At 63.6% G+C, this 54,729-nt stretch carries 58 protein-coding genes, 1 tRNA gene, 7 pseudogenes and 1 riboswitch (1 of these 67 only partly in view); of the genes and pseudogenes, 36 read left to right on the forward strand and 30 right to left on the reverse strand.

Annotated features, from left to right (window positions below; translation table 11 throughout):
- Positions 1-520: 520 nt before the first annotated feature.
- The 3 genes and pseudogenes from LJ655_RS26400 to LJ655_RS26410 all read right to left on the reverse strand — a co-directional run.
- A complete protein-coding gene (locus LJ655_RS26400) occupies positions 521-940 on the reverse strand; it encodes a lysozyme inhibitor LprI family protein (protein ID WP_230564113.1) in 420 nt (139 codons plus the stop codon).
- The gene (locus LJ655_RS26405; RefSeq protein WP_230564114.1) at positions 937-1,293 is read right to left on the reverse strand and encodes a hypothetical protein; all 357 of its coding nucleotides are present in this window, start codon (positions 1,291-1,293) and stop codon (positions 937-939) included. Before LJ655_RS26405 ends, LJ655_RS26400 begins: the two co-directional genes overlap by 4 nt.
- Positions 1,294-1,470: 177 nt before the next feature.
- Positions 1,471-1,596 (reverse strand): annotated as a pseudogene (locus LJ655_RS26410) (pimeloyl-CoA dehydrogenase small subunit); the annotation flags it as partial.
- Here LJ655_RS26410 and LJ655_RS26415 point away from each other — a divergent pair.
- Positions 1,596-1,943: pseudogene (locus LJ655_RS26415) on the forward strand (LysR substrate-binding domain-containing protein); the annotation flags it as partial. The pseudogenes LJ655_RS26410 and LJ655_RS26415 overlap by 1 nt on opposite strands.
- A gap of 10 nt (positions 1,944-1,953) precedes the next feature.
- Here LJ655_RS26415 and LJ655_RS26420 read toward each other — a convergent pair.
- Entirely contained in the window at positions 1,954-2,820 is an 867-nt protein-coding gene (locus LJ655_RS26420; RefSeq protein WP_230564115.1) for a hypothetical protein, read from the reverse strand.
- A gap of 322 nt (positions 2,821-3,142) precedes the next feature.
- Between LJ655_RS26420 and LJ655_RS26425 the strand changes: the two are divergent.
- Both LJ655_RS26425 and LJ655_RS26430 read left to right on the forward strand, forming a co-directional pair.
- A pseudogene (locus tag LJ655_RS26425) lies at positions 3,143-4,182 on the forward strand (AMP-binding protein).
- Positions 4,183-4,231: 49 nt separating this feature from the next.
- The gene (locus LJ655_RS26430; protein ID WP_230564116.1) at positions 4,232-4,612 is read left to right on the forward strand and encodes a DUF5594 family protein; all 381 of its coding nucleotides are present in this window, start codon (positions 4,232-4,234) and stop codon (positions 4,610-4,612) included.
- A gap of 116 nt (positions 4,613-4,728) precedes the next feature.
- Here LJ655_RS26430 and LJ655_RS26435 read toward each other — a convergent pair whose 3' ends face one another.
- Positions 4,729-6,846 carry a phosphocholine-specific phospholipase C gene (locus LJ655_RS26435; RefSeq protein ID WP_230564117.1) on the reverse strand — a complete coding sequence of 706 codons (2,118 nt, stop codon included), beginning with the start codon at positions 6,844-6,846 and terminating at the stop codon, positions 4,729-4,731.
- A 132-nt stretch (positions 6,847-6,978) separates the two neighbouring features.
- Between LJ655_RS26435 and LJ655_RS26440 the strand changes: the two genes are divergently transcribed.
- Entirely contained in the window at positions 6,979-7,344 is a 366-nt protein-coding gene (locus LJ655_RS26440) for a hypothetical protein (RefSeq protein WP_230564118.1), read from the forward strand.
- A 51-nt stretch (positions 7,345-7,395) separates the two neighbouring features.
- On the opposite strand, the gene LJ655_RS26445 is transcribed toward LJ655_RS26440, so the two are convergent.
- Complete coding sequence (locus LJ655_RS26445; RefSeq protein WP_230564119.1) at positions 7,396-8,256, reverse strand: alpha/beta fold hydrolase; 861 nt, start codon at positions 8,254-8,256, stop codon at positions 7,396-7,398.
- A gap of 11 nt (positions 8,257-8,267) precedes the next feature.
- Positions 8,268-8,432: pseudogene (locus LJ655_RS26450) on the reverse strand (benzoate-CoA ligase family protein); the annotation flags it as partial.
- Positions 8,433-8,589: 157 nt separating this feature from the next.
- Here LJ655_RS26450 and LJ655_RS26455 point away from each other — a divergent pair.
- Complete coding sequence (locus tag LJ655_RS26455) at positions 8,590-9,378, forward strand: amino acid ABC transporter substrate-binding protein (protein WP_230564120.1); 789 nt, start codon at positions 8,590-8,592, stop codon at positions 9,376-9,378.
- Between the two features lie 128 nt (positions 9,379-9,506).
- Here LJ655_RS26455 and leuA read toward each other — a convergent pair whose 3' ends face one another.
- A complete protein-coding gene (leuA, locus tag LJ655_RS26460; protein WP_230564121.1) occupies positions 9,507-11,213 on the reverse strand; it encodes a 2-isopropylmalate synthase in 1,707 nt (568 codons plus the stop codon).
- A gap of 302 nt (positions 11,214-11,515) precedes the next feature.
- On the opposite strand from leuA, the gene LJ655_RS26465 reads away from it, so the two are divergent.
- Entirely contained in the window at positions 11,516-11,848 is a 333-nt protein-coding gene (locus tag LJ655_RS26465; protein ID WP_230564122.1) for a hypothetical protein, read from the forward strand.
- A 31-nt stretch (positions 11,849-11,879) separates the two neighbouring features.
- Here LJ655_RS26465 and LJ655_RS26470 read toward each other — a convergent pair whose 3' ends face one another.
- Positions 11,880-12,497: a cadmium resistance transporter gene (locus LJ655_RS26470; RefSeq protein WP_230564123.1), complete on the reverse strand. Its 618-nt coding sequence runs from the start codon at positions 12,495-12,497 to the stop codon at positions 11,880-11,882.
- A gap of 204 nt (positions 12,498-12,701) precedes the next feature.
- Between LJ655_RS26470 and LJ655_RS26475 the strand changes: the two genes are divergently transcribed.
- Together LJ655_RS26475 and bamC are read left to right on the forward strand one after the other, a co-directional pair.
- Positions 12,702-13,082: a hypothetical protein gene (locus tag LJ655_RS26475; RefSeq protein ID WP_230564124.1), complete on the forward strand. Its 381-nt coding sequence runs from the start codon at positions 12,702-12,704 to the stop codon at positions 13,080-13,082.
- Between the two features lie 200 nt (positions 13,083-13,282).
- The gene (bamC, locus tag LJ655_RS26480) at positions 13,283-14,518 is read left to right on the forward strand and encodes an NlpB/DapX family lipoprotein (protein WP_230564125.1); all 1,236 of its coding nucleotides are present in this window, start codon (positions 13,283-13,285) and stop codon (positions 14,516-14,518) included.
- A 127-nt stretch (positions 14,519-14,645) separates the two neighbouring features.
- On the opposite strand, the gene LJ655_RS26485 is transcribed toward bamC, so the two are convergent.
- The 5 genes from LJ655_RS26485 to thiC all read right to left on the reverse strand — a co-directional run bounded on the left by LJ655_RS26485 (position 14,646) and on the right by thiC (position 20,737).
- A complete protein-coding gene (locus LJ655_RS26485) occupies positions 14,646-15,572 on the reverse strand; it encodes a DMT family transporter (protein WP_230564126.1) in 927 nt (308 codons plus the stop codon).
- A gap of 292 nt (positions 15,573-15,864) precedes the next feature.
- Positions 15,865-17,463: an L-lactate permease gene (locus LJ655_RS26490; protein WP_230564127.1), complete on the reverse strand. Its 1,599-nt coding sequence runs from the start codon at positions 17,461-17,463 to the stop codon at positions 15,865-15,867.
- A gap of 255 nt (positions 17,464-17,718) precedes the next feature.
- Positions 17,719-18,207, reverse strand: coding sequence for a hypothetical protein (locus LJ655_RS26495; RefSeq protein WP_230564128.1), 489 nt, complete (start codon positions 18,205-18,207; stop codon positions 17,719-17,721).
- A gap of 209 nt (positions 18,208-18,416) precedes the next feature.
- A complete protein-coding gene (locus LJ655_RS26500) occupies positions 18,417-18,641 on the reverse strand; it encodes a glycine zipper 2TM domain-containing protein (protein ID WP_230564129.1) in 225 nt (74 codons plus the stop codon).
- Positions 18,642-18,805: 164 nt separating this feature from the next.
- The gene (thiC, locus tag LJ655_RS26505) at positions 18,806-20,737 is read right to left on the reverse strand and encodes a phosphomethylpyrimidine synthase ThiC (protein WP_230564130.1); all 1,932 of its coding nucleotides are present in this window, start codon (positions 20,735-20,737) and stop codon (positions 18,806-18,808) included.
- A 90-nt stretch (positions 20,738-20,827) separates the two neighbouring features.
- Positions 20,828-20,945, reverse strand: a riboswitch (TPP riboswitch).
- A gap of 336 nt (positions 20,946-21,281) precedes the next feature.
- Between thiC and LJ655_RS26510 the strand changes: the two genes are divergently transcribed.
- From LJ655_RS26510 to LJ655_RS26535, 6 genes are all read left to right on the forward strand, one after another.
- Positions 21,282-21,740, forward strand: coding sequence for a hypothetical protein (locus LJ655_RS26510; protein ID WP_230564131.1), 459 nt, complete (start codon positions 21,282-21,284; stop codon positions 21,738-21,740).
- Positions 21,741-21,851: 111 nt separating this feature from the next.
- Positions 21,852-22,718, forward strand: coding sequence for a DUF1223 domain-containing protein (locus tag LJ655_RS26515; RefSeq protein WP_230564132.1), 867 nt, complete (start codon positions 21,852-21,854; stop codon positions 22,716-22,718).
- Between the two features lie 48 nt (positions 22,719-22,766).
- Positions 22,767-23,411, forward strand: coding sequence for a cytochrome b/b6 domain-containing protein (locus LJ655_RS26520; RefSeq protein ID WP_230564133.1), 645 nt, complete (start codon positions 22,767-22,769; stop codon positions 23,409-23,411).
- 57 nt (positions 23,412-23,468) lie between these two features.
- Positions 23,469-24,272 (forward strand): molybdopterin-dependent oxidoreductase, encoded by an 804-nt coding sequence (locus LJ655_RS26525; RefSeq protein ID WP_230564134.1) that lies wholly within the window; start codon positions 23,469-23,471, stop codon positions 24,270-24,272.
- A 93-nt stretch (positions 24,273-24,365) separates the two neighbouring features.
- Positions 24,366-24,608 (forward strand): pentapeptide MXKDX repeat protein, encoded by a 243-nt coding sequence (locus LJ655_RS26530; RefSeq protein WP_230564135.1) that lies wholly within the window; start codon positions 24,366-24,368, stop codon positions 24,606-24,608.
- A gap of 405 nt (positions 24,609-25,013) precedes the next feature.
- The gene (locus LJ655_RS26535) at positions 25,014-25,943 is read left to right on the forward strand and encodes an EamA family transporter (protein WP_230564136.1); all 930 of its coding nucleotides are present in this window, start codon (positions 25,014-25,016) and stop codon (positions 25,941-25,943) included.
- 125 nt (positions 25,944-26,068) lie between these two features.
- Here the strand turns inward: LJ655_RS26535 and LJ655_RS26540 are convergent, their stop codons facing one another.
- Entirely contained in the window at positions 26,069-26,206 is a 138-nt protein-coding gene (locus LJ655_RS26540) for an entericidin A/B family lipoprotein (protein WP_230564137.1), read from the reverse strand.
- A 242-nt stretch (positions 26,207-26,448) separates the two neighbouring features.
- Between LJ655_RS26540 and LJ655_RS26545 the strand changes: the two genes are divergently transcribed.
- Positions 26,449-26,625 (forward strand): DUF1328 family protein, encoded by a 177-nt coding sequence (locus LJ655_RS26545; RefSeq protein ID WP_230564138.1) that lies wholly within the window; start codon positions 26,449-26,451, stop codon positions 26,623-26,625.
- Positions 26,626-26,715: 90 nt separating this feature from the next.
- A complete protein-coding gene (locus LJ655_RS26550; protein ID WP_230564139.1) occupies positions 26,716-26,877 on the forward strand; it encodes a DUF1328 domain-containing protein in 162 nt (53 codons plus the stop codon).
- 29 nt (positions 26,878-26,906) lie between these two features.
- On the opposite strand, the gene LJ655_RS26555 is transcribed toward LJ655_RS26550, so the two are convergent.
- The 7 genes from LJ655_RS26555 to LJ655_RS26585 all read right to left on the reverse strand — a co-directional run bounded on the left by LJ655_RS26555 (position 26,907) and on the right by LJ655_RS26585 (position 34,369).
- Positions 26,907-28,112: an MFS transporter gene (locus tag LJ655_RS26555; protein ID WP_230564140.1), complete on the reverse strand. Its 1,206-nt coding sequence runs from the start codon at positions 28,110-28,112 to the stop codon at positions 26,907-26,909.
- A 232-nt stretch (positions 28,113-28,344) separates the two neighbouring features.
- Positions 28,345-29,169: a phosphodiesterase gene (locus tag LJ655_RS26560; protein ID WP_230564141.1), complete on the reverse strand. Its 825-nt coding sequence runs from the start codon at positions 29,167-29,169 to the stop codon at positions 28,345-28,347.
- A 57-nt stretch (positions 29,170-29,226) separates the two neighbouring features.
- Positions 29,227-30,273: an ABC transporter ATP-binding protein gene (locus LJ655_RS26565; protein ID WP_230564142.1), complete on the reverse strand. Its 1,047-nt coding sequence runs from the start codon at positions 30,271-30,273 to the stop codon at positions 29,227-29,229.
- Positions 30,270-31,184 (reverse strand): ABC transporter permease, encoded by a 915-nt coding sequence (locus LJ655_RS26570; RefSeq protein WP_230564143.1) that lies wholly within the window; start codon positions 31,182-31,184, stop codon positions 30,270-30,272. The genes LJ655_RS26565 and LJ655_RS26570 overlap by 4 nt, the downstream gene beginning before the upstream one ends.
- A gap of 50 nt (positions 31,185-31,234) precedes the next feature.
- On the reverse strand, positions 31,235-32,059 hold the full coding sequence (locus LJ655_RS26575) for an ABC transporter permease (RefSeq protein ID WP_230564144.1): 825 nt from the start codon (positions 32,057-32,059) through the stop codon (positions 31,235-31,237).
- Positions 32,056-33,138 (reverse strand): ABC transporter substrate-binding protein, encoded by a 1,083-nt coding sequence (locus LJ655_RS26580; protein ID WP_230564145.1) that lies wholly within the window; start codon positions 33,136-33,138, stop codon positions 32,056-32,058. Before LJ655_RS26580 ends, LJ655_RS26575 begins: the two co-directional genes overlap by 4 nt.
- A 136-nt stretch (positions 33,139-33,274) precedes the next feature.
- Entirely contained in the window at positions 33,275-34,369 is a 1,095-nt protein-coding gene (locus LJ655_RS26585; RefSeq protein ID WP_230564146.1) for a substrate-binding domain-containing protein, read from the reverse strand.
- A 208-nt stretch (positions 34,370-34,577) separates the two neighbouring features.
- Here LJ655_RS26585 and LJ655_RS26590 point away from each other — a divergent pair.
- Together LJ655_RS26590 and LJ655_RS26595 are read left to right on the forward strand one after the other, a co-directional pair.
- Positions 34,578-34,662 (forward strand) — tRNA-Leu (locus tag LJ655_RS26590).
- A 201-nt stretch (positions 34,663-34,863) separates the two neighbouring features.
- A pseudogene (locus LJ655_RS26595) lies at positions 34,864-35,483 on the forward strand (tyrosine-type recombinase/integrase).
- A gap of 272 nt (positions 35,484-35,755) precedes the next feature.
- Here LJ655_RS26595 and LJ655_RS26600 read toward each other — a convergent pair.
- The 8 genes and pseudogenes from LJ655_RS26600 to LJ655_RS26635 all read right to left on the reverse strand — a co-directional run bounded on the left by LJ655_RS26600 (position 35,756) and on the right by LJ655_RS26635 (position 42,025).
- Positions 35,756-36,574, reverse strand: coding sequence for an ankyrin repeat domain-containing protein (locus LJ655_RS26600; RefSeq protein ID WP_230564147.1), 819 nt, complete (start codon positions 36,572-36,574; stop codon positions 35,756-35,758).
- Between the two features lie 14 nt (positions 36,575-36,588).
- On the reverse strand, positions 36,589-36,933 hold the full coding sequence (locus LJ655_RS26605; RefSeq protein ID WP_230564148.1) for a Tle-like phospholipase domain-containing protein: 345 nt from the start codon (positions 36,931-36,933) through the stop codon (positions 36,589-36,591).
- Positions 36,934-37,010: 77 nt separating this feature from the next.
- Positions 37,011-37,430 (reverse strand): DUF4279 domain-containing protein, encoded by a 420-nt coding sequence (locus tag LJ655_RS26610; protein WP_230564149.1) that lies wholly within the window; start codon positions 37,428-37,430, stop codon positions 37,011-37,013.
- A gap of 11 nt (positions 37,431-37,441) precedes the next feature.
- Positions 37,442-38,380 carry a hypothetical protein gene (locus LJ655_RS26615; RefSeq protein WP_329959738.1) on the reverse strand — a complete coding sequence of 313 codons (939 nt, stop codon included), beginning with the start codon at positions 38,378-38,380 and terminating at the stop codon, positions 37,442-37,444.
- 92 nt (positions 38,381-38,472) lie between these two features.
- Positions 38,473-38,760: pseudogene (locus tag LJ655_RS26620) on the reverse strand (DDE-type integrase/transposase/recombinase); the annotation flags it as partial.
- A gap of 305 nt (positions 38,761-39,065) precedes the next feature.
- The gene (locus tag LJ655_RS26625) at positions 39,066-39,680 is read right to left on the reverse strand and encodes an ankyrin repeat domain-containing protein (RefSeq protein ID WP_230564150.1); all 615 of its coding nucleotides are present in this window, start codon (positions 39,678-39,680) and stop codon (positions 39,066-39,068) included.
- An 18-nt stretch (positions 39,681-39,698) separates the two neighbouring features.
- Positions 39,699-40,520, reverse strand: coding sequence for an ankyrin repeat domain-containing protein (locus tag LJ655_RS26630; RefSeq protein WP_230564151.1), 822 nt, complete (start codon positions 40,518-40,520; stop codon positions 39,699-39,701).
- Between the two features lie 14 nt (positions 40,521-40,534).
- The gene (locus tag LJ655_RS26635) at positions 40,535-42,025 is read right to left on the reverse strand and encodes a Tle-like phospholipase domain-containing protein (protein ID WP_230564152.1); all 1,491 of its coding nucleotides are present in this window, start codon (positions 42,023-42,025) and stop codon (positions 40,535-40,537) included.
- A gap of 274 nt (positions 42,026-42,299) precedes the next feature.
- Here LJ655_RS26635 and LJ655_RS26640 point away from each other — a divergent pair, with 274 nt between their 5' ends.
- The 18 genes and pseudogenes from LJ655_RS26640 to ccmI form a co-directional block, all read left to right on the forward strand.
- Positions 42,300-42,590 carry a hypothetical protein gene (locus tag LJ655_RS26640; protein ID WP_230564153.1) on the forward strand — a complete coding sequence of 97 codons (291 nt, stop codon included), beginning with the start codon at positions 42,300-42,302 and terminating at the stop codon, positions 42,588-42,590.
- A 37-nt stretch (positions 42,591-42,627) separates the two neighbouring features.
- Complete coding sequence (locus LJ655_RS26645) at positions 42,628-42,930, forward strand: hypothetical protein (RefSeq protein WP_230564154.1); 303 nt, start codon at positions 42,628-42,630, stop codon at positions 42,928-42,930.
- Positions 42,931-42,968: 38 nt separating this feature from the next.
- Positions 42,969-43,259: pseudogene (locus LJ655_RS30420) on the forward strand (RNase A-like domain-containing protein).
- Positions 43,260-43,266: 7 nt separating this feature from the next.
- Positions 43,267-43,857, forward strand: coding sequence for a contact-dependent growth inhibition system immunity protein (locus LJ655_RS26650; protein ID WP_230564155.1), 591 nt, complete (start codon positions 43,267-43,269; stop codon positions 43,855-43,857).
- 327 nt (positions 43,858-44,184) lie between these two features.
- Positions 44,185-44,340 carry a periplasmic nitrate reductase, NapE protein gene (gene napE / locus LJ655_RS26655; protein ID WP_230564156.1) on the forward strand — a complete coding sequence of 52 codons (156 nt, stop codon included), beginning with the start codon at positions 44,185-44,187 and terminating at the stop codon, positions 44,338-44,340.
- A 37-nt stretch (positions 44,341-44,377) separates the two neighbouring features.
- Positions 44,378-44,713, forward strand: a complete 336-nt coding sequence (locus LJ655_RS26660; RefSeq protein ID WP_230564157.1) for a chaperone NapD — start codon at positions 44,378-44,380, stop codon at positions 44,711-44,713.
- Entirely contained in the window at positions 44,685-47,168 is a 2,484-nt protein-coding gene (gene napA, locus LJ655_RS26665) for a periplasmic nitrate reductase subunit alpha (protein ID WP_230564158.1), read from the forward strand. Before LJ655_RS26660 ends, napA begins: the two co-directional genes overlap by 29 nt.
- A 12-nt stretch (positions 47,169-47,180) precedes the next feature.
- Complete coding sequence (locus LJ655_RS26670; protein ID WP_230564159.1) at positions 47,181-47,660, forward strand: nitrate reductase cytochrome c-type subunit; 480 nt, start codon at positions 47,181-47,183, stop codon at positions 47,658-47,660.
- Between the two features lie 9 nt (positions 47,661-47,669).
- Positions 47,670-48,284, forward strand: coding sequence for a NapC/NirT family cytochrome c (locus LJ655_RS26675; RefSeq protein WP_230564160.1), 615 nt, complete (start codon positions 47,670-47,672; stop codon positions 48,282-48,284).
- 43 nt (positions 48,285-48,327) lie between these two features.
- Positions 48,328-48,975 carry a cytochrome c biogenesis heme-transporting ATPase CcmA gene (ccmA, locus tag LJ655_RS26680; RefSeq protein WP_268991729.1) on the forward strand — a complete coding sequence of 216 codons (648 nt, stop codon included), beginning with the start codon at positions 48,328-48,330 and terminating at the stop codon, positions 48,973-48,975.
- Positions 48,972-49,640, forward strand: a complete 669-nt coding sequence (gene ccmB, locus LJ655_RS26685; protein WP_230564162.1) for a heme exporter protein CcmB — start codon at positions 48,972-48,974, stop codon at positions 49,638-49,640. The genes ccmA and ccmB overlap by 4 nt, the downstream gene beginning before the upstream one ends.
- A gap of 5 nt (positions 49,641-49,645) precedes the next feature.
- A complete protein-coding gene (ccmC, locus tag LJ655_RS26690; protein ID WP_230564163.1) occupies positions 49,646-50,389 on the forward strand; it encodes a heme ABC transporter permease CcmC in 744 nt (247 codons plus the stop codon).
- Positions 50,386-50,535 (forward strand): hypothetical protein, encoded by a 150-nt coding sequence (locus tag LJ655_RS26695; RefSeq protein ID WP_230564164.1) that lies wholly within the window; start codon positions 50,386-50,388, stop codon positions 50,533-50,535. The genes ccmC and LJ655_RS26695 overlap by 4 nt, the downstream gene beginning before the upstream one ends.
- Positions 50,535-51,020, forward strand: a complete 486-nt coding sequence (ccmE, locus tag LJ655_RS26700; protein ID WP_230564204.1) for a cytochrome c maturation protein CcmE — start codon at positions 50,535-50,537, stop codon at positions 51,018-51,020. The genes LJ655_RS26695 and ccmE overlap by 1 nt, the downstream gene beginning before the upstream one ends.
- A complete protein-coding gene (locus LJ655_RS26705; protein ID WP_230564165.1) occupies positions 51,017-53,059 on the forward strand; it encodes a heme lyase CcmF/NrfE family subunit in 2,043 nt (680 codons plus the stop codon). Before ccmE ends, LJ655_RS26705 begins: the two co-directional genes overlap by 4 nt.
- Positions 53,056-53,592, forward strand: coding sequence for a DsbE family thiol:disulfide interchange protein (locus LJ655_RS26710; RefSeq protein ID WP_230564166.1), 537 nt, complete (start codon positions 53,056-53,058; stop codon positions 53,590-53,592). Before LJ655_RS26705 ends, LJ655_RS26710 begins: the two co-directional genes overlap by 4 nt.
- On the forward strand, positions 53,589-54,065 hold the full coding sequence (locus tag LJ655_RS26715; RefSeq protein WP_425605841.1) for a cytochrome c-type biogenesis protein: 477 nt from the start codon (positions 53,589-53,591) through the stop codon (positions 54,063-54,065). Before LJ655_RS26710 ends, LJ655_RS26715 begins: the two co-directional genes overlap by 4 nt.
- Positions 54,062-54,729, forward strand: partial view of a c-type cytochrome biogenesis protein CcmI gene (gene ccmI, locus LJ655_RS26720; protein WP_230564167.1) — the 5' portion only. The gene runs 202 nt beyond the window's last position; only the first 668 of its 870 coding nucleotides appear in the window; it begins with the start codon at positions 54,062-54,064; its stop codon lies off the right edge, out of view. Before LJ655_RS26715 ends, ccmI begins: the two co-directional genes overlap by 4 nt.

Genomic DNA, 54,729 nt, shown 5'->3' on the forward strand with positions numbered 1-54,729 from the left:
TTGCACTCGACGTTGAATTACGTCAGTCCGATGCAATTTGAACAAGACTGGCACGCCGCACAGCGAAAGGAAGCGGCATAATAAGTGCTCGGTTAGCGGATACGAAAATCGAGGGCAACGTCATGCAAACTCAATGATGGAATCGGCTGAATACGCATACCACGCCAGCGCGATCCCGGAGAAAACCCGCGCCTTCCGTGGTACAGTGACCATCAGTTACCTTGTCAATTCGGCGCGCGTTTGGCGTTGACGGATTGCACGGAAAGCCTTATTCCACGGTCGATACAGAGGGGTTCAAATCCTCTCGCCCCGACCAAAGATCAAAAAGGACTTACGGTGAAAGCCGTGAGTCCTTTTTTCGTTTGTGTGCGCCGTTTTTGCGCGAGGTTGACGGTGTGTGCCTAACCGCCCCCTCAACCCGCTGACATCCTCAACGCTGCAAAACCGCTCACAATGAGACAGTCATCACCCAACTAATCGGGAGCGACTGGCAACGACATCCGAGCCTCGCGCACAACGATCATTTACATTTTTCGCTCCCGATCGCTTTGCGCATGCGCTCGGTTTCGGCGGTTTTACACATCGAGACTGCGGTGGGCAGCATGGACCCGTTGCCCCATTCGTCCGACGCCGACCTCGTACAGTTGGTGTCGCGGCGTTTTTTCCAGGCGGCGATCTTTCTTTCGAGCGCCGTTCTGCAGGCCGTCGACGTGCCGGCCATCACGTCCACGACTTGCTGCTCCAGTCTCTGTTCCGCGATGATCTGGTCGCGCCATGCACAGAGATTCATGCCGGTTTGATCGGCTTCGCAATTCGATTGGGCTGCGGTGATCTCGCTTGTGGGCAGTCCACTTCGATTCGCGATTTCGTCGACCGAAGCGGCGCGGGTGGCCAGCGCGGAAGTGCTGCCAAGCGTTAGTGTCACGACAAGGCATTTCATCGCTGTACCCGCGTGAGGAACGGCGCAGCTTCTTCGCGTCGGCGATTTATCAGGCCGGCTACGCGTACCGCGGGCAGGCGTCTGCCATTGGCGTCGCGCGGATGGACATAAATGTTCTGCTTCCCGACCGCGCTTTCGGCAGCCTGGACCGCTGCTGCTAGCTGGATTTCTATGTCCGCCAGTGTCACCGGGCGCTGGAATTGAGCCGCTGTACATGGGCCAAAGTGCACAAGCGTGCCTATACCGTAGGTGCAATTATTTGCACTGTCGTTGTAATAGCGCAAGACAGCTCCCTCGCGCAGCCGAAAAGCGGTCAGTCCTGTACTGCTCAGTCTCTTTGATTCGTTTGGCATGATCAGCTCTCCGAAGTTCTATGAGAGCAATCTAGCAGCAGTTTCAAAGAAATTGGCGCTTCGCAATCAATTCGGGCCTTCGCCCATATGGCGGCTTTTGTCTCTTTCGAGATTGGAATGCAGAGGATCACAAACTTCTGTTCGTCTCTTCCAGGTCTGTAGTCGTCCACACAACTATCAAGCAACCCCCTCGCCAAAAAACCGCTCCAGACAATAGTCCTCATCCCCACGCTGATGATCGATCATCACCAACCGCTTTGCGTCGTGCCCGAGCGGCAACTCCCCCATCATGCCGATCCCGCCTGATTACCGCCACCGTGATTGGCAAGCAGCTACGGCTCGCCGCGTGCCGGCGCGACGCGCGTCACGAACTACTGCTTGAACCGACGATCATTTCGGAGAATTTCCTGGTTTTGCGCCAGGCGGTGCTGGCCGGTCTCGGTATCGGACTCGTGTCCGGCTACGTGGCGCAGGACGATGTGAAGCGCGGCGCCGTGCTGAGCGCGCTCGATGCCCCGCCGCTCAGCGTCTTCGCCACACACATGTACTTGCTGTACATGCCGAACCGGCATCAGACACGCGCGGCGGCGACGTTCATCGACTTCATGCTGGAGCAGGCGCGGGTCTCAGGCAGCGGCGGCGTGAACTGACGCTGCGAACTCACACGCCGAGTTTGCGCACGATGGCCGTCGTGACCATCGGCACGCCGACGCGCAGCAGCTTGCGCACGCCTTCGTCGCTGCCGACTTTCTGCACCACGTTATCGATCATCGTCTGCATCACACTCGCGGGGTAAAACTCGCGAAACATCCCGTTCGCGCCGATTTGCTCGAACACGTGATGCAGGAAGGAGCCATCCGGTGGCCCGATGCGCTTGAAGAGTCCCATCTTGACGATGCGGTTGTTCCACAGATGCAGCGTGTAGGCATCGGAACAGAGCGCTTCGCATTCGTCGAAATAGCGCGGCAGGAACACCTTGTAGTAATCGTCGAAATGCACCGGATAAAACAGGCTCTCGGGAAGACCGGCCTTCACGCCATAGACGGCGGTCAACAGACGCGGGCCTGTGTCGCCCCACTTCAGTGCCGTGCCTTTCATCGCCTCGACCCGTTCGATCAACTCGTGCAGGCGCGGCTGATCCGGATCGAGCCGCAGCATCGCGGTGCAGATGCTCGACGGCGATTCCCGGCCGATCAGGTCGCCCTTGGCGTTGAGATCGAAATCGCGCAGCAGCAGCATGTCGGTATCGACCCAGATCTCGTCGGTCTTCGTGAACATCGCGAAGCGGAAATAGTCGGTGAAATGCTGCATCGACGGCACCCCGTGGATCGGGAAGTCGTTCAGCGAGTCGCGTGGCAGTATCGTGCTCGCGTCCTTCGCGATCACGCGGGGCGGCAGATTGGCGACCGGCTCGTAGCTATAAAGCGAGACTTCGCTGCCGTACAGCATGAACGAATCCAGACACGCGATTTCATAGGGAGAAAGTTCGGGACCGTGCCAGAACGATGCGAATCTTGCCTTGCGCATAGGTCATCCGGGGAAGCGATCATGCGGCGCAACATGCGCGCCGAGCCTGTCTACGATGCTAGACGCGCGCGGTACAGGTCTGATGTAAAGGGCTCGAATCGCACAGGAGTTGTCGCGAATCGTCGAGGACTTCGCACCGCGCGGGCGAATTTGGGCGGAGAAATGTCGTACATGCTGAATCCAGCAGCGCCCGCCGATGCGTCAACGAAGCGGCGCAAAGACGTGGGCTAAACTGCGGAACGCCGGGCCTGCGCGCCAGTGCAGCAAGCATCGGGCCATGCACCGCGCCGTGCCATGACAAAGACGATATCGAGGAGAGACGATGAACCTCGACGGCGAGACTGATGAATCGCTGACGGCCAATTTCGCGTGGCGTATTCCGTCGCGCTACAACATTGGCGTCGATACGTGCGACAAATGGGCCGACGGATCGGGGCGTCTCGCGCTGATCTACGAAGATGCCGACGGCCGTGCGACCCGCTCTACGTTCGACGAACTGAAAGCGCTGTCCGAGCGCTTCGCCAATGCGCTGCTTGCGGCGGGCGCGCGGCGCGGCGAGCGCATCGGCATCTTCCTGTCGCAATCGATCGAAACGGCCATCGCGCATCTCGCCGCGTATAAGGCCGGCATGGTCGCAGTGCCGCTGTTCGCACTGTTCGGCGTCGACGCGATCGAGGATCGGCTCGGCGACAGCGGCGCGGTCGCGCTGATCACCGATCAAACCGGCGTGCACAAGGTCGCTGAAATTCGCGGTGCACTACCCGAATTGCGGCAAGTGTTCAGTGTCGATATCGAGCAGGATGCCGAAGCATCGGGAGCGGCGGTGCGCTCGTTCTGGCATGCGTTAGATAGCGCTGCCGCCGATTTCGCGCCGATCGATACCGCCGCGGACGATCCCGCGATCATCATCTATACATCGGGCACGACCGGCAAACCGAAGGGCGCGTTGCACGGGCATCGCGTGATCTCGGCACGCGTGATGCGGACGGCTTCATTCGCTTCGTCGGCCGCGGTGACGACGTCATTACGAGCGCCGGCTACCGCATCGGCCCGGCGTCGACTGAAGATTCGCTGCTGCGTCATCCGGCGGTCTCGATGGCGGCCGTGGTCGGCGCGCCCGATCGCGAGCGCACCGAAATCGTGATGGCGTTCGTCGTGCTGAAAGCCGATTTCGTCGGCGACGATGCGCTCGTGCGTGAGATCCAGCAGCACGTGAAGACGCGTCTGGCCGCGCACGAATATCCGCGCGAGATTCGCTTCGTCGAAAGCCTGCCGATGGCGGCGACCAGCAAGGTGATCCGCAAGGCCTTGCGCGAGGCGGTGACGCATGAAGCGCATACGCTCCCTCCGGCAAGAAACTGAGTCTGCTACGATGGCCGAACCACGATGAAAGCCACAGCGGAGATACTCGATGCGTCCGGAAACTGCAATTCGTTTCGAGCAGGAATTCGCGCCGCGCATCGCCGAGGCGATTGCCGCATGCTTCGCCAAGACCGTGCACACCGAGGTAGTGCCGCGTGACGCGCAAAGACAGCCCACCCGCGTGCGGATTCATGCGGCGCCGCTCGAAGAACTCGGCCATTACCCGCATCCGTTGAATCTGTATCTGACCTGGGACAGCGACGAAATAGAAAGGCTGATGGGTGAGCAGGGTTCGGCGCGTTTCGCCCGATATCTCGCTGCGCTGCCTCGCAAGCTCAATGCCTGGACCCAGGCGCGCGAACTCGATTTCCTCACGCATACGCAGGGTGAGCCGGTCGCGTTGATCGGCGGGCTCGATTTCGAATCGTAGGTGCGCGCCTTCGCCCGCGTTCGCCGGCGTGCGCTATCGACTGCTGTATGAAAAACGGCCGCTGCGCTCGAAGAGCCAGCGGCCGTTGCTTTGACAGAGCGGGGCGAGCGCGACGCTCAGCCACCCAACGCCGGATCGCTCATGCTGCTATTGCCCGTCTCCACGTGACCGGCGAAGCGACGCGCGAACGTCGAGTCCGTATCGACTGTGATCGTCAGATCGTACCAGCCATGAGCGTTGCGCAGATCGAGGTACAGGTTATCGGTGTCGCCGCCGCGCACCGAGTGCCTGATCACATGGCTCGCGTCGTACGCATTGTCGATCGTGAACTGGCAACGCGCGCGGCCGAGGTTCTCGAGTCGCAGTTGCAGATTGCCGTTCGCGACGTCGTAGCCTTCGGCAACGGCCGGTCGCGCCGTATCCGGACCATCCCACGCGCTTCGCGCGACCATCTGGCCCGCGAAGCGGCGCAGGAAACCATTCGGGCCGTGCACGCTGAAGTCGTAGCTGCCATCGGCATTGAGCGGCAGCGTGTCCTGCAGATGCTTGCCCGCTTCGACGGTATAGCTGCGCGGCGCGTCGGCGCTATTCGCCGCGTAGACGAGGAACACCGCGCCCGCGCGGCCCGTGTTGACGAAGCGCAACGTCAGCTTGCCGTTCGAGCCTTCGTCGGCGCGCACGAACAGTTCGTACGGCAACGCGCGCGCCGGACGCACGCCGGGCTCCTGCCGCGGCAGCGTCTGCAGCGCCGGCGGCTGCGGCACGTAATCCTGATGACGGTTCTGGTCGGGCGGCACATAGCCGCTCGTACCCGGCAGCGACGGCACCGACGCGTTCGGATTGGCGAAGTTGAATGCCGAGGTCAGATCGCCGCATACCGCGCGGCGCCACGGCGTGATGTTCGCTTCGCCGAGATTGTGCTGCTCGCCGAAGCGCTTTTCGATGAAGCGGATCACCGAAGTATGGTCGAACACTTGCGAGCACACGTAGCCGCCTTTGGACCACGGCGAGACCACCAGCATCGGCACGCGCGGTCCAAGCCCGTACGGCGCGGCGACGTTCTTCTGATCGCCGGGATAGATTTCGTGCGTGATGTCGACGGTCGACAGACCATCCGAGCTCGATGCGGCCGCGAACGGCGCCGCGATGTGATCGAAGAAGCCGTCGTTTTCGTCGTAGTTGATCAGCAGTACGGTCTTGCTCCACACGTCGGGATTCGACGTGAGGATCTGCAACACCTGATCGATGTACCACGCGCCGTAATTGGCTGGCCAGTTCGGATGCTCGCAGTAAGCTTCGGGGGCGACGATCCATGACACCTGCGGCAGCGTGCCGTTCTGCACGTCGCGCTTGAGGATGTCGAAGTAGCCTTCGCCGTTCGCGGCGTTGGTGCCGGTGCGCGCATTGTCGTAGAGCGGGTTGCCCGGTTGCGCGTTGCGGTACTGGTTGAAATAGAGCAGCGAGTTGTCGCCGTAGTTGCCGATATACGCATTCTGGGTCCAGCCCCATGAACCGTTCGCGTTGAGCCCGGTGCCGACGTCCTGATAGATCTTCCACGAGATGCCCGCGTTCTGCAGCACTTCGGGGTAGGTCGACCAGCCGTAGCCGAGTTCCGAATTGTCAATCACCGGGCCTCCGCCGCTGCCGTCGTTGCCGACCCAGCCGCTCCACATGTAGTAGCGGTTCGGATCGGTCGGGCCCATCAGCGAGCAGTGGTACGCGTCGCAGATGGTGAATGCGTCGGCGAGCTGATAGTGGAAGGGGATGTCGTCGCGCGTCAGATAGGCCATCGTGGTCTTGCCCTTCGACGGCACCCACCGATCGTTGCGCCCGCGGTTCCACGCCGCGTGCGTGCTGCCCCAGTCGTGCGGCAGATCCTGCAGGAATTGCAGGCCGAGGTTCGGCGCGGTGGGGTGGAACGGCAGCACGTACCCGGCACCGGCGGCGTCGGCGGTGAGCGGCTGATACCACACCGGCTGACCGTTCGAGAGATTGATCGCGCGCGTGTCGCCGAAGCCGCGCACGCCCTTGAGCGTGCCGAAGTAGTGGTCGAACGAGCGGTTCTCCTGCATCAACACGATGATGTGCTCGACGTCGCGGATCGTACCGGTGCGGTTGTTGGCCGGAATCGCGAGCGCATTGCGGATGCCGGGCGGCAGCATGCTCAGCGCGGTGAAGGAACCGGCAGCTTGCGCAGCCGAGCGGAGAAAATCACGGCGATTTTTTGAGGTCATGGTTGTGGCGTTGATCTTCGGTGGAGGAAAAAGGCACGGGGACAACGGACTGCGGTGCTGAAACGGCGCTGCTGCGCCGGACGCGCGAAGGCTAGCCGCCGCGCGCGGCGCGATTCTCAATCGACGGTATGGATGACGGGCCTCGCGAGCGGCGGCGACGTGGCGGACAGCGCGGTGCCGGCGTCGGATGCGGGTGCTGCGGGTGTCTGGATCGTCAGCGTCGGCGGCGCGGAGTCGGCCGGGGGCGTGGCGATCGATGGGTCGCCGGGGTTGGCGGCGGAATGTGCCGTAGAACTGAGTGTACTTGTGCTGGCGGCTGGGTCGTCGTGGCTGCATGCAACCGTGAGCGTGCACAGCACGATGACCGCCGCTGCGCCATTCAATCGTTTGCGCCGCGGGGCGCGCATTGGGCTCGACAAGAAAGGCATGGCACTGTCTCCGGGCGGGGAAGGGATGCCTCGCCATCGAGGTGCCGAGGTCAGCGATGCAGCAGCATAATCGCCGATCCGTGTAATTTTTATGAAGTATCCGACAGCGGTGAAGCGCCGTTTATGGCTGTGCTCGGACGAACGCGGCGATGGCGTCGTTCAGCGCGGCGGGCGCGTCGCGATGCGGTGAGTGTCCGCATGCGTCGAGCTTCACGAGTTGCGCGTGCGGCACGCGTGCGGCGATCGTGTCGATCTGCGCCATCGTGCCGTAGTTGTCTTCATGGCCCTGGATCGCGAGCAGCGGGCGACGGATCGGCGCGAGCGCGTCGACGATCGACCACCGCCTGAAGGCCGGATCGAGCCAGATATCGTTCCAACCGTAGAACGCGGAATCGACGTCCGCGTGATAGCGGGCGAGCTTGGCGCGCAGATCGGTGGATTCGTAAAGCGCTTTGGTCTGCGCGATGCCTTGCACCGAGAGGTCTTCGACGAACACATGCGGTGCGATCACGACCGCGCCCGCGAGCGCCTCGGGATACAGCGCCGCGTAGAGCAGCGCGATCGAGCCGCCGTCGCTATGGCCGATCACCCACATGCGCTGGCGTTGCCGAAGTTCGATAGCGAGCGCGTCGAGCAGAGCGGGGAGGATATCGCGCGCCTGCACGCTCATGAAGTCGACCGGCCATTTTTCGTGTGCGGCACGCGGTGTCGAGAGTCCGTAGCCAGGCCGCGAATAGACGAGTCCGCGCATGCCGAGCCGCTCGCATAACGTCTGCGGCCAGTCGCGCCACATCGCGATCGAGCCGAGACCTTCGTGCAGGAAGACCACGAGCGGCGCATCGTCTTCCGGGGCGTCCGGTTGTTCGTTGACCCAGCGGTATTCGATGCGCAGCGGCCCATGCGACGCGGTCGCCGGCAGTTCGGCGAAGCGGCTCGCGCCGCTCGCGGCGGAAGTGGCAGGGGCGGTAGCATGGTTCTGCATCAATGAATGACCTATGAGAGTTCGCTCGGCTTGAAGCGTTGAATCTGACCGGTGGCGGTCAGCTCAACGCCGCGTGGGTACTTGTCCGGCGCAAGCCGTTCCTCGACGAAGGCCTTCAGTTTATCCGCGAGCATCCCGGACGGCACGAACTCGCGCCTGAGCACGACCAACGCGCGTTTTCTTGCGATGGCTCCAGTACATGACCGCCGCGCGCACCGCTATGAAAATCGCGGTCGGTTTGCTACAGTCGGCCCACGCAGCTGGCCGCCCGCCGGCTCCGTCCTTCCACACAGCAGTCCGCCACCGACGCAGCCACTCAGCCGGAGCCGTCCGATGAAGCCGATTCGTTCACTCGCGCTGATCGCGCTGATCGCGCTGTTGCACGCCGCACTGGCGCATCCGGCGAGCGCTGACGATCTCGCGCGGATCAAGGGATCGGGCGTGTTCCGGATCGGCACCGAAGGCACTTACGCACCGTTCACCTACCACGACGACGCCGGCAAGCTGACCGGCTTCGACGTCGAACTCGCGCGTTCGATCGCGGAGCGACTCGGCGTCAAGGCGCAATTTATCGAAGGCAGATGGGAAGGGTTGATCGGCGGTCTCGACGTCAATCGCTACGACGCGGTGGTCAACGAGGTCGCCATCACCGACGAGCGCAAGCTCAAATACGATTACTCGGACCCGTACATCACATCGCACGCGGTGCTGATCGTCGCCTCGGACAACACGACGATCCGGTCTTTCGATGATCTGAAGGGCCGCAAGTCCGCCAACACGCTGACTAGCAATGTGGGCAGGATCGCGGCGGCGCACGGCGCGCAGGTGATCCCGGCGCGGGGCTTCGACGAATCGATCGACCTGCTCGTCTCGGGCCGCGTCGATGCGACCGTCAACGATTCGTTGTCGTTTCTCGACTACAAGAAGCGCGCGCCGGACGCGAAAATCAAGGTCGTCGCGGTCGATACATCGCCCGATGGCAGCGACAAGTCCGCCGTGCTGATCCGCAAGGGCAATCCGAAGCTGCGGGTGGCGATCAACGACGCGCTCGCCGGCATGAGAAAAGACGGTACGTATCAGCGGATTTCGCTGAAGTACTTCGGCAGGGACGTGTTTCAGTGAACATCGGCCGACGCCGGCCCGGATGAATCGGCATCAAAAAAGAAGGGGCGTCGAAACGCCCCTTCCGTATTGCTGTCATCGTTGCGAACCGGCGGCGCACCGCCTGTTCAACACTGCCGACCCGGGCCTTAAACCGTCGCGTCGCTGAGCGCGGCGTCGAAGAAACGCGACTGTGCGTCCGCGTTCATGCGTGCATAAGCGCGGTTGACGCCACTGATCACCGCGCGAATCGACGCGGTGATCAGGTTCGCATCGACGCCGACGCCGAACGCGCTGCCGGCCACGTCGGCACCGGCCATTTCGGCGATCGCGATCGCGCGCGCATCGGCGCCTTGCGTGAGCGCGCGTTCCTCGTAGTGCTGGACGCGCACGGGCACGTCGAAGGCGTGCATCAGCGCGTCGAGCGGGCCGTTGCCGGCGCCGGCCAGCACGCGCGGCGTACCGTTGATTTCGACGTTGAGCTTGATGTGCTCACGGCCGTCGTGTTCGGACAGGCTGTGGCTGATATAGCGGACCGGCTCGGCCGTGCGCACGTATTCCTGCTGGAACAGTTCCCAGATCTGCGCGGGCGTGACTTCCTGGCCGCTGTCGTCGGTGTAGCGCTGCACAGCCGAGCTGAAGTCGACCTGCAAGCGGCGCGGCAACACGACGCCGTAGCTCTGCTCGAGCAGATACGCGATGCCGCCCTTGCCCGACTGGCTGTTCACGCGAATCACGGAATCGTAGGTGCGGCCGAGGTCGCTCGGATCGATCGGCATGTACGGCACTTCCCAGATCGCGTCTGGCTTCTGCGCGGCGAAGCCCTTCTTGATCGCGTCCTGGTGCGAGCCCGAAAACGCGGTGAAGACCAGATCGCCGACATACGGATGACGCGGATGCACCGGCAACTGCGTGCATTCCTCGGCCGTGCGCGCGACTTCGTTGATGTTCGAGAAATCGAGCCCGGGGTCGACGCCCTGGGTGTACAGGTTCAACGCAAGCGTGACGAGGTCGACGTTGCCGGTGCGCTCGCCGTTGCCGAACAGACAACCTTCGACGCGATCCGCTCCCGCCATCACCGCGAGTTCCGCTGCGGCGACCGCCGTGCCGCGATCGTTATGCGGGTGGACGGAGACGATCAGCGAGTCGCGGCGTGCAAGATTGCGGTGCATCCATTCGATCTGATCCGCGTAGACGTTCGGCGTCGCCATTTCGACGGTGGCCGGCAGATTGACGATCGCCTTGTGCTCGGGCGTTGGTTGCCAGATGTCGAACACCGCGTCGCAGACTTCCTTGGCGAATTCGAGTTCGGTGCCGCTGAACACCTCGGGGCTGTATTGCAGCGTGAAGTGCGTTTCCGGCTGCGCGTCGGCGAGGCGTTTCATCGTGCGCGCGGCCTTCTGCGCGAGTTCGATCACGCCGCTCTTCTCGAGACCGAACACGATCTTGCGGAATTCCGGCGCGGTTGCGTTGTAGAGGTGGACGATCGCGCGTGGGGCGCCGCGCAAGGATTCGAACGTACGCTCGATCAGATCGTCGCGTGCCTGCGTGAGCACTTCGATCGTCACGTCGTCGGGAATATGGCCACCCTCGATCAGTTCGCGCACGAAGTTGAAATCGGTCTGCGACGCCGATGGAAACGCGACTTCGATTTCCTTGAAGCCGATCTGCACCAGCGTCTTGAACATGCGCATCTTGCGCTCGGCGTTCATCGGCTCGAACAGCGCCTGGTTGCCGTCGCGCAGGTCGGTGCTCATCCAGATCGGCGCGCGCGTGATGGTGCGCGACGGCCACTGGCGATCCGTCAAATTGATCGGCTTGAACGAGCGGTACTTGGTAGAAGGGTTTTTCAACATTTTCATCATCCGGGGGAGAGACCGTGGAACGGGTGTCGACCGGACGACGAAAACGCGATACTGGGCCGCCGGTCGGAAACCGGGGCTGGGTCAGTTACTGGGGATTCAAGCGATGCTTCGGTGTATCAGAGGGAAGCGGACGCGCGCAGCAGCAGACCTAGCCCGGTAGAGCGGGCTAGTAGTAGCGATAGGATGGTCTGGGCGCGGTACATAGGGCGCAATGGGAACATATTATTGAGAAAGCGTCAAGGGCCGCGCCGGGGCCATGTGGCGTTTTTCGATTCACTGTGAAGGAGATGGAAATGAAAAGGGTAGCGAAGATATCGGGCGTCGCGCGGCTCTGCGCGTGCGCGGCATTGGCATGCGGGTTCGCCGGGCAGGTTGGCGCGCAGGGGCTCAGCGCGCAGAACGACATGAACGCGCCGCAGAACAGCACGCGTCTGATGCCGCAGGCGGCGTGCGGCAGCGAGTATCCGACGCATGGCAACCAGCAGGCGGGCGAACTGAATCTGAATCCGGCCGATCCGCGCGCGCAACTGGTCAACTGCTTGCCGAACAACGCGAACGGGGGCGGCTACGGCGCACCGCTGGCGGGCGTGCGGACTTATGTGCAGCCGCAGCAGCCGGCGAATTGAGATCGGAGAACCGACGCCGCCGCTCGGCCGCTCACCCGCCGGACAAAACCCGCAGCGTATCGTTGCTTACGATCACCGACACGCCGATCCCGACCAGGATCGGCGGCAGCACTGCGGATCCGTACCGCCGGATCGGCGCGCCGAGCAGCGGATGGTCGACGAGCCACGTCGCGCCCGCGCACCACAGCCCGATCATTACGATGAACACGAGCGAAACGAGCGCGTTTTCGGCGGGCGTACGGTTCGCGTACAGCGGCACGTAGACGGCGATGTTGTCCGAGCCGTTGGCGATCGCGACGCTCGCCACCGTCCAGCTCGATGAGCCGCCGGTTGATGGCGGCGCGGATGCACGGATCTGCTCGCTATCGTTGCGCGGCGCATGGCCGGGACCGAAGCGCTGCCATGCCTTGTGCAAGCCCACCGCGATCGGCAGGAAGCCGAGCACGCCCGCGTAGCCGGCCGGCAGGCGCGCGAGCAAGGCCGCGAGCACGAGCGCCGCGGCGACGAGGATCAATGATCCCGCGTACTGTCCCGCGATGACGCGGCCGCGCCGCGCGCCCGTTTCGCTCAGAAACGCGAGCAGCACGAACAGGTTGTCGATATTGGTCGCGGCGTACGCGGCGATCGCGAGTAGGACTAGGCTGAGCATCAAGAAGCGGGGGTCGTCAAGATGGAGAGCCGCCCGGAATTCGCCGCTCGGTGCGGCCGACTCCACGGCCGGCTGTGCCGCCAGGGGCGCGCCGGTCAACACGATGCCGATGTGCCGCGCCAAGGTCAAGCGGCAGGCCGCAGCAAGGCTGGGCGACGGGAGTCGTAAGCTACAATGACCGGCGCCTGGAACAACGGAACATCGATGAAGATCCGGATTCTCTCTTTAGCCTGTGTCGCGAGCGCCGCTGCGCTGCTGGCGGCCTGCACCATCGTGACCCGTAACTCTGGCGCATGCGAGCAACTGATGCGCAGCAAGCTGGCGGAGACGTCGTCGGGGATGTCGCCGGATACGCTGCGAGTCACGCATCGCGCGGCTGCGATTCGCGGCTCGCGGGTCGTAGTGGAGGGCACGATCGCGCATGTGGTCAGCGCGTCCGGGACGGCGGCATCCACGCCGAAGAAGGTCAGCACGCCGGCCGCCGCCGAGTGCACGTTCCACGGCGAGCAGCTCGACGTGTTCCGCTGGCTCGCGCCCCCACAGTTGGCCACGCCGGTCGCGCAACCGGCTGGCGCGGCGGGCTGAATTCGAGCGCACCCACTTCGGCCTCGGTCGCACACCGCGCCGAAGGGTATTGCAGCCGCGCCAAGGGCTGCTGGCGCGGCAGCTTCCACTGAGCGATTCGCGGGCAAACCCCAGTTTTTGCACACACCTCGCCGGGACCGGTAAAATGTTGGGTTGATCCACGGAAACTTGCCGTGGCGTAGCGGAAGGATTCCCCGAACATGACTGATCTTCGTCTTACCAAGCGGTTTGCAGTAATGCTCGTGGCAGGCGGTCTGGTCGCCGGCTGCGGCACCTCGTCGCCGACCAAACTCGACTACCGGAGCGACTCCCGTTCGAAGCAGGTATCGCTTGCCGTACCGCCGAACATGATCGACGAGACGGCCGATCAGCGTTCGCTGCCGCCGCAAGGCGGTGAAACCTCGCTGTCCACGCTCAAACAGGTGCAGGCGCAGGCGCCGGCCGGAGACGCGGTCTCGGTCGTGCCGCCCGTGCAGGGCATCCACATCCAGCGCGACGGCACCGAAAGCTGGCTCGTGCTGGACAACAAGACGCCCAGTCAGGCCTGGCCGCAGATTCGCCGCTTCTGGCAGGAGCAGGGCTTCCTGCTCGTCGTCGACCAGCGCGACAAGGGCGTGATGGAAACCGACTGGAACGAAACTCACGCGCAGATCAACGACGGCTTTATCCGCAACACGCTGTCGAAGGCGATGGGCAACAGCTACGTGAGCTCGGAGCGCAACAAATTCCGCACCCGTCTCGAACCGGCGCCGAACGGCGGCACATATGTGTTCGTCAGCCAGAAAGGTATGCGCGAGGCGATTACCGGCACGAACAATGAGTCGACCCAGTGGCAACCCAAGCCGAACGACCCGGCGCTCGAGCAGGAATATCTGAAGCGTCTGATGGCCTCGCTCGCGCGGGCCGAGTCGGGTACCAACGCGGGCGGCGCGCAGAACGCCGAGCTGTCGCCGGCGGGTGCGCAGATCGCGCCGAACGCGGCGACGGCGGGTGCAAAGTCGGCGGCGGCGGCAGTCGCGGCGCAGAACGTCGTGCTCTCGGCTCAGCAGCCGCTGCCTGAAGCCGATTCGGCGACCACGCCGGCGCAGGAGGTCTCGTCGACCGAGCTCACGCTCGGCGAGCCGTATGACCGCGCGTGGCTGCGCGTGGGTCTCGCGCTCGATCGCGGCAACTTCACCGTCGACGACCGCGACGTGAGCCGTGGCCTGTACTTCGTGCGCTACGTCGATCCGAAGGATATGTCGTCGGCCGAACAGGGCTTCTGGAGCCAGGTCTTCCACGGCAGGAAGGAGAAGGTCGCGAAGCAGTATCGCGTGAACGTGCGCGCGGTGACGCCGAACGAGACTCGCGTGGCCGTGGTCGACGACAAGGGGCAGATCGACGAAAGCTCGCAGGCCAAGCAGATCATGAGCCTGATGGCCGGTCAGTTGCACTGACCCGAGAGCCTCGCGGCCGGTGCCGCCGGTTCGACAAAACCGCCCGGAGAGATCCGGGCGGTTTTTTTGTGCCTGCGGTTTGCCTGGACGCCACGGACCGGCGCAGCCGGGAGCCGTTCCCGTGCGCTCAGGTATCCGCGCGCCGCGTGCCCATCCACGGCAAGTGCTTGATCACGCCGGTCGCCAACGCGGTGCCGACCAGAATGACCGCGCACCCTTCGAGCATGCCGGGCGACACCGTCTCGCCGAGAAAGAGCGCGCCCCACAGAATGCCGAAGATCGGAATCACGAAGGTCACGGTGATCGCGCGCGTCGGCCCGGCGACCGCAATCAGGTGGAAGAACAGCATGTAGGCGACGCCGGTGCAGGCAACGCCCAGCGCGATCACTGCGCCCCACGCGCGCAGCGAGATCGGCGCGGCGGGCCAGTAAATGACCGCGAGCGGCAGCAGCACGACCGTCGCGCCGATCATCGTGCCGGTGGCGACGGTGAGCGCGTCGACGCCAGTCAGGTGACGCTTCGTGTAGTTGGCGGCGATGCCGTAGAGCAGCGTCGCGCCGAGCGCGGCGGCCGCCGCGAGCGCGACGCCCAGCGGCGAGGCGGACGAGCCCGCCGGCGCCGCAATCTGATCCCATACCAGCATCAGCACACCGAGAAAGCCGACCAGCAGACCGAGCGTGCGCAGCGCGCTCAGCCGGTCGCGCAGCCACAGGAAGCCGACCAGCGCGCCCCACAGCGGCGCGCATGCGTTGATCACCGACGTGACGCCCGCCGACAGCGTCAACTCGGCATACGCGAACAGGCAGAACGGCGCCGCCGAATTGAGGATGCCGACCACGAAGAGCGGCAGCGCACGCGTGCGCAATACCGTGGCGGACTGATGCAGCGGCCGTCGCGCGATCAGCACGATCGCCAGAAAGAGTGCGCCGATGCCGACGCGCAACGCCATCAGCGGTGCGACGCCGAAGTCGGTCACGCCGACGCGGATGAACAGGAACGACGCGCCCCACAGGGCGGCGAGAATCAGCAGTTGCAGGAGGTTTCTGGTTTTCATTGGAATGGCGCCGCGCGCAGTGGAGTCGGGACGTCGGCACATCGTAACAGCGCGAACGCGTAAAACGTTTCAGCGTGGAATGAAACGGCAAGATCCGGGAGACGGCCGCGTGTGGTCATGCCGATCGTACGCGCCGCGAAGGCATGCGCCAAACGAGCAATTCTCACCGATATGTGAGAAAAATTGCGATCCGGCGAAGCGGCAATGGAGACGAGACTTTAAGCGCCGCCCGCGATGCGCGGGCGGCCATGCCAAACGATGCGAACCGCACTGCGCCGTCATCGGCGCGCACTCAATGCGGAATCATCCACTGCAGGAGGTTCTGCTGCGCCCAGACGAGCACGCCGAGCAGTACCGTCAGCAGAATCGAATGCTTGAAGGTCCTCGCGAACACGACACCTTCCTTGCCCTTCAGGTCAGTGGTCGCCACACCGGTCGAAATGTTCTGCGGCGAGATCATCTTGCCCATCACGCCGCCCGACGAATTGGTCGCCGCCATCAGCACCGGACTCAGATTGAGCTGTCTGGCCGCGACCACCTGCAGATTGCCGAACAGCGCATTGCCCGAGGTATCGCTGCCCGACAGGAACACCGCGACCCAGCCGAGAAACGCCGAGACGAGCGGAAACACCGGCCCGACCGACGCGACGCCGAGGCCGAGCGTGTAGTTGAGTCCGGAGTAGTTCATCAGGTACGCGAGGCCCACGATCGTCGCCACGGTCAGGATCGCGATGCGCGTCTGGACCCACGTATCGGAGATCGCCCGGCCGAACTCAGCGGGAGAAAGCCGCACGACGAATGCCGTGATGAGTGCCGCGACGAGGATCGCCGTACCGGTCGCGAGCGGCTGGAAGTCCCAGACCGCGCCGTACGGCGCGTTGTACAGCGTAATGAACACGGCCTTGTCGAGACCCGGCCACGGCACCTTGATGTCGCCGATCGTGAAGATCCTTGCGAGCGTCCAGACGATCACGACGACCGAGACGATGATCCACGGATACCAGCCCTGCGCGCCGCCGATCTTGCCGCGCACTTCGTTGACGCGCTCGACGTTGATCGCAAAATTCGGATCGACGGCGGGCTTCCAGACGCGCAGGAAGGCGACGGTAAGAATCAGCGAAACCAGCGAAGACAACACGTCGGTCAGGCTGTAGTTGACATAGTTCGAGACGACGAACTGCGTCAACGCGAAGCTCAGTCCCGACACGAGCAGCACCGGCCAGATCCGCAGCATGTTGCGAAAACCTGCGTACACGCCGATCACATAGAAGGGCAGCAGAACCGCAAAGAAAGGCAATTGCCGCCCGACCATTTGGGCGAGCACGTTGGACGGCAGATGCGTGACCGCGCCGAGCACCGTGATCGGCACGCCGAGCGCGCCGAACGCGACCGGTGCGGTATTGAAGATCAGCGAAAAGGTCAGCGCTTCGAGTGTCGGGAAGCCGAGCATGATCAGCAGCGAACTCGTGATCGCGACCGGCGTGCCGAATCCTGAAATGCCCTCGAGCAGCGCGCCGAACGAAAAGCCGACCACGACGAGCACGATGCGCCGGTCGTTAGGCAGGTTGTCGATCATCCACAGGCGAAAGGCCGCGAAGCGGCCTGAGCGTTGCGCGATGTTGTACAGCAGGATCGCGGTGAACACGATCCACATGACAGGCCAGAGCGCGAACACGACGCCAGCGGCGACCGAGTTGAACGCGAGCCCGACCGGAAACTGCCAGACGAAGATCGCCACGACCAGAGCGATGATCAGCCCCGCCAGCGACGCCTGCCAGGCAGGCCTGCGCGCCCAGCCGAGCAGCGCGAGCACGGCGATGATCGGCAGCGCGGCGACGATAAACGACAGCAAAAGCGAATTGCCAACCGGAGTGAGCAGTTGATGGAACATCACGTCTCCTTCGTTGTTGTGTAATTCGACGCGGGGGACTCGCATGACGGCGCGTCGCCGTGGCACGGCGCACGCACGCAGGTGGCCCGGGGCAAAGCGACGCCGCCTGAGTTTGAGTTAAGCGAGTGCTGCATGAGCTTTCCAAGGATAGAGCGCCATATTGGCGCGTCAAGCCGGGAAAGTACGCGGGGTAGGCGCGAGCGCAGGCGGTATGCGCTGAAAAATCGCGCACGCTTCGCGGCGGGAGAGGCCGCGTCAATGCCCGTGGCCACCCCCATGGCCACCGCCGTGGCCACCCCAATGGCCGCCCCAATAACCGCCGAAGCCGATCGCGATCGACGGTCCGTAAAAGGCGGGGTAGCCGTAATAGGCGGGGTAAGGATAAACAGGCGGCGGATAGTAGGCAGGATAGACCGGCGGCGCATACGCGGGCGCGGGGAGCGCGTAAGCGGGCGGCAGATCCTGCGGCGCGGCTTGCACCTGCCCCTGTGCGTCATGCGGCTGCTGTGTATTGGCCGCCGGTGCGTTCGGGTCGGCGGACGTCGCGGGTGCGGTCGAATAGTACGACGTGTAATAGCCGGCGGGATAGTAGCCGACCGGGTAATAGCAGCCCGCCAGCAAGAGGCTCGAGGCGAGCGCGGGGAGCGTGGCGGCGGGTCGTGCGAACCTCGCGAAAAAACGGGACGAACTGTGTGGCGTCGAGCGGCACACCACGCAAAGATGGGCGACGACGCGGGACTTCATGGCGCGCTCCTCGATGAACCGATGCCGCTTCTCGTGACATCGTTATCAAAAGCTTACGCTTCTGCCGCGGCGGCGCTGTGGCAAAACGGCAACCGCGTATTTCAGTCTGTTTCAACGCGGTTTGTGGCGGCGAGGGCGCACGCCACACTCCGCCCTTGGCGGCTCGAATCGTGGTCCATCCAGATCGTTCGTTATCCTGTATGAATCGCTCACTTGCCGACCTGGTTGCCGATGACGCCGCCAACCGCCGCGCCACCGAGCGTGGACCAGCCGTTGCCGCCGATCGCCGCGCCGGCCGCGCCGCCGACACCCGCGCCGATCGCGGTATCGCGTGTGCGTGGGGACATGTCGCCGCATGCCGCGAGACTCGCGACGAGTGAAAGGGCAACTGCGAGTGTGCCAAGGCGGCGGCCGAGTTGACGGATCGATTTCATGATGCCGACTCCGATCGTTGTTGGAGACCAGTGTTTCCCTTCTCCCAGCACGCAACGTGCCTGCAACGCAGCGAAAAACAAAAAGCCCGCCATGCCGGCGGGCTCGATATTGCCGTGCCGGCTTGCGCGAATCGCGCAAGCCGAACTTTGCCGCTGGTTGCCGCTTATTGGCGCTGATAGATTTCCGCGCCCTGCTTCATGAACTCGATCGACTTCACTTCCATGCCTTTCTTCAGCGCTTCGTCGTCGGTCACGCCTTGTTGTGCGGCGAACTCGCGCACGTCCTGGGTGATCTTCATCGAGCAGAAGTGCGGGCCGCACATCGAGCAGAAGTGCGCGACCTTGGCCGAGTCCTTCGGCAGCGTCTCGTCGTGGAATTCGCGTGCCTTGTCCGGGTCGAGACCGAGGTTGAACTGGTCCTCCCAGCGGAATTCGAAGCGCGCCTTGCTCAACGCGTTGTCGCGCACCTGCGCCCCCGGATGGCCCTTCGCGAGATCGGCGGCATGCGCGGCGAGCTTGTATGTGATGATGCCGGTCTTCACGTCGTCCTTGTTCGGCAGGCCGAGGTGTTCCTTCGGCGTCACGTAGCACAGCATCGCGGTGCCGAACCAGCCGATCATCGCAGCGCCAATGCCCGAAGTGATGTGGTCGTAGCCCGGCGCGATGTCGGTCGTGAGCGGCCCGAGCGTATAGAACGGCGCTTCGTCGCACCAGTCGAGCTGCAGGTCCATGTTCTCCTTGATCAACTGCATCGGCACGTGGCCCGGGCCTTCGATCATGACCTGCACGTCGTGCTTCCACGCGATCTGCGTCAACTCGCCGAGCGTCTTCAGCTCGCCCAGTTGCGCTTCGTCGTTGGCGTCGTAGATCGAGCCGGGACGCAGACCGTCGCCGAGCGAGAAGGCCACGTCGTACGCCTTCATGATTTCGCAGATCTCTTCGAAATGCTCGTACAGGAAGCTTTCCTTGTGATGCGCGAGACACCACTTGGCCATGATCGAACCGCCGCGCGAGACGATGCCGGTCATCCGGTTCGCCGTCAGCGGCACGTATTGCAAACGCACGCCCGCGTGAATCGTGAAGTAGTCGACACCCTGCTCAGCCTGTTCGATCAGCGTGTCGCGGAAGATTTCCCACGTCAGATCCTCGGCCTTGCCGTTGACCTTTTCGAGCGCCTGATAGATCGGCACCGTGCCGATCGGCACCGGGCTGTTGCGAATGATCCACTCGCGCGTTTCATGAATATGCTTGCCGGTCGAGAGATCCATGACCGTGTCGCCGCCCCAGCGGATCGCCCACGTCATCTTGTCCACTTCCTCGCCGATCGACGACGTCACCGCGGAATTGCCGATGTTCGCGTTGACCTTCACGAGGAAGTTGCGGCCGATGATCATCGGCTCGCTTTCCGGGTGATTGATGTTGTTCGGGATGATCGCGCGGCCGCGTGCGACTTCCTCGCGCACGAACTCCGCCGTGATTTCGGTGAGGCCGTTCGGACCGAACGCGCTCGCGCCGAACGCCTGCCCGGGGTGCTGGCGGCCCATCATCGCGGCGAGCTTGGCACCGTTCGGGCCGCTCGTCTTCAGGCTTTCCAGATACTCGGCGCGGCGCTGGTTCTCGCGAATCGCGATGTATTCCATTTCCGGCGTGATGATGCCTTGCTTGGCGTAGTGCATCTGCGTCACGTTCTTGCCGCCGATCGCCCGGCGCGGCGTGCGATGCAGGCCCGGAAAGCGCAGCTGCGCGGTGGCCGGATCGGCGGCGCGCTCGCGGCTGAAGCTGCTCGACAGACCGGTCAGCGGCTCGGTGTCGCCGCGCTCCTCGATCCACGCCTGACGCAGCGCGGGCAGACCCGCGCGGATGTCGATCTTCGCGTCCGGGTCGGAATAGGGGCCCGACGTGTCATACACGTAGATCGGTGGATTCTTTTCGCCGCCGAAGCTGTCGGGCGTGTCGGCCTGCGAGATTTCGCGCATCGGCACGCGGATGTCGGGGCGCGAACCCGTCACGTAGACCTTGCGCGAATTCGGCAACGGCGCGACGGCCGCCTCGTCCACGTGGGCTTCGGCGGAAATAAACTTCGGATTGGCGTTCATGTGAGTCTCCGTACAAAGTGGGGCGGCTAAGCAGGAGACTGAGATGGAAGTGGTCGGAAATCGCGCAGAGGTGAGGCTGTAGAGGCTGGGGGGCGAAATCCGTACGCTTCCCTGCGCTGGCATTATCCAGATCAGGTTCAAAGGGTATTTCTCACCCACGCAACACGGACCTCCAGCTCCGCGCTACGCAGGACCCCCGCGTTAGCAGCGCACACGATACACTGCGCGCCCGCTGTTTGGCAACCTGGCCTGCCTAAATGGCCCAAAAGATCATTTCGGTTGCAATCAGATATGTCCTATTCTTGTTTTGAGATTGCGTTGGACGGAACAACTTACATCGAAGGAACAGTCGGCTTACAGCGAAAAATTGTCTGCGGCTTCGCCGCGGCGCGCGCGACGGCCTATGCGGGGGCAATGCGTTCAAGCCACCCAAAAGATTGCCGTTAAAACCTCTGCAATGAAGGCCGCACTCCGGCGAAGCGATTCGCGGGATGGCGCGTGAATGGCGCGAGGCGACTCGAGCCGATTGACAGGAGAGGGGCGCATGAAAGCAAAAATAAGGCGGTGGCAAACGTTAGGCCGCACAGTCGCGGTGGCGGCATTGCTCGCCACACCGCTGGCGGTGCCGGCGGCATCGGCGGCGACGGGCGGGGTGATCCGTTTCGTGGGGATGGTCGTCGCACCGCCGATGCAGATCAACGTGGATACGGCGCCCGTTGGCGTCGCTGTCGATAGCGCGAGCGTCGGGGGGCAGCGCTTCTCGCGCACGGTGACGTTCAGCGCGTCGCCGGGCGTCGTCAGCGGGGCGGATGTCGCGCTGGAAGTGAACGGCAACACGCCGTCGCGCGATCTGGTGGCGGCGCGTTTCGTCGACGGCGCCGGGCGCGTCGAGTCGGCGCGCGACGGCCACTATGCGGTGGATCGCGCGGGCGGCGTGCTGTCGCTGAACGCAAAGCGCACGGATATCGACACGCGCGTGACGGTAGTGGTCAGTTACAACTGAGTCGCGGGCGAGCTTTGGCAGGCTCGTCCTACGCCGGAAAAAAATTAAAAAAGGCTTGTCATAACTGGCCGCGCGGTTCGACAAACGTGCAGATCACGAACGGAGCATGTTATGTCGACCGCGCACAGTCGCTCGAACCGTCAAGGTTTCAGACCGTTTTTTGCGCCCGCCGTCGCGCTGGCGCTTCTGGTTTCGAGCGGTTTTTGCATCGGTGCGGCCTCGGCAGCCGGTCCCCTCTGCGCCGCGCAGAGCCCCGCGCATCGGGTGGCGCTCGTCGAGCTGTACAGCAGCGAGGGCTGCGACAGCTGCCCGCCCGCCGACCGCTGGCTCGGTCAATGGAAAAGCGATGGCGCCGCGCATGGCATCGTGCCGCTCGCGCTGCACGTCGACTACTGGAACAACCTCGGCTGGACCGACCGCTTTTCACAGCATCGCTTCACCGAACGTCAGCAGACGCTGACCCGTCTCGCGGGCGCACACACGGTCTACACGCCGGAAGTGTTCGTCGCGGGCCGCGAGTTGCGCGACTGGTCGCAACGCGAGCGCTTCGAGCGCCGCATCGACGAACTCGTCGCCGAACCCGCGCAGGCGAGCGTCGCGCTCGCGTTGAGCCCGCATGCGCCCGGCGCATTCGCGGTCGACGCGCAGTTCACGAGCACGGCCGCATCCGCCGCCGGGCCGTTGAGCGCCTATCTCGCGGTCTATGAGAACGCGCTGACCTCGCAGGTCGGCGCGGGCGAAAACCGCGGTGCGACGTTGCATCACGAACGCGTCGTACGCGCATGGTTCGGCCCGGTACCGCTCATGGCCGGGCATGCGCGAATTCAACAGGATCTCGACCTACACGATCTGACCGGCGATGCGAAGCCCACTGCGCTCGCCAACGCCGCCGCCGACCGCTTCGGCGTGGTCGCGTTCGTCGAAAGCGACGCGAGCGGCGACGTGCTGCAAGCGACCGACCTTCCCGTTTGCCGCTGATCGACATCGCACAAGTCGCATTCTCTACCGCTTCCCGAGGAGAACCCCATGGCCACGCCCCACGCCTTGCGACCCGGCTCACCCGCCGCGCCAGCCACACCGAAGCGCGGCGCCATTCATCCGCTGTGGGTGCGCATCACGCATTGGCTGAACGCGCTCGCGGCGATCGTGATGATGCTGTCGGGCTGGCGCATCTACGACGCGTCGCCGATATTCCCGGCGTTCAGTTTTCCGACCGCGATCACGCTGGGCGGCTGGCTCGGCGGCGCGCTGCAATGGCACTTCGCGGCGATGTGGCTGCTCGCGGTCAACGGCCTCGTGTATCTATCGCTGAATCTCGCGAGCGGGCGCTTCGTGCGCAAGTTCCTGCCGCTGACACCGCGCGCGGTGCTGCGCGATTTCGTCGCCGCCTTGCGCGGCAAGCTGGCTCACGAAGATCTGCGCGTCTACAACGCGGTGCAGAAGTTCGCCTACCTGTTCGTGATCGTCGATCTGATCGTGCTCGTGCTGTCGGGGCTCGCGATCTGGAAGTCGGTGCAGTTTCCGCTGCTGCGTGAACTGATGGGCGGCTACGACAACGCGCGCGTCGTGCACTTCAGCGCGATGTCGCTGCTGGCGGCGTTTCTTGCCGTGCACCTGGCGATGGTCGCGCTCGTGCCGCGCTCGCTGCTTGCGATGCTGCGCGGACGCTGAAACGCCCGTGAACATGCTGACGAAAACGAAACGCGAATTCATTACGGATGCCGAATCATGAACAAGCCGATTGACAAAGCAGCGGACCATGCCGCGCAGCGCGGTGGTCACACGCTGGACCGCGCGTCGATCCTGATCGATGCGAAGCGCGAACTCGCGATGCCGTCGCGACGACTGTTCGGCAAGCAGCTATTGACGCTCGGCGGCCTGTCGATGCTGACCGGTTGCTCGCTGACCGACAACGCTTCCGTCAACCGCTTCCTCACCGCGGTGTCGCGTCTGAACGATCGCGCGCAGGCCGCGCTGTTCGATCCGAAGCAGCTCGCGCCGACCTACACCGAAGCGCAGATCACGCGGCCGTTTCCGTTCAACGCGTTCTACGGCATCGACGAGGTGCCGCACGTCGACGGCTCCGACTACCGGCTGAAGCTGAGCGGCCTCGTGACCGGCCAGCGGGTGTGGACGCTGCCCGAACTGTACGCGCTGCCGCACGCCGAGCAGATCACGAGGCATATCTGCGTCGAAGGCTGGAGCGCGATCGGCCGCTGGGGCGGCACGCCGTTCGGCGATTTTTTGCGGCGTGTCGGCGCGGATACGACGGCGAAGTACGTCGGTTTCAAATGCGCGGACGACTACTACGAAAGCATCGACATGCCGACCGCTTTGCATCCCCAGACGTTGCTGACGTTTTCCTACGACGGCGAGCGGCTCCCCGCGAAATACGGCTACCCGATGAAGCTGCGTATGCCGACCAAGCTCGGCTACAAGAATCCGAAGCACATCGTCGAGATATTCGTCACGAACACCTTTCCCGGCGGCTATTGGGTCGACCAGGGCTACAACTGGTTCGGAGGCTCCTGACGCATGCGGGCGCACGCGCGCTTGCGGCAGCGGCTTCGGAAGCACGCCGGCTCGAGCCGGTTTCGATTCATCCACCACCAACGGAGTCATCTCATGAAGAAGATTGCAGTCACCACGATCGCGCTGCTGATGCTGGCGGGCACCGGCACCGCCTTCGCGCAGGCGAGCGGCTCGATGTCCAACGACGCGATGTCGAAGGATGCGATGTCGAAAGATGCGATGTCCAAAGACAGCATGTCGAAGGACAGCATGAAAAAGGACTCGACGAAACACGATTCGATGAAAAAGGGCGGGGACGCGATGAAACACGAGGCGTCGGGCGCGATGGGCAACTGAGTCGCGAGCTAGGCCGTTTAGCGATCCTGCCGAGGCGCAGCCGCGCAATCGAAGGGAGTCCAACCTCCATGCGAGCCGGGGATGCGTCCCCGGCTTTTCTGTTGCAGGAAGACCAAAAAGTTACGATTCTGTCGCGCGACGCACCCGGCGCTTACTGCATAATGCGGTGCGCGCCGCAGCCTTGCGCCGTGTCATTTTGACCGAGGCTGCCGCCTCAGCCGTTTCGGCGCTTCCGGCGCCGCCCGTCGTCTTACCGTTGCACCAACATGTCCGCCAGCCTCGCCCGTCAGAGCGCATCGCCGATGCGCCGCCCGCCACCCCGCCCGAGGGCCATCGACGCAGGCGCGGCGCCTCGCGGGCATCGAGCGCGTCGCGCGGGTCGAGTCGCGACGGCGGGCTGAACGCATGTCGCTGCAACGTTCCGTTTTTTCTCTGCGTGGCTGGCCGCTGCGTCTGCCGCAGTCGCACAACGGCCAGATCGCCCTCGCGCTTGCCGTTGTATATCTCGTGTGGGGCTCGACGTATCTCGGCGTGTACGTCGCGCTCGACTCGTTTCCGCCGCTCCTGTTGTCGGGCTTGCGCAACCTGTTCGCCGGCATGGGTCTGTTCGTGTTCGCCGCACGTCGCAAGCCGCTCTGGCCGAGCTTCGCCGAAATCCGCAACGCGGGCCTCGTCGGCACGATGCTTGTAGGCCTGTCGAGCGGCATGCTCGCCTACGGCATGCGCTCGGTCGGCACCGGCACCGCGGCCGTGATGGTCGCGACCGTGCCGCTGTTCGCGGCCGTGATCGCCGCCGTCGCCGGACGCAAGATCGGCCGGGGCGAATGGTTCGCGGTCGGGCTCGGGCTGATTGGCATCGTGATTCTGAGTCACGGCGACAGGACGCCGGGCTCGGGCGCCGGTACGCTCCTGATTCTGTGCGGCGCGCTGTTCTGGGCTGGCGGCGCGCATCTGGCCGGGCAACTGAAGCTGCCGTCGGACCTGTTTGTATCGACCGCGTTGCAGATCGGCCTCGGCGGCGCGATATCGACGCTGGTCGCGTTGGCGGCAGGCGAGAGGATGCTCGAGCTGCATTTCCTGCCGCTCGTCGCGTTTCTCTATCTGATGCTGATCGGCACGATGGCCGCGTGGGTCGCGTACGGTTTTCTGATTCGCCACACGAGCCCGATCATCGCGAGCAGCTGCATGTACGTGAATCCGGTCGTCGCGGTCGCGCTCGGGGCGCTGGTGCTCGACGAGCCGATCACCCGCTCGATGGTGATTGCCACGATCGTGATCCTGATCAGCGTCGGCTTGTCTTTCTGGTTCGACTACCGGGGCAAGGACACGGTATAGGCACACGGTTCTGCCGATACCGGAGAGTCAGTGTAGGCAGGACATGCAGTTGACCGTGAAAGTACGGAGAAACCCGCCCCGGTATCCCGCGACGGGTTCTTCAAACGCTGCTGGCGGATCGCGGCTTATTTCGCCTTTTCCGCCTCGTTCGTCAAGGCATGGCCGCCCTTCGAAATATCTTCGCCGGCCCCCGCCATCGTATTGCACCCGGTCACAAGCATCGCGGTTCCCGCGAGCACAAGCAAAGCGATCAGTCGCGTCATGAAAGTTCTCCTTGTCGAGAATGCATCGGTTGAGGTGGTCCGACCGGGGCGCCAGTCGATCAGGTGTCCGTCCGGTATCGAACCCGCCTGATTGCATGGTAAAAAAGCGGGCGCGGCGCGTGTAAACTCGTTGTAACAAAATGTGAGCGGACTCTCACATGAAAACGGCGAGCGTTGGAATGCGCGCCGCGCAGCGATAGCATGGACCCGATGTTCATTCAATGTTTCGGGAGGAAGCCATCATGTTGAAGTGGGCACTGGTTTTCGCGGTCATCGCGGTGATCGCGGGTCTTCTCGGCTTTACCGGCATCGCGGCCGGCGCGGCGGCGATCGCGAAGTTCCTGTTCTTCGTTTTCGTCGTGCTGTGCGTGGTGTTTCTCGTGTTGGGCTTCGTGGTGACGAAGAAAATGATCGACTAGCACGGTGCATGGCGGCGGCAAGCCGTGCATTCATAGCAGGCGCGCGGCTTGCTCGTCATGGCTTCCTGGGGAACAAACGGGAGAATCGCGATGCTTCACTATGCCGTCGTCTTCTTCGTGATTGCGATCATCGCGGCTGTGTTCGGCTTCACCGGCATCGCGTCCGGCGCGGCCGAAATCGCGAAGATCCTGTTCTACATCTTCATCGTCGTGTTCCTGGTCACGTTGCTGCTCGGCGTGTTTCGGACGTAGCCGCTCTCGCATGCCTGGCGATACTGCGCTCAGTTCCCCGCTCGCGCCGGCAACCGCAGATGATTCCACGCGCCGAGTCCGGCAAACCCGATCCCTGCGATACTGACGCCTATCCATCCGAAAGCCGGCCACACGATCGCGCCGACACCCGAACCCAGCGCCCCGCCAATGAAATACGCGACCATGTACACGGTATTCACGCGGCTGCGCGCATCGGGCTTCAACGCGTAGATACGCGACTGATTCGAAATCTGCGCGGCCTGCACCCCGATGTCGAGGATGATCACGCCGACCACGAGCCCCGCGATACTCTTCGCCGACGCGCCAAAAATCACGAAGGCGATGACGACCAGCACCAGCGCCACGGTGATGATCGCACGCGGCCCGCGGCGGTCTGCGAACTTGCCGGCGAGCGGCGCGGCCATCGCGCCCGCCGCACCGACGATGCCGAACAGCCCCGCCGCCTGCGGCCCGAGATGAAACGGCGGGCCAGCGAGCAGCAACGCGAGCACCGACCAGAAAATGCTGAACGCCGCGAACAATGACGCACCGGTTAGCGACGCCTCACGCAGCGCGCGATGCTCGGTCACGAGATGCCACATCGACACGAGCAGCTTGCCGTACGGCAGCGCCGAGGTCGGCTGGCTCTTCGGCAAACGCAGAATGATGACGAGCGCGAGCGCGAGCAGCGCGACGACCGATGCGCCGAATACCGCCCGCCAGCCGAAGTATTCGCCGACGATGCCTGCCGCCGTCCGCGCGAGCAGGATGCCGAGCAGCAGGCCGCTCATCACGGTGCCGACCGCATGGCCGCGCTCGGACGGCGGCGCGAGCTCTGCCGCGAACGGCACGGCCTGTTGCGCGATCGTCGCGAGCACGCCGATCGCGAGACTTGCGACGATCAGCACCGTGAGCGTCGGCGCCGACGCCGCGACGACGAGCGCGACGCACATCCCGGCGATCTGCAGCAGGATCAACAGCCGCCGGTCGAAGCGATCGCCGAGCGGCGCGAGCAGCAGCATGCCGGCCGCGTAGCCGAGCTGCGTAACGGCCGGCACCGCGCCGACCCATGACGCGCTACCCGGAAACGACTGCCGGAAGTTGTCGAGTAACGGCTGGTTGAAGTAGATGTTCGCGACCGAGATACCGGCGATCGTCGCGAGCAGCAGCAACACGCCGCGCAGCGACCGGGTGGAGGAAGCGGAGGTGGAAGTGGAAGCGTTGGAGCTGGACATGACGGAGGCGGATCGATGGACCGGCCCATGCACGATCCTCAAGCGTGCCGATCATACCGGAGCGACGGGGTTCCTGCTGGCGGCCGTGACGACTGGCGGCGGCTTGCGCGAGCGGTCAAGCGAACCAGGCCCGCGACGCTCGCCGGTCATTCGCAACGCCGCACGGCGAGGCTGGCCCGCGCGTCCGGTGTCCGACTGTTGCGAAGCGTGTCGCGTGGTCACGCGGTTCGATTCAACCGATCAACGCGCCATGGTCGTGGAACGGATAGGGGCCGTCGGCCGCGTCGACATACGCATGATGCGTGACGATGCCCGTTGCCGGATCGTAGTAGTGCAGCGCATAGGCGGGTGGCTCCATCACGAACACCGAGGGACCGCCCTCGCTCAGATCGAGCGCGACCTGGTGCGCGGGCGCCGGAATCGCGCTCGCGATCGTACCGCCGAAGCGCACGAACATCGACCGATGCACGTGCCCGCAGAGCACGCGCTCGACGTTCGGGTGCCGGGCGATCAGCGCCGCGAGCTTGTCCGATGCCGCCTGGTCGAGCCGGATTTCATCCATATGGCCGATGCCGCAAACGAACGGTGGATGATGCAGCGCGACAACGACCGGTTTGCCGCGCGCCGCATCGAGCTGCTGGGCGAGCCAGGCGAGCCGCGTGTCGCACAGCATGCCGCCGCTCTCGCCGGGCACCAGCGAATCGAGCGCGATGACGCGCAGCGGGCCGACGTCGATCGCATACTGCACGAACTCGCCGCCGCTCGTCAGTTCCTCGCGCTCGGGAAACGCCGCGCGCAACGCCTTGCGTTCGTCGTGGTTGCCGACCATCAGGAAGCAGGGGATGGCGAGCGGCGCAAGCAGTGTCTTCAGGTGAGCGTATTGCTGCGGGTCGCCCTGATCGACGAGGTCGCCGGTGATCAACACCGCGTCGGGGCGCGGCCTGAGCGCGTTGAGCGCGGCGACACAGCGCGTGAGATAGGCGGCGGTATCGACGACACGATACGCGAGCATGCCGGGTTGCTTGATATGCAGGTCGCTGATTTGAGCCAGCAGCATGACAGAGATCCTTCGGGTTCTTTCGTGTTGAGCGCCATAATGCGGCGCCGCCTGTTCCTAAGTTAACGCAATGAGCGCGTCCTGCTCGATCGAAATGCCGACCGGCGTGCCGCGCGCAAGCTCGATACGACCCGCGACGTCGACAAGGAGCGGCTCGGGCGCGGCGCCGCCGATCGTCAGACGGGTGCGTTCGCCGAGAAACGCGGTGCCTTCGATACGGCCGCGCAACTGCGCGAACGCGGGGTCGGTGAGCCGCGCGTCCTCGGGGCGAAAGAAAATTTCGCGCGCGCCGTTCGCATTCCACGCACGCGCGGGCAACGGCACGGCGCCGCCGGTCGTCGCCAGCATGCCGTCGCGCGGTTCGCCCGCGACACGGTTGATCGTACCGACGAACTGCGCGACCGTGCGATTCGCCGGGCGATAGTAGATGTCGCGCGGCGAGCCGATCTGCTCGATGCGCCCCGCGCTCATCACGACGATCCGGTCGCCGAGTTCCATCGCTTCGGCCTGATCGTGGGTCACATAAACGGTCGTGATACCGAGTTCGCGCAACAGCGCATTCATCTCGCTGCGCAACGTGTCACGCAAACGCGCGTCGAGCGCGGTCAGCGGTTCGTCGAGCAACAGCACGCGCGGCTGCACTGCGAGTGCGCGCGCGAGTGCCACACGCTGACGCTGGCCGCCGGACAGTTGATCGATCGGTTTGTCGGCATGCGCGGTGAGCCGCATCATGTCGAGCAGTTCGTCGACGCGTTGCCGGGCGAGGGCGGCCGGCACGCGTTTGATCTTCAGACCGTAGCCGATGTTGCCGCGCACCGTCAGGTTCGGAAACAACGCGTAGCTTTGAAACACCATGCCGACTGCGCGTTTTTCGATCGGCAGCGCGGTCACGTCGTCGCCGCCGAAAGCGACGCGCCCGCCCGCGTCGGGGGTTTCGAGGCCCGCGATCAGGCGCAGCGTCGTCGTCTTGCCGCAGCCCGACGGTCCGAGCAGCACGAGGGTTTCGCCCGCGCCGATCGACAGGTCGAGCGGGTCGAGCACGCGCGTGCCGCGAAACGTTTTGGCGCACTGCGTGAGCGTGATGGGAACCGAGGTCAGTTTCATGGCGTGTCGATGGGCTTTGCGGGAGAATCCGTGCCGCGCTTTTTCGACGCGCTGCGCTGGCCGGTCGCATCGACGCCGAGCCATTGCATCGCGACGAGCAGCGGCATCGTCATGATGAAGAACAGGATCGTGTACGCGCTGCCGATTTCGATGCGCATCGACGCATAGGTGTCGGCGAGGCCGACCGGCAGCGTCTTCGTGTCGGGCGTGTGCAGCATCCACGTCAGGTTGAATTCGCCGATCGACAGCGTGAGCACCGCCAGCGCGCCGGCCACGATGCCGGGGCGTGCGTTCGGCAGCACGATCGTCACGAAGCGCGTGAAGAAGCTCGCGCCGAGGCTCGCCGCGCCTTCTTCGAGCGTGCGCAGATCGCTGCCCGCGCAGACCGCGGCGACCGCGCGCACCATGAACGGTAACGTGAACACCACATGCCCGGCGACGATGAACGCGGCGCTCATGCGAAACGCCGTGAAGCCGCCGTAGATCACGAGCAGCGCGAGCGCCGATGCGAGGCCTGGCAGCGCGATCGGCAGCACCAGAAACTCCTCGACGATGCGTGCGAAGCGCGTCTTGCTGCGCGCGAGCACATAGCCCGCTGGCACGCCGGTCAGCAGCGTGACGACGAGCGTCGCAGCGGCCACTTCGAGCGACAGCCACACCGAGTCGTGATACTGGGTCCACACCTGGACGAGCCAGCGCAGCGTGAGTCCGCTCGATACGCCCTTGAAGTAGTTGACCGTCAGCCCCGCGACGATCGACATGCCGACCGGCACGATCAGGAACGCGCACAACAGCAGGGTGACGAACCATTGACCGGCGGCGAGCCATGTTCGCGTGGAAGGCCATGCGCGTCGCACGCGGGGTCGCGCTGCCGGCTGCGAAGACGGTGAAGGGGCGGTGATCGAGTTCATCGGTAGAGGGTCGTTCCGTTCACGAACGTGGGGTTGCGGCGCCGCGACGCTCATGCGCTCGCCGCCACGCCCGAACCGCTCGCGCTGCGCGCGATCGCCAGCACCGCCCACGTGACGATGCCCAGCACGATCGAGAGGCCCGCGGCTGTCACCATGTTCGCGTTCAGCGTGAACTCGGTATAGATGGTCATTGGCAACACGTCGATGTCGGTGGCGAGCGTGAACGCCGTGCCGAACGCGCCCATCGCGGTCGCGAAGCACACGGCGCCCGCCGCGATCAGACCGGGCGACAGCGCGGGCAGCACGATGTCGCGCAGAATGCGCCACGGCGACGCGCCGAGCGAGCGCGCGGCCTCTTCGAGCGACGCATCGAGCTTGCTCGCGGATGCCATCACGGTGACGATCACGCGCGGAATCGAGAAATACAGATAGCCGAGAAAGAGACCGCTCATCGAATACGCGAACACCCAGCGGTCGCCGGCGAGCTTCAGCGACAGCGCGCCGATCAGCCCCTGACGTCCCGCCAGCATGATGACCATGAAACCTACGACGACGCCCGGAAATGCGAGTGGAAACGTCAGCAGTGCGAGCAGCGTGCGCTTGCCCGCGAACTCGCGGCGCGCAAGCAGGAGCCCCGCTACCACCGACAGCACCAGCGTGGCCGCCGTGACCGCCGCCGACAGCAGGACGGTCGCCGCGAGACTCGACATGTAGCGCGGATTCGTCAGCATCGCGCGATAGGTCGCGAGCGCGTGGCCGCCGCCGGAGAGCTGCGCGAGCGCGCCCATCGGCAACAGCCAGAACGCGATGAACACCGCGAGCGCCGGTGCGAGCAAGGCGATGCGCCAGCGCAGCGGGAACGTGACGTCGTTCAATGCATCACCTGCAGATAGCGCTCGCCGAAGGCCGACTGCTTGTCGGCCATCTTCGCGAAGTCCACGGGCCTGGCGCGCGCGTATTCGCTCGCGGGCAGGAACTGCGCGGCGGTGTCGGCGCTCATCGCGCTCGCGCGCACTGGCCGCAGATACGCCTGCGCCCACAGCTTCTGGCCTTCGTCGGAGAGCACGAAGTCGAGCACCTTCTTGCCGTTTGCTTCGTGCGGCGCGCCCTTCACGAGGCTCATCACGTACGGCACCGAAATCGTGCCCTCCTGCGGAATCACGAACTCGACGTTCGCGTGATCCTTGTACTTCGCGCGATACGCGTCGAAGTCGTAGTCGAGCAGGATCGGGATTTCTCCGGACAGCACGCGCGCGTAAGCGGTCTGCTTCGGCACGATGGGCGCGTTCGCCTTGAGCTTTCTGAACCATTCGAGGCCCGGCTCGAAGTTTTCGAGCGTGCCGCCGAGCGCCTGGTTGACCGCGACCGCGCCCGCATAGCCGACGAACGCGCTCGACGGATCGAGGTAGCCGATCATGCCTTTGTATTCGGGCTTCAGCAGATCGGCCCACGAGCGCGGCACCGGCTTGCCTTCGAGCGCGTCCTTGTTGACGAAGAAGCCGAGCGTGCCCGAGTGGATCGTGAACCAGTAGCCTTGCGGATCTTTCAGGCTGGCCGGAATGTCGTCCCAGTGCGCGGGCTTGTACGGCTGGATCACGCCCTTGTCTTTCGCCTGGAAGGCCGACGACACGCCGAGATACACGACGTCGGCGACCGGGCTTTTCTGCTCGGCCATCAGTTGCGCGATCGATTGCCCCGAGTTCTTGTTGTCGAACGGCACGCGAATGCCGGTTTTCTGCTGGATCGCCTTGATCTGGCTCGCCCAGTCGGCCCATTCGGGCGGGCAGTTGTAGCAGATCGCGGTTTCGTCGGCACGCGCGGCTTGCGGCGCGAGCGTGACGAGCGCCGTGCCTGCGACGATCAGGCTCACCGGCAGCGCGGCCGCGGCGGCGCGTGCGAGTTTTTGCCGGAGTGGTTCGAGCGAGGACGCGAAGCGTGAGGTCGAGCGGGTCACTGCAGGTCTCCTGTGTCGATCGGCGTGAGTGCTTCAGCACTTGCTCCGATCCGATACAACATAGTTGCGGGTGGGTGTGTTGCGTGAGTTCGTGATGACGCTGGTGTCGTGGATGCGTATGCCTTCATGCAGCTCTTCAGGCGAACGGTTTTTCCGTGGCTGACCGGGCGGCCGGCCCATAGGTCCGCAATGTTCCGTCGAGATCCACCTGCGAGGCGAGGGCCGCGATCGTGGCGCCTTCGCGCACGCTATGCGGCAAGGTCAGCGCAAGCGAGGTGACGGCGAGTGCGTGGTCTTTGCGTGCGCCGCCGATGCGCGCGAGCAGACGCTGCCACGCCGCGCGGCCGATCTCGCGATTCGGCGCGCAGATGCTGGCGAGCGGCGGCGACAGCAACTCGCCCATCGCGAGGCCGTCGAAGCCGAGAATCGACATGTCCTGAGGAATCTTCAGCCGCGCGCGACGCAGCCCGCGCATCACGACCATCGCGAGCAGATCGTTGCTGCAGAAGAGGGCGGTCGGACGATTGGCGCCGCGCGTCAGATGCGCGAGCACGGACGGGGCGAGTTCTTCCGCATTGAAGTCGACTTCGAGCGCGGGCGCGGGCGTGAGGCCCGCCTGCTGCATGGCCTCGGTGTAGCCGAGATGCCGCTGACGCGCGCGATCCGACGCCGCGAACGAGCCGGCCAGCATCAGGATGCGGCGATGCCCGTGGGCGATGAGGCGGCGCACGCCATCGTAGGCGGCGAGGCGATTGTCGACCGACACCGACGGACGCCGCACCGTGTCGTTGTGCATCAGCACGTACAGCAGGCCGGTGCGGTCGAACTCGTCGAGCAGCGGATGCGTGTCGGCATCGGCGACGGTCAGGATCAGCCCTTCGACCCGATGCTCGCGCAGCGTTTCGATGGCGTGACGTTCACGGTCTACGTCATATTGCGTGGTCATCAGCATTAGCCGATAGCCTTGCGCTGACGCGAGATCGTCGATGCCTTGCAGGCATTCGGCGAACACGGGGTTCGCGAGAGTCGGCAGAATCACGCCGATCAGCCGCGTGTGCTCGCCGCGCAATTGTCGGCCGAGCGGGCTCGGACGGAAGTTCAGCGCGTCGATCGACTGGCGTATCTTGTCTAGCGTGACAGGATTCACGGTATGCGGAGCGTTGATCGCGCGCGATACCGTGGCGATGGAAAAGCCCGCGTGGGCGGCGACATCCTTGATCGTCGGCGTCATCGGTTTGCGGTACGCTGTAAACGTTTTCGTGAGCGGATTATCGGGAACCTTTGTGACCTGACGATGAATGCCGGGTGCCGAAAGCGGCGCGGGTGCGGACGGCCCCGATCGGTATCCGCCCTGCCTGACAGGGCGCTCAGTCCGCGTGTTGTTGGGGCGGCCCGCCCGGCAATGATAGAATTCGCGACCACGCGCGATTGCGACCCCTGCCGGGGTGATGAAATTGGTAAACATAGCGGACTTAAAATCCGCCGCTTCACAGCTTGCCGGTTCGAGTCCGGTCCCCGGCACCAAATAGCCTACTGCCGATTGCCGTCGTTCACCAGGAAGCCCCGTCAGCTAAAGCTGTGCGGGGTTTTTGTTTGCCATAGTCTCCAAAGGTTCACCACCGATAACAACCCCCCGTCGAGGGGCTGTTCTTGGGGTTCTCACGAATCCAGCGCGCGGCGGGAAATACGCAGCTCCTACGGTCGCGCAAGACCGTGGTAGCAAACATGGCACTGTCCGATGTCACGATCCGTAACGCAAAACCGGGCAACAAACAGCAGAAGCCATATGACGGCGGAGGGCTGCTCCTGCACGTCACGCCAGCGGCTAGCAAGCGGTGGATTCTCAAGTACCGTTTCGCCGGAAAGGAAAAGAGCCTCGCGCTTGGCGTCGATCCGGACGTGCCGCTCGCTGATGCTCGCAAGCGACGCGACAACGCCCGCGAAACATTGGCGGCGAACATGGATCCGGGAGAGGCGAAAAGAGCCGACAAGCGCGCCGCCCGTCTCGCTGCCGCGAATTCGTTTGAAGTCGTGGCGCTCGCCTGGATGAATGAACATAGCCAGTCCGTCGAGACCGGCAGTACGAAGAGACACTGGCGCGCTTCAGGAATGACGCGTTCCCCTGGCGTGGCAAGCGTCCCATTGGCTACGACACCCGCACCGAAATCACCGGTCATGGTTTCCGGGCGATGGCGCGCACGATCCTGCATGAGGAACTGGGACACAAACCGGAAGTGATCGAGCATCAACTCGCGCACGCTGTACCGGATAGCGTCGGCTCGGCGTACAACTGGATAAAGTTCATCCGCGAGCGCCGCGAGATGATTCAGGAGTGTGCCGATTAACTTGAACGGATCAAGGCTGGGGCTGATGTCATCCCGATCACGGGGGAACGATAGGAAATGGGCCACAACTGGAACAGCGCGGCACGATGATGGAGGCGGGGGCGAAACATATCTGCACACTAGCCTGACTGCGGCGCAAAGTGCAAATTCCAGCGTGAATAAACGTTGGCATTTTGTTGGGTGAAAGCGAAAGTCTGGAGTTATTTATCGCACATTTTTAGGATGGCGATAGCAAGAAGGGCTACACGAATGTAGCCCTTTCGGTTCCTGCTTCAAGGCAGCGGAAGCTTGCTGTCTTCGAGCCGTCGCGGAGGATTGGCTCCCCAACGTGCTTTTATCTGCTCCGGAGTCTCCGGAGGCCATTTCACGCCCATGTTAATGATGCGATCGCGGATTTCGAACAGTTTGACACCTAATTCAGAGGTAGAGCCTACATGTTCTATTTGCGATTCCAATTGACTTGGGAATGAGATTCCATTGATGTTGTAAGTGTTGGGGTTGGCTCCGTGATCGAGGAGGTAATTGACTGCCCCGGTGTCATAGCCAGTTAGCGCTTCGTAGAGAGATGTGTTGCGCAATGAATCGCGCCGGTTCACATCCGCGCCACGCTCCGCCAGCAACTCGAGTGAGCCAGATGTCGACTCGTCCGCAACAAAGAAAATGATGGGTCGACGGCTCTCGATCATGGTGTTGGGATCAACCCCTGCGTCCAGCATCGCGCGCAGGAATTCCGGGTGGGAGCTGTTGAGCATAACCCCGAGGGGGCTGCCAAAATCCGGTACTTTCTGCAAGGGATCGGCTCCGGCCCTCACCACCTCCGACACAATCGCAAGCCGATGCGGATCTCGCTGCAACGCCTCCTGAAACGCAAAAAACAGCATCGTCATGTTCTGGCGTCCGGGCGTGTTCAGGTCCGTCTTCGGTGCCAGTCGCCGGACCTGCTCCATGTCAGCTCGTTCGATGGCCTGCGCCAGTTCGAGCTGCGGGCCGCTAAAGAAATCAGTGGCGGGGAATTTTTTCATTGCATGAACCACAGGGGATAGCGCCAGTAACAGCACCGGCATGATAAGGAGTCGGCTGAGTGTTTTCATCGCCTTCAGCCTCGTTATGACAGTGTTTCAAGTATGGAGATGTCTTCCGCTTTCTGCTGCTCGATGCCGTCTATTACCTCCGTGATGGAGTGCCGCGACATGGGTGAGCCACTGCCGGACAGGGCGTACGGAGTACCGGCTGCTTCGGGCAGGGGCGTCCACGTCTGTGCCACGGTCAGAATGTCACCGTTCACATGGTACGCATTGATGTTCGAAGGCGTGACCTGACCGCCGTAGTGTTCGACCGTGTTCGGGTGCAGGCCCGCTGCATTGAAGCTCCAGCAGTCCTTGCCGCTGGCGACGGATGCAGCCGCACAAAATTCTTTCGCGAGCGCCACTGATTCAGAAGTGCGGCCCATAACACTTGCGCTGCGCCTTAGAAGCTCGCACAAAAAAGCCGACTCCCGAGGGTCGGCTTGTGCATTCGAGCGAGGCTCTATCGATATTCATCAATCTCAACCGTGCCGCCCATGGCTTCCATCATGGTGCGAATATCGTCTGGCACATCAGGCACGCGGTCGCCGCTCTCGTTGTCCCAATAGCAGAAGAAGCGCATCTGCGCGGATGTGCGATCGATAAGTTCGCGCAGATCGGCACGGGGTAGCGCGAGGCGGTCTACCAGATAGCGAAGATGAGGCGTTAGTTCATCGCTCGTTATCGCTTCCGCGCTCGAAACGCTCCATGTGCCTTGCCGCCAAGGAACACTGCTCATCTTGCCGGACGGCATTACCCTGGGATGCCCTTTGGCTCCCGCGCGAGATGGTGATACACCAAAATAGTTCGTCCAGAATTCGGGCGGCTTGGTGTCCTGATAGATCGTGAATGATGCGTAGGCGAGTTTGTGTTCAGGTGCCATCTCTGTTTCTCTCAGGGTGCCCAGCTATGCATGTTGTCGATGATCGCCCCTCTGAACTCGACATTTCCATCGTCGTGCCAAATAACATTGTCGTCCCCGCGCAATCGATTGTCTTCTTTCATCACATGGATCATCCTGCCAAAGGTCTTGCGGTCATACCCCAACATCTTCGCCGCATAGTTTGGGTTGTTCGTGCTCGCTGCGAGTTTAACGTCATCGCCGGTCAACGTATCGGGCACATACTCAAACGGCTGCGCGTCGCCGAGCGGCGTTGATGCGCTTCTATCGCCAGCCCTCGCTGCTCGCGTAGCGGCTAACTGGGCTTGCCAGGTGGCCGGATCGTACTGGGCGGACCTCGCGAGATTCCTCAACGGCGTACTGCTGTAGGCTGACGGAAACAGGCTATCAAGCGGTCCTTTAATGACGAGCAGTTTGCCCCGGCGAACCTCTTCGAGAAGCGCAACGAAGACCCACCAGCCATCGGTGTCAGGGTTGCGATCCCGCACGTTGTGAAAGAACAGCCAGCTCCGGCCAATGAGCTTCCTGATCAGTTTCCCGTCCTTCTCCCATTGCCTGCGGTTCAGGTCGGCAATACCGAGAAATTCGCGGGTTTCTGCCCTGGCTTTCCCGAGGTCTGCGGCCTTCCCGAGGCACGCCTTGTAGTGCAATTCGTTACAGATGACATAACGTGCACCCAGTGGCTTCTGGCAGCACAGTTCCACCGAGAACATCTCAAATACGGACAGGGACATAGGTGTGCCGACGGTTGATCTGAAGTCGCTGCCGGGGTTGACAGCAGTCAGATGATTACCGTGCGACAGACATTCGTACATGGGCGACGGCCCAAAATCTCCGCAGCTCTTAACGAAACAGAAAAAAGCACCCGCCAGAACGTTGCGGTTCTTCGTGCCCGCAGTGCGAATGATCGCGAGAAGGACCCGCGCCGCCAATCTGCGGCTTTTTCAGTCGCTGGCGGTACTCGCAAGCAGGTTATTCACGCGCCGCCGTCTGCGTCAGCGCTGCGCGTATGTCAGCGAGCGCATCCTCGAACAGACCAAAAATGGAAGCCGGGCGCGGGCCGGCGGCGGAGCCATGCCATTGTCAGCGCATCGGTCACAAGGTCCGCCGCCATGCGCGGCTTGACGGACCAGCCCACGATTTCCCGGTTGAACAGGTCCAGCGTGACAACCAGATACAACCAGCCTTCGTCCGTCCAGATGTACGTAATGTCCGATGTGAGCACCTGATTGGGCTCGGCCGGCGTGAAGTTGCGGTTCAACACGTTCGGCGCGACCGGCAGTTTGTGCCGCGAATCGGTTGTCAAAGGAAACGGCTGCATAACCCGGGGCCTCTGGAAGGCAAAAATCGAGGGAACCTCAGACAGCAAAAAGGGCTACACGAATGTAGCCCTTTCGGTTCCTGCCTCAAGGCAGCGGAAGCTTGCAGTCATCGAGCCGTCGCGGAGGATTGGCTCCCCAACGTGCTTTTATCTGCTCCGGAGTCTCCGGAGGCCATTTCACGCTCATGTTGATGATGCGATCCCGGATTTCGATCAACTTGATGTAGGTCGGCGAAGTGGGCGCGGATACATTATCGGCAATGCGCGTTGATAGCGCCTGAGGAAACGACAGGCCATTAATGTTGTAGGTGTTTGGGGTTCGCCCCGTGGTCCAGCAAGTAGACAATTTGATCCAGTGCGCGGTGCGTCAGCGCTTGATACAGCACTGAATTACGCAACGAATCACGCCGGTTCACGTCTGCGCCACGCTCCGCCAGCAACTCGAGTGAGCCAGATGTCGACTCGTCCGCAACAAAGAAAATGATGGGTCGACGGCCCTCGATCATGGTGTTGGGATCAACCCCTGCGTCCAGCATCGCGCGCAGGAATTCCGGGTGCGAGCTGTTGAGCATAACCCCGAGGGGGCTGCCAAAATCCGGTACTTTCTGCAAGGGATCGGCTCCGGCCCTCACCACCTCCGACACAATCGCAAGCCGATGCGGATCGCGCTGCAACGCCTCCTGAAACGCAAAAAACAGCATCGTCATGTTCTGGCGTCCGGGCGTGTTCAGGTCCGTCTTCGGTGCCAGTCGCCGGACCTGCTCCATGTCACCTCGCTCGATGGCCTGCGCCAGTTCGAGCTGCGGGCCGCTAAAGAAATCAGTGGCGGGGAATTTTTTCATCGCATGAACCAGAGGGGATAGCGCCTGCAACAGCACCGGCACGATAAGAATTCGGCTGAGTGTTTTCATCGCTTTCAGCACCGTTATTCAAGGCAGCGGAAGCTTGCTGTCATCGAGCCACCGCGGTGCGTTTGCCCCCCAGCGCGCCCGTATCTGTGCCGGTGTCTCCGGGGGCCATTTCACGCCCATCCTGATGATGCGGTCCCGAATCGCGATTAGCTTTTTGTAGGTCGGGGAATTGGGCGCGGATGCGTTATCGGCAATGCGCGTTGATAATGCCTGAGGAAACGACAGGCCTTTGATATCGTAGGTGTTGGGGTTCGCCCCGTGGTCCAGCAAGTAGTCAATTTGATCCAGTGCGCGATTTGCCAGCGCCTCATACAGCACTGAATTACGCAACGAATCGCGCCGGTTCACATCCGCGCCACGCTCCACCAGCAGCTTGAGTGAGCCAGATGTCGACTCTCCTGCGACAGAGAATATCAATGGATCTCCCTTGTAGACCAGATTAGGATCAACGCCCCCGTCCAGCATCGCGCGCAGGAATTCCGGGTGCGAGCTGTTGAGCATAACCCCGAGGGGGCTGCCAAAATCCGGTACTTCCTGCAAGGGATCGGCCCCGGCCCTCACCACCTCCGACGCAATCGCAAGCCGATGCGGGTCGCGCTGCAACGCCTCCTGAAACGCAAAAAACAGCATCGTCATGTTCTGGCGTCCGGGCGTGTTCAGGTCCGTCTTCGGTGCCAGTCGCCGGACCTGCTCCATGTCACCTCGCTCGATGGCCTGCGCCAGTTCGAGCTGCGGGCCGCTAAAGAAATCAGTGGCGGGGAATTTTTTCATCGCATGAACCAGAGGGGATAGCGCCAGTAACAGCACCGGCACGATAAGGAGTCGACTGAGTGCTTTCATCGCCTTCAGTCCCGTTATGACAGTGTTTCAAGTATGGAGATGTCTTCCGCTTTCTGCTGCTCGATGCCGTCTATTGCCTGCGTGATGGAGTGCCGCGACATGGGTGAGCCACTGCCGGACAGGGCGTACGGAGTACCGGCTGTTTCGGGCAGGGGCGTCCACGTCTGTGCCACGGTCAGAATGTCGCCGTTCACATGGTACGCATTGATGTTCGAAGGCGTGACCTGACCGCCGTAGTGTTCGACAGTGTTCGGGTGCAGGCCCGCTGCATTGAAGCTCCAGCAGTCCTTGCCGCTGGCGACGGATGCGGCCGAACACAGGCCGCCGCCTAGCGAGTGTCCGGCAATATCAATTGGCGAGGGATCATCGCGCAGCTTTTCCCCAATATTTACGGCTCGCCTATAGTAAGGCGATTCCATATCCACGCTTTGGCTCAAGTTGTTCGACCAGTCGCCCAGGCTCGTCATTTCGGTTCCCTTGAAGGCGAGGGTGGGCTTCATATCGTTGCCGAAGACCGCCGCATCCGGTTCGTATAGCTGCGCCCTGAAGTTCGAGCCCTCGATTTCCAGGTCTTTTGGCTTCAAGCGATACTGCCGTAGAAACTCCATATCCCCGCTGCGGTTCGCCCACCCTTCGGGCATTGGTTTGGACGGCTCGTAGACATGATCGGAGAGTCTGGCCTTCTCCACCGCGATATTGTTGCGTGCGAGCCGTTCAGCCGCTGCCCGCACGCGCCCTGACATGGTCCCATTGCCCGCCGCAATCAGCGCCTTGCGCGTCTGCCACCGCTGCGCCTTGGTCAGCACCTGTGGTATCTCGATGCTCGGCGGTGTCGTCCTCGCTGCGCGCGCAGCGGCTAACTGGGCTTGCCAGGTCGCCGGATCGTACTGGGCGGACCTCGCGAGATTCCTCAACGGCGTACTGCTGTAGGCTGACGGAAACAGGCTATCGCGTGGGCCTTTAATGACGAGCAGTTTGCCCCGGCGAACCTCTTCGAGAAGCGCAACGAAGACCCACCAGCCATCGGTGTCAGGGTTGCGGTCCCGCACGTTGTGAAAAAACAGCCAGCTCTGGCCAATGAGCTTCCTGATCAGTTTCCCGTCCTTCTCCCATTGCCTGCGGTTCAGGTCGGCTATCCCGAGAAATTCGCGGGTTTCTGCCCTGGCTTTCCCGAGGTCTGCGGCCTTCCCGACGCACGCCTTGTAGTGCGATTCGTTACAGATGACATAACGGGCACCCGGTGGCCTCTGGCAGAACAGTTCCACCGAGAACATCTCAAATATGGACAGGGACATAGGTGTGTCGACGGTTGATCTGAAGTCGCTGCCGGGGTTGACAGCAGTCAGATGATTACCGTGCGACAGACATTCGTACATGGGCGACGGCCCAAAATGGAAACCTGAGCAACGGTCGAAAGATCGGAACTGCTCTGCGACTTCCTCCAGACTCAACAGTCCCGCCAGCGCGTACAGTTGATCGACGCGGATAACAGCAGTGTCGGGCATGGCGTGCGCGCGCAACGCAGTGAGGATTTGCTGTGCGCGTTTGCGCGTTTCTTTTACGGTGTCGCGTTTCCCGGCTCGTATCAGACCGTGTGTGCGGCCACCGTCAGGACAAAGGTTAGGCGTGGTCGACGTGCGGCAGTAGCACCGCGAAGGGGCTCAGCGAGTAGTCTCGGCGACAACGATTAGCAGCGGGACGACAGGTGCATATCGGCGGGCCCAACCGGACTCGAGCGAGGCTCAGCGGTTGGGTGGGTGGTGGATCATTGGCAATTGAGTGGGCGTTGCGCTGGAAAAGGTATCGCTGGCAAAGGCCGTCGGCCGCGTTAACGTGGCGTCATTCACGCTGTCACAATCTACGATCATTCGCACGCCGACACGATGGCTGCAGAACGGCATCATGTGGCTGTTGCGCAGGATCGAAGAGCCGGATTATTACCCCGACGCCTACGATCTCGAAGCCGCATTAAGCTTGCTGCTCTTCGTCGTTGCCTATGCATTCACTACCCTTATCGTGGTTTCTGCCAGTGTTGTTGTATGGCGGCGTTGCATGCACCCACGGCGTTAAGGTCGTCGGTTCGGAAGACTGCGCGGGACCTTCACGGATGCTCAGGTTCGCAACGCGATGCCGCCAGATAACGCTGAGGAGGGCGGGGCTGCGTCAGGTATGGACGGGGCGCGATACGGCCACGCTGACCCAGCAGGGTACGACGAAGCTGGCCGAGGCGATCAATGTCAGATCCGACATGGCCGACAAAATCGGCCTGTCGCTCGACATGGCCGTGCCGTTCGGGTTCGCGGGCTCGATCAAGGCTGCACGCGCGGGCAGCATCACAATGGGCCGGATCAACCTGCAAATGCACGAGGCGAAGGCCCATCATCCAAACCTTGGGGGGGGACGATCCTGAAGCACGTTGAAAAGGATGAAGCGTGGCTCAGAAACAGGTTGGAACGCGAACCGAAGCGAAAGATCGTATCCTCCTTTACGAGTCTTGAGCAGGCCGAACGCGCGATTTCGGAAGCGTTGCACTGATGCAGCGCGAATCACAGCCTGGGCTCGGACAGCACCTCCCATGTCTACACCCGATGTGACTAAAAAATAGTAGCGGGCGACGTTGGTTATGGAATAGCCAGGAAAACTGGCAAGCTGACGCGGATGAACAAGGTTATCGTTGTTCTGAAAAACGAGACCTACAATGGCATGCCTTATTACATCCTTGGCGCCTATATCGAATGAGAAAGAGATGATCTCAAAAGATCGTTACCCTGCAATGCGCCACGCAATTAATGTGTATTTCGGTCAGGACTTTGAGCTGTTTGGCGATACAGTTCCAGAAATTGTCGCGCGCTATAAAAGAGATGACTCTCATAGACAGGCGGATTTGATTCGTGAAATAGACTCGTTCGTAGGCGAACACCCTGATGACCTGGATGCCGCCTTCGAAAGAGATCACGGTTCAGCTTTCGACCCGCAATTATGGGGCTACACGACCTCAGCATTCCTTGACGAGTTGAAGCGCCTCCTGAGCGAGCAGTTCACCAGTCGTCGCGCGTGGGCGATCGCATGCCGTCCGGCGCATCCACGCGTGGCGAAGTACGCATTGGTCCCGAGACATCTGCATGAGGGGCAGTCAGCATTGTTCCAGCCGGCAACGCGAACACCTTCACGGACCATTAGGCGTCCCGATGTTCGTGTGTCTTCGTGTCTGCATTGCAGGTGTATGTGGGCAGCAACCGCCTCGACCACCTGCACCATGGCCGACCGGATCGTTCGGAATGCGTCGTTTCGTAGCGGAAACAATGACTCAAGGCGAATCCGGCACTTCGGCTTCTGATTGTAGCTGGCAGTTCGCTACCGGTTTTTCATGCCGGTCGTCATCAAACCGTCACCAGTTCGGGCGGGTCCATTTTCCCGCCAGCGCCAGCCGCTACCTCAGCGCCGGGACGTGCGGTATCAGACCAAAGTCCGATACCGCCGACAACCTAGTACGTCTAATCTATTAGCCGAACCGGTCGCCTGACCTCGTGGTGGCGGATGATGCTCGCCTGTTTCGCGCCGCCATACCAATTGCGCGAAAGGAAGCCGCACGACGAGGCCAATGATCGAGGCATTCGTGCACGTTATTTGTGCGGCTTGAACGTGACCCAACGAGGCGCGTCTGATGAGCGAAATCGACCCGGTGCGAAAGTCGGAAGAACTGCGCAGCTTCCTGTTCCTGACCGTCGTCATGGTTCCCGTGCTGACGGTAGTGCTGATCGCGGCATATGGGTTCGCGGTGTGGTTTTACCAGCTGCTGATCGGCGGGCCGCCGCACTAACCGGTAGCGGCTGCGCAGCGGCGGCGTGGAGGTCGGCATGGGGGTCGAGGTTCAAAGCACGGCAGACGACGCAGCGGCGTCCCGCGAGCTTCATGTCGCCGGGGTCGTCGTATACGCGCGGCCCGATTGGTGCGACTGCATCGCCCGTACCATCGGCATGCTCCCTGGCGCACAGGTTCACGCGATGACCACGGACGGTCGCATGGTCGTCACGCTGGAGGGGATGCACTCCTCGTCGGTCGAAGAGCAGCTCAGCGCGATCAATGCGTTGCCAGGCATCCTGTCCTCCGCGCTCGTCTACCAGCATCACGAGGACATCGATTCGCTGCAAGAGGAGTCTGTCGATGAAGCTCACCCGTCGCGAATTCATTAAGCAGACCGCAGCATCAGCGGCGGCAGCCGCCGCAGGTATCACGCTGCCGGGTGGTGAGGTCCTCGCCGCAAACGATGACCTCAAATGGTCCAAGGCGCCGTGCCGGTTTTGTGGAACCGGCTGCGGTGTGCAGGTTGGCGTAAAGAGCGGGAGGGTGGTGGCAACGCTCGCGGATCCGCAATCGGAAGTCAATCGCGGGCTGAACTGCGTGAAGGGTTATTTCCTCTCGAAGATCATGTACGGCCAGGATCGGCTGACCACGCCGCTACTGCGCATGAAGGACGGCAAGTACGACAAGAATGGCGAATTCGCGCCGGTGTCCTGGGACCAGGCCTTCGACGTGATGGCTGATCAGTGGAAGCAGGTGCTCAAGGACAACGGGCCGACAGCGGTCGGCATGTTCGGCTCCGGTCAGTGGACGATCTGGGAAGGGTACGCGGCCGTCAAGCTGATGAAGGCAGGCTTTCGCAGCAACAACCTCGACCCGAATGCGCGTCACTGCATGGCCTCCGCGGTCGTGGGGTTCATGCGGACGTTCGGCATGGACGAGCCAATGGGCTGCTACGACGATATCGAGCAGACCGATGCGTTCGTGCTGTGGGGGTCGAACATGGCGGAGATGCACCCGGTGCTATGGACCCGGGTGACGGCGCGCCGGCTCAGTGCGCCGAAAACCAGAGTCGTGGTGCTCTCGACGTTCGAGCACCGCTCCTGCGAACTCGCCGACGAGACGATCATCTTCACGCCGCAGGGTGACCTCGCGGTGCTCAACTACATCGCGAACTACATCATCAAGAACGGCAAGGTCAATCGTGACTTCGTCGACAAGCACACGGTGTTCAGGCAAGGCAACACTGACATCGGTTACGGATTGCGCCCTGACCATCCGCTCGAGCAAGCCGCCACTAACGCCAAGGACCCCGGCGGCTCGAAGCTGATCACCTATGACGAGTTTGCAAAGTTTGTCGCGAAGTACGACGCCGCTTACGTGACGAAAATCTCGGGCGTGCCGAAAGCGAAACTCGATCGGCTCGCCCGGTTGTATGCGGATCCCAACGTGAAGGTCGTGTCGTTCTGGACCATGGGCTTCAACCAGCACACGAGAGGCGTGTGGGCCAACAACATGATCTACAACCTGCACCTGCTCACTGGCAAGATTTCGACGCCCGGCAACAGTCCGTTTTCACTGACCGGTCAGCCGTCGGCATGCGGCACCGCGCGTGAAGTGGGCACGTTCTCGCATCGTCTGCCTGCCGACCTGGTGGTGACCAACCCGAAGCATCGCGAGGAGGCGGAGCGCATCTGGCTGCTGCCCCCCGGCACGATTCCGGAGAAACCCGGCTTTCACGCGGTGCTGCAGAACCGGATGCTGCGCGACGGCAAGCTCAATGCCTACTGGGTGCAGGTCAACAACAACATGCAGGCCGCGGCGAACATGAACGAGGAGGGCTTGCCGGGGTATCGCAATCCCGCCAACTTCGTGGTCGTCTCGGAGGTGTATCCCACGGTGACGGCTGTCGCGGCGGACCTGATCCTGCCCACGTCGATGTGGGTGGAGAAGGAGGGCGCATACGGCAACGCGGAGCGGCGCACGCAGTTCTGGCATCAGATGGTGGCGGCACCCGGCGGCGCGCGCTCGGACCTCTGGCAACTCGTGGAGTTTTCGAAGCGCTTCAAGGTCGAGGAGGTGTGGCCCGAGGAACTGCTGGCGAAGAAGCCGGAATACAAGGGCAAGACGCTCTATGACATTCTGTATCGCAACGGGCAGGTCGACAAATTCGCGCTCAACGAGACCGACAGCAGCTTTCCTAATGACGAGGCGAAGGCGTTCGGCTTCTACATCCAGAAGGGATTGTTCGAGGAGTACGCGCAGTTCGGCCGCGGTCACGGCCACGATCTTGCGCCGTTCGACGACTACCACAAGGCGCGCGGCTTGCGCTGGCCGGTGGTGGATGGCAAGGAGACGCGGTGGCGCTACCGGGAAGGCACGGACCCCTACGTGAAGGCCGGCACCGGCTGGCAGTTCTACGGCAATCCCGACGGCCGCGCCGTTATTTTCGCGCTGCCTTTCGAACCGGCCGCCGAGGCGCCCGACAAGGACTATCCGTTCTGGCTCGTGACGGGCCGCGTGCTCGAGCATTGGCATTCGGGCTCGATGACGCGTCGCGTGCCCGAGCTATTCCGCGCGTTTCCCAACGCGGTGTGTTTCATGCATCCCGACGACGCGAAAGCGCTCGGCGTGCGCCGCGGCGTCGAGGTCAAGGTGATGTCGAAGCGAGGCTACATCCGCACGCGCGTCGAGACACGCGGGCGCGACAGGCCGCCGCGCGGGCTTGTCTTCGTGCCGTGGTTCGATTCGAGCCAGTTGATCAACAAGGTCACCCTCGACGCCACCGATCCGATCTCCCTGCAAACCGACTTCAAGAAGTGCGCGGTCAGGATCGTCAGGGTCTAAGCGGAGCACGCCATGAGAAACTGGACTGCGCTCGTGATTGCCTCGCTCGTGGCATTGGCGGCCGGGGCGCAGCCCACGGTCCCGGACAAGGCGTTTCATGACCCGCTGCGAGGCACGACGCCGCTCAACGAGGAGCCTCGGCCGCCGCTGATGTCACCGACGGAAAACAGCGATGTGATTCGCGGGCGGGCCTACGCGCAGCAGCCGCCGACGATCCCGCACAAGATCGACGGCTATCAGCTCGACAGGAATGCGAACAAATGCATGGAATGTCACGCCGGCAGCCGCGCGGCGCAGAGCGGCGCGGTGCCGGTCGGCATCTCGCACTATACGAACCGTGCCGGCGAAACGCTCGGGCATCTCGCTCCGCGCCGCTATTTCTGCACGCAATGCCATGTCCCCCAGGCTGACGCGAAGCCGCTGGTCGCCAATACTTTTACGGGGATCGAGGACATCAGGACGCAGGCTGCACCGCAGGCGCGGAAGAAATAGGGGAGCCACATGCGCGACTTGTTCCGACGCTACTGGAGGACCATCACGCGGCCGAGCATGTATTTCAGCCTTGGCTTTCTGACGCTGGGCGGCTTTGTGGCGGGCGTGGTCTTCTGGGGCGCCTTCAACACGGCGATGGAATGGACCAATACGGAGGCGTTCTGCATCGGCTGTCATGAGATGCGCGACAACACCTACGCCGAGCTGAAAACGACGATTCACTACAGTAACCGCACGGGTGTGCACGCGAAGTGCTCCGACTGCCACGTGCCGCACGACTGGACCAACAAGATCGCGCGCAAGATGCAGGCGTCCAAGGAAGTGTGGGCCAAGGTATTCGGCACGGTCGGCACGCGCGAGAAGTTCGAGGCGAAGCGTTTGGACCTCGCCGAGCACGAATGGGCCCGCTTCAAGGCGAACGATTCGCTGGAATGCCGCAACTGCCACTCGTTCGAGTACATGGATCTCACGCGGCAGAGTCCGCGTGCGCAGGAAGCGCACACGCGCTACCTGGAGACGGGCCAGAAAACCTGTATCGACTGTCACAAGGGCATCGCGCACCGCTTGCCGAACATGGCGGCCGCGCAGGAAGGCGCTCAGGAGGGCAATGGGCAGAAGCAGTGAGCAACGCGGACATCACCCTGGGATTATCCGAACGGTTTCGTGCATGTATTCCATAGAGCATCTTGCCGTCGAGCGCGGCGGCCGGACGATCGTGAGCGGCATCGACCTCAGCATCGAGGCTGGATCGGCGCTGCAGATCCACGGCGCGAACGGCAGCGGGAAAACGACGCTGCTCGGGGCGTTCGCGGGCCTTCTGCCACTCGTCCGCGGCAGGGTTTGCTGGCGCGGCGAGGATGTGCGCAGCGCGGCACGGCAATTCCGTCGCGAACTTGCCTTTGTCGGGCATTCGAACGGCGTCAGCGACGACCTGACCGTGCAGGAGAACCTCCGCTTTTCCGCGTTGCTTGGCGAGACCGGCGGGCATTCAGGCCGCAATCGCGCAGCCCGTGCGCGCGAGGAGGAAGTGCTCGGGCAGGCGGGACTGCTTGCGCTGCGGCACACGCGTCTCCATCAGCTTTCGCAGGGCCAGCGCCGCCGGGTCGCGCTGGCGCGCCTGATGCTGGAGCGCAAGCCATTGTGGTTGCTCGACGAGCCGACCGACACGCTCGACGCGGACGCGACCCGCTGGCTCACCGCATGCCTCGACGCGCATCTGCGCGAGGGCGGCATCGTCGCGCTCACGACGCACCGACCGCTCGACAGCGGCCGTCACCGCACGCGCCACCTCTATCTTGGAGGGAACGGGCGATGATCGACGTGATGCTCGGCATCGTCCGCCGCGAACTGATGTTGAGCTGGCGCAGACGCAGTGTGACGCTCGGCGCACTGATGTTTTTTGTCGTCGCCTCGAGCCTCTTTCCGCTTGCCATCGGTACCGATGCCGCAATGCTGCGGACGATCGCACCGGGCGTGCTGTGGGTGACTGCGCTGTTCGCCGCGCTGTTGTCGGCGGGGCAACTGTTCGGCAACGACTACGCGAGCGGCGCGCTCGAGCAGATGCTGCTTTCGCCGCTGCCGTTGCCGGCCATCGTGTTCGGCAAGATCGTCGCACATTGGCTGACGAGCGGGCTCGCGCTTGCGCTTCTGGCGCCGGTGGTCGCGCTTCAGTACGCGCTGGACGGGCGCGCGACGCTCTATCTGATGACCACCTTGCTCGTCGGCACGCCGTTGCTGAGCCTGATCGGCGCGATGGGCGCCGCGCTCACGCTCGGCGTGCGCGGCGGCGGCGTCGTGCTGGCCCTGCTGGTGTTGCCTCTCTATGTGCCCGTGCTGATCTTCGGGGTTGGCGCGGCGGATCCGGCGGGGCTGCCGGGACGCATGCAGGCGAGCTTCTCGCTGCTCGGCGCGGCGCTGTGCGTAGGCGCCTGGGCTTGCCCGTGGGCGAGCGCGGCGGCGCTGCGCATTGCCATGGAGTGACCCGCATGAAGCGCGTGAACTGGTTCCGGTATGCGTCGCCCATCGCATTCGAGCGTGTCGCGAAGCGGCTCGCGCCTGGGTTCGGCGCACTCGCTGTACTGCTGATGTGCGCGGGGCTCGTGACCGGGCTCGCGATTGCCCCCGCCGACGCGCGCCAGGGCGATGTCTACCGCATCATGTTCGTGCATGTTCCCGCGGCCTGGATGTCGATGTTCATCTATGTCGTGATGGCCGGCTACTGCGCGCTCGGTCTCGTGCTGAACGCGCGGCTCCCGGCCATGATGGCCCAGGCGCTTGCGCCTACCGGTGCGCTTTTCACGTTCCTCGCGCTCGTCTCGGGCGCGTTTTGGGGCAAGCCCGCTTGGGGCGCGTGGTGGGTCTGGGATGCGCGGCTCACCTCGGAGCTGATCCTGCTCTTCCTCTATGCGGGTTTCATGACGCTGCACGCGGCCATCGACGGCACGCGGCGCGCCGACCGTGCTTGCGCCGTGCTTGCGCTGATCGGCGTGGTCAATATCCCGGTGATCTTCTTTTCGGTGCAATGGTGGTACACGTTGCATCAGGGGCCGTCGCTCGGCTTCGGCAGTGGTATAGCGATGAGCGTCTCGATGGCGGGGGGCCTCCTCGTCATGACCGCGGGATTCTGGTGCTACACGATTGCGGTCGTGCTCGTGCGGGTGCGCGTCATCATGCGGGAGCGCGAGAGGGTGTCATCCTGGCAGGTCCACGTCGAGGAGCGTCCCGCATGAACACCTTGACCGGCGTGCTGACCATGCTTGCGGCTACGCCCTATCTCGCGGCGGCGCTCGTCGTGACATTCGGCTTGCTTGGGTTCGAGGCGTGGATCGTGCGCGGCCAGTCGCGCTCGCGCGCCAATCGCGACGCAAAGCCATGATGAAAGCGCGCCACCGCCGCCTTTCATGGCTCGCCGCCGGAGTCGGCAGCGCCGGACTTGCGTGCGCGCTCGTGTTGAACGCGCTGCGCGCCAACCTGATGTTCTTCGTGACGCCGAGCCAGGTCGCCTCGCACGAGGCGCCTGTTGCGCGCCGGTTCAGGCTCGGCGGGCTCGTCGAGCGCCACACGCTCAGGCGCGATGCTGACGGGCTGACCGTGCACTTCGTCGTGACCGATACGGCGTCGGCCGTAGCGGTGGTGTACCGCGGCACCCTGCCGGATCTCTTTCGCGAGGGCAGCGGCGTCGTCGCGCAGGGCGTACTCGGCGCCGACGGCCAGTTCCACGCCGACGAAGTCCTCGCGAAGCACGACGAAAAATACTCCCCGCCCGAGCTGAGCCGCGCGCTGCCCGAAACGGCGAATGCGCCCGCGCCCGCCGCCGTACGGGTCGCCACGAGCCTCACGAGCGCCGGGGCGCAGCGATGATTCCCGAGATCGGCCATTTCGCGCTGATCCTCGCCTTGCTGCTCGCGGTGACGACCGGCGTGCTGCCGCTGCTTGGCGCGCAACTCGGCCTGGCGGGCTGGATGCGCGTCGCATGGCCGGCGGCGCGCGCGCAGTTCGCTTTCGTCGCGCTCGCCTTCGGCGCGCTCGCGTGGTCGTTCTGGCGCAACGATTTTTCCGTCGTCTACGTGGTGGAGAACTCGAATTCGGCACTGCCCGGCGTCTACCGCCTGGCGGCCGTCTGGGGCGGCCACGAGGGCTCGCTGCTGCTGTGGGTGCTGTTGCTGACGCTCTGGATGGTCGCCGTGACCTGCTTCAGCCAGCAGTTGCCGGTGGAGCTGGTGGCCCGCGTGCTGGGCGTGATGAGCTGGATTGCCGTGGGCTTTCTGTCGTTCATGTTGTTCACGTCGAATCCGTTTGCGCGTCTGATGCCGCCGGCCATGGACGGCCGCGATCTGAACGCGCTGCTGCAGGATCCCGGCATGGTGATGCATCCGCCCATTCTTTACATGGGCTATGTCGGCTTTTCGGTCGCATTCGCGTTCGCCATCGCGGCGTTGCTGGCCGGGCGGCTCGATGCGGCCTGGGCACGCTGGTCGAGGCCGTGGACCACGGCGGCATGGACGTTCCTCACGCTCGGCATCGCGCTGGGCAGCGGCTGGTCCTACTACGTGCTCGGCTGGGGCGGATGGTGGGCCTGGGACCCGGTGGAAAACGCGTCGTTCATGCCGTGGCTCGCGGGCACGGCGCTGATTCATTCGCTGGTGGTCACCGAACAGCGCGGCAGCTTTCGCAGCTGGAGCGCGCTGCTGGCGATTTGCGCGTTTTCGCTGAGCCTGCTCGGCACGTTTCTCGTGCGCTCGGGCGTGGTCACGTCTGTGCACGCGTTCGCCTCGGACCCCGCGCGCGGCATCTTCGTTCTCGCGTTTCTTGCCTTGATCACTGGCGGCGCGCTCCTGCTGTTCGCTTGGCGCGCACCGCAAATCGGCCTGGGCGCGGGCTTCGAGCCGGTATCGCGCGAGACGTTGCTGCTATCGAATAACCTGCTGCTGATGGTCGCGGCGGGATCCGTCTTGCTCGGCACGCTCTATCCGATGATCCTCGACGCGCTCGGCGCCGACAAGATATCCGTGGGCGCGCCGTATTTCGATAGCGTGTTCGTGCCGCTGATGACGCCGGCCATCTTCCTGATGGGGCTCGGGCCGCTGGCGCGCTGGAGGTCGGCGCGCGTTCCCGATCTCGCCGTGCGCCTGCGCTGGGCGGCGCTCGTGAGCGTGCTCACGGCGCTCGTGCTGCCGTGGCTGCTGGGAAACTGGCGCCCGCTCGTGAGTCTCGGGGTGCTGCTCGCCGCCTGGACGCTCACGAGCGTTGCCGTGAGCGTTCGCGAGCGCCTGCGCGCCTTGCGCGGATCGATCTTCGCGCGCCTCGCCAGCGTGCCGCGCGCGACCTACGGCATGTGGCTCGCGCATGCCGGTGTCGGTGTTTTCATTGTCGGCGTCACGCTCGTGAAGGGTTACGAAACCGAGCGCGACGTGCTGGTGCGGCCGGGCGAGAGCGTCACGATCGATGGCTACGTCTTTCGCTTCGAGGGTGCCGGGAGCGTCGCGGGGCCGAACTATCGGGCCACGCGCGCGACGCTCGTGGCGAGCCGCGGCGGCGAACCCGTTGCGACGCTCTTTCCCGAGAAGCGCGTGTTCGCCGTCCAGAACACGCCGATCACGCAGGCGGCGATCGACCGCGGCGTGCTGCGCGATCTCTACGTCGCGCTCGATCAGCCGGTCGGGACGAACGCCTGGTCGATTCGCATCCAGATCAAACCCTTCGTGCGCTGGATCTGGGGCGGCTGTCTGCTGATGGCGCTAGGCGGATTGCTTGCCGCCACCGATCGCCGTTACCGTCTGGTTCCCCGGCGTCGTACGCAAGAGACATCCGCCGCGACCGGCAGCGCCAAGCTGCCCGAGGTGATGGCTGCCGCGCGGGATGTGCCGGGCGCGGCACCGGCAGGAGAGCCGGGCAGATGAAGCGCTTTCTGATTCCGCTCGCGGTGTTCGCCGCGCTTCTGGCCGTGCTGCTGGTCGGGCTGCGGCACGATCCGCGCAGGCTGCCCTCGGCATTGATCGGCAAGCCCGCGCCCGAATTCGATCTGCCGAAACTGAACGAGCCGCAACAGCGCCTGTCCACGCGAGCGCTGCGCGGCGAGGTCTGGATACTGAACGTGTGGGCGTCATGGTGCGAGTCGTGCCGCGAGGAGCAGGCGCCGCTTGTCGAGCTATCGCGCCGGCACGTCGCGCCCGTGTTCGGGTTGAACTACAAGGACGACCGGGCGAGCGCGCTGCAATGGCTCGCGCAGGCGGGTGATCCTTATACATCGTCGATCGTCGACCGCACGGGACAAACCGCGATCGACTACGGCGTGTACGGGGTCCCGGAGACGTTCGTGGTCGACCGCGCCGGCATCGTGCGCTACCGCGAAGCGGGCCCGCTCACGCGCGCGCGCATCGACAGCGTGATTCTGCCGCTCGTGCGCAAGCTGCAAAACGAGGATGGATCATGAGCCGCCGCGCGTGCATGCCGGCCGTGTGTCTGGTGGTCACGATGACGCTGGCACCCCTGTGCGTGATGGCGGCATCGGGCGAATCAGGCGTCGACGCGCGCCTGCGGCAGCTGAATGAGAGCTTTCGCTGCGTCGTGTGCCAGAACCAGAGTCTCGCGGACTCGAACGCCGAACTCGCCGCCGACCTGCGCGCACGGATTCGGGATCAGGTTCGAGGCGGGGCAACCGACGAGCAGATCAGGGCCTACATGGTGCGCCGCTATGGAGACTTCGTGCTGTACCGGCCGCCGCTGAAGCCCGCGACCTGGGCGCTTTGGCTGGGTCCGTTCGCGGTGCTCTTGGCCGGGGCGTTCGCGATGTGGCGCAGTGTCGCGGCTCGGCGCGACCTGAATATTCCCGCGCTCAACGCCGACGAACGCGCGCGTGCCGTGGCCTTGCGCGGAGACGAGGACGGGGAGGGCGCAGCACGATGATGACCTTCTGGCTGATCCTCGCCGTGATGATGGCGGTCGCACTCGCGTGCGTGATCGCTCCGCTCTGGCGCGCGCGGGATTCACGTGCGAAACCGTGGACGGTGGCAGTCGCCCTCTACCGCTCGGGGATGGCCGAACTCGAACAGGACTGCGCGAGCGGACTCATGCCGGCGGAGCATCGGGCCCGGGCACAGCGCGAGCTGGAGCGACGGCTCGTTGATGAGGCCCGCGACCCCCGTGCGCCAACCGCGTCCCAGCGGCCCGGCACCCTGATGCGGCCCGTTGTTGCGGCGCTGCTCGTGGCACTGCTGCCAGCGGGCGCTCTGGTTCTGTACATGCGGATCGGCGACCCGGTTGCCGTCGCGATCGAAAGCACGGACGGCGCGCAGAACGTCGAGCATATGGGCTCGCCGGGCTCGCTCGACTACGTCGTGAGCCGGCTCGCGCTGCGCTTGCGCAACCAACCCAACGACCCCGCCGCGTGGGCGATGCTGGCGCGTTCTTATGTCGTGCTGGAGCGTGCGGAGGATGCCGTCGCGGCGTACCGTCGCGCCCTCGCCCTGACGCACGCGGAGCCGGAGCTTCTCGCGGACTATGCAGACGCGCTGGCGACGCTGCACGGCGGGGACCTGAACGGGGAGGCGCTGCAAAGCATTCAGGCGGC

The organism is Paraburkholderia translucens (assembly GCF_020881035.1).
GTDB lineage: Bacteria > Pseudomonadota > Gammaproteobacteria > Burkholderiales > Burkholderiaceae > Paraburkholderia > Paraburkholderia translucens.

Coding starts and splice junctions, on each gene's coding strand:
- LJ655_RS26515 (WP_230564132.1), top strand. CDS start 21,852: ATGTCGACCGCGCACAGTCGCTCGAACCGTCAAGGTTTCAGACCGTTT.
- LJ655_RS26565 (WP_230564142.1), bottom strand. CDS start 30,273: ATGAAACTGACCTCGGTTCCCATCACGCTCACGCAGTGCGCCAAAACG.
- LJ655_RS26540 (WP_230564137.1), bottom strand. CDS start 26,206: ATGACGCGACTGATCGCTTTGCTTGTGCTCGCGGGAACCGCGATGCTT.
- leuA (WP_230564121.1), bottom strand. CDS start 11,213: ATGTTGAAAAACCCTTCTACCAAGTACCGCTCGTTCAAGCCGATCAAT.
- LJ655_RS26705 (WP_230564165.1), top strand. CDS start 51,017: ATGATTCCCGAGATCGGCCATTTCGCGCTGATCCTCGCCTTGCTGCTC.
- LJ655_RS26585 (WP_230564146.1), bottom strand. CDS start 34,369: ATGACGCCGACGATCAAGGATGTCGCCGCCCACGCGGGCTTTTCCATC.
- LJ655_RS26630 (WP_230564151.1), bottom strand. CDS start 40,520: ATGAAAGCACTCAGTCGACTCCTTATCGTGCCGGTGCTGTTACTGGCG.
- LJ655_RS26610 (WP_230564149.1), bottom strand. CDS start 37,430: ATGGCACCTGAACACAAACTCGCCTACGCATCATTCACGATCTATCAG.
- LJ655_RS26535 (WP_230564136.1), top strand. CDS start 25,014: ATGTCGCTGCAACGTTCCGTTTTTTCTCTGCGTGGCTGGCCGCTGCGT.
- ccmB (WP_230564162.1), top strand. CDS start 48,972: ATGATCGACGTGATGCTCGGCATCGTCCGCCGCGAACTGATGTTGAGC.
- ccmC (WP_230564163.1), top strand. CDS start 49,646: ATGAAGCGCGTGAACTGGTTCCGGTATGCGTCGCCCATCGCATTCGAG.
- LJ655_RS26650 (WP_230564155.1), top strand. CDS start 43,267: ATGATCTCAAAAGATCGTTACCCTGCAATGCGCCACGCAATTAATGTG.
- LJ655_RS26520 (WP_230564133.1), top strand. CDS start 22,767: ATGGCCACGCCCCACGCCTTGCGACCCGGCTCACCCGCCGCGCCAGCC.
- bamC (WP_230564125.1), top strand. CDS start 13,283: ATGACTGATCTTCGTCTTACCAAGCGGTTTGCAGTAATGCTCGTGGCA.
- LJ655_RS26715 (WP_425605841.1), top strand. CDS start 53,589: ATGAGCCGCCGCGCGTGCATGCCGGCCGTGTGTCTGGTGGTCACGATG.
- napA (WP_230564158.1), top strand. CDS start 44,685: ATGAAGCTCACCCGTCGCGAATTCATTAAGCAGACCGCAGCATCAGCG.
- LJ655_RS26660 (WP_230564157.1), top strand. CDS start 44,378: ATGGGGGTCGAGGTTCAAAGCACGGCAGACGACGCAGCGGCGTCCCGC.
- LJ655_RS26435 (WP_230564117.1), bottom strand. CDS start 6,846: ATGACCTCAAAAAATCGCCGTGATTTTCTCCGCTCGGCTGCGCAAGCT.
- LJ655_RS26560 (WP_230564141.1), bottom strand. CDS start 29,169: ATGCTGCTGGCTCAAATCAGCGACCTGCATATCAAGCAACCCGGCATG.
- LJ655_RS26500 (WP_230564129.1), bottom strand. CDS start 18,641: ATGAAATCGATCCGTCAACTCGGCCGCCGCCTTGGCACACTCGCAGTT.
- LJ655_RS26400 (WP_230564113.1), bottom strand. CDS start 940: ATGAAATGCCTTGTCGTGACACTAACGCTTGGCAGCACTTCCGCGCTG.
- ccmA (WP_268991729.1), top strand. CDS start 48,328: ATGTATTCCATAGAGCATCTTGCCGTCGAGCGCGGCGGCCGGACGATC.
- LJ655_RS26625 (WP_230564150.1), bottom strand. CDS start 39,680: ATGAAAACACTCAGCCGAATTCTTATCGTGCCGGTGCTGTTGCAGGCG.
- LJ655_RS26675 (WP_230564160.1), top strand. CDS start 47,670: ATGCGCGACTTGTTCCGACGCTACTGGAGGACCATCACGCGGCCGAGC.
- LJ655_RS26600 (WP_230564147.1), bottom strand. CDS start 36,574: ATGAAAACACTCAGCCGACTCCTTATCATGCCGGTGCTGTTACTGGCG.
- LJ655_RS26430 (WP_230564116.1), top strand. CDS start 4,232: ATGCGTCCGGAAACTGCAATTCGTTTCGAGCAGGAATTCGCGCCGCGC.
- LJ655_RS26475 (WP_230564124.1), top strand. CDS start 12,702: ATGAAGATCCGGATTCTCTCTTTAGCCTGTGTCGCGAGCGCCGCTGCG.
- napE (WP_230564156.1), top strand. CDS start 44,185: ATGAGCGAAATCGACCCGGTGCGAAAGTCGGAAGAACTGCGCAGCTTC.
- LJ655_RS26550 (WP_230564139.1), top strand. CDS start 26,716: ATGCTTCACTATGCCGTCGTCTTCTTCGTGATTGCGATCATCGCGGCT.
- LJ655_RS26420 (WP_230564115.1), bottom strand. CDS start 2,820: ATGCGCAAGGCAAGATTCGCATCGTTCTGGCACGGTCCCGAACTTTCT.
- LJ655_RS26635 (WP_230564152.1), bottom strand. CDS start 42,025: ATGCCCGACACTGCTGTTATCCGCGTCGATCAACTGTACGCGCTGGCG.
- LJ655_RS26510 (WP_230564131.1), top strand. CDS start 21,282: ATGAAAGCAAAAATAAGGCGGTGGCAAACGTTAGGCCGCACAGTCGCG.
- LJ655_RS26405 (WP_230564114.1), bottom strand. CDS start 1,293: ATGCCAAACGAATCAAAGAGACTGAGCAGTACAGGACTGACCGCTTTT.
- LJ655_RS26525 (WP_230564134.1), top strand. CDS start 23,469: ATGAACAAGCCGATTGACAAAGCAGCGGACCATGCCGCGCAGCGCGGT.
- LJ655_RS26710 (WP_230564166.1), top strand. CDS start 53,056: ATGAAGCGCTTTCTGATTCCGCTCGCGGTGTTCGCCGCGCTTCTGGCC.
- LJ655_RS26485 (WP_230564126.1), bottom strand. CDS start 15,572: ATGAAAACCAGAAACCTCCTGCAACTGCTGATTCTCGCCGCCCTGTGG.
- LJ655_RS26440 (WP_230564118.1), top strand. CDS start 6,979: ATGACGGGCCTCGCGAGCGGCGGCGACGTGGCGGACAGCGCGGTGCCG.
- LJ655_RS26555 (WP_230564140.1), bottom strand. CDS start 28,112: ATGTCCAGCTCCAACGCTTCCACTTCCACCTCCGCTTCCTCCACCCGG.
- LJ655_RS26490 (WP_230564127.1), bottom strand. CDS start 17,463: ATGTTCCATCAACTGCTCACTCCGGTTGGCAATTCGCTTTTGCTGTCG.
- LJ655_RS26465 (WP_230564122.1), top strand. CDS start 11,516: ATGAAAAGGGTAGCGAAGATATCGGGCGTCGCGCGGCTCTGCGCGTGC.
- LJ655_RS26645 (WP_230564154.1), top strand. CDS start 42,628: ATGCTCAGGTTCGCAACGCGATGCCGCCAGATAACGCTGAGGAGGGCG.
- LJ655_RS26455 (WP_230564120.1), top strand. CDS start 8,590: ATGAAGCCGATTCGTTCACTCGCGCTGATCGCGCTGATCGCGCTGTTG.
- ccmE (WP_230564204.1), top strand. CDS start 50,535: ATGAAAGCGCGCCACCGCCGCCTTTCATGGCTCGCCGCCGGAGTCGGC.
- thiC (WP_230564130.1), bottom strand. CDS start 20,737: ATGAACGCCAATCCGAAGTTTATTTCCGCCGAAGCCCACGTGGACGAG.
- LJ655_RS26495 (WP_230564128.1), bottom strand. CDS start 18,207: ATGAAGTCCCGCGTCGTCGCCCATCTTTGCGTGGTGTGCCGCTCGACG.
- LJ655_RS26605 (WP_230564148.1), bottom strand. CDS start 36,933: ATGGGCCGCACTTCTGAATCAGTGGCGCTCGCGAAAGAATTTTGTGCG.
- LJ655_RS26570 (WP_230564143.1), bottom strand. CDS start 31,184: ATGAACTCGATCACCGCCCCTTCACCGTCTTCGCAGCCGGCAGCGCGA.
- LJ655_RS26470 (WP_230564123.1), bottom strand. CDS start 12,497: ATGCTCAGCCTAGTCCTACTCGCGATCGCCGCGTACGCCGCGACCAAT.
- LJ655_RS26530 (WP_230564135.1), top strand. CDS start 24,366: ATGAAGAAGATTGCAGTCACCACGATCGCGCTGCTGATGCTGGCGGGC.
- LJ655_RS26445 (WP_230564119.1), bottom strand. CDS start 8,256: ATGCAGAACCATGCTACCGCCCCTGCCACTTCCGCCGCGAGCGGCGCG.
- LJ655_RS26545 (WP_230564138.1), top strand. CDS start 26,449: ATGTTGAAGTGGGCACTGGTTTTCGCGGTCATCGCGGTGATCGCGGGT.
- LJ655_RS26695 (WP_230564164.1), top strand. CDS start 50,386: ATGAACACCTTGACCGGCGTGCTGACCATGCTTGCGGCTACGCCCTAT.
- LJ655_RS26670 (WP_230564159.1), top strand. CDS start 47,181: ATGAGAAACTGGACTGCGCTCGTGATTGCCTCGCTCGTGGCATTGGCG.